Source organism: Nostoc sp. DedQUE02, from assembly GCF_034531035.1.
Classification (GTDB): Bacteria; Cyanobacteriota; Cyanobacteriia; order Cyanobacteriales; family Nostocaceae; genus Nostoc.
Genome location: NZ_JAVRBY020000006.1, coordinates 57672 through 115342, shown reverse-complemented (window position 1 = coordinate 115342; position 57671 = coordinate 57672). Strand labels below are relative to the sequence as shown.

The 57671-nt window shown below is 43.2% G+C and carries 45 protein-coding genes and 2 pseudogenes (2 of these 47 cut by a window edge); 26 read left to right on the top strand and 21 right to left on the bottom strand.

Features of this window, described 5'->3' with window-relative positions; translation table 11 throughout:
* Together RMX98_RS08395 and RMX98_RS08390 are read right to left on the bottom strand one after the other, a co-directional pair.
* Positions 1–1133, bottom strand: partial view of a tetratricopeptide repeat protein gene (locus RMX98_RS08395; protein ID WP_409881332.1) — the 5' end (the start) only. 2371 nt of this gene lie to the left of the window's left edge; the window shows 1133 of its 3504 coding nt (coding positions 1–1133); its start codon is at positions 1131–1133; its stop codon lies beyond the left edge, outside the window.
* Positions 1134–1460, bottom strand: coding sequence for a hypothetical protein (locus RMX98_RS08390; RefSeq protein WP_335189162.1), 327 nt, complete (start codon positions 1458–1460; stop codon positions 1134–1136).
* Positions 1461–1621: 161 nt separating this feature from the next.
* Between RMX98_RS08390 and RMX98_RS08385 the strand changes: the two genes are divergently transcribed.
* On the top strand, positions 1622–1921 hold the full coding sequence (locus tag RMX98_RS08385) for a type II toxin-antitoxin system HigB family toxin (protein WP_409880852.1): 300 nt from the start codon (positions 1622–1624) through the stop codon (positions 1919–1921).
* A complete protein-coding gene (locus RMX98_RS08380; RefSeq protein WP_409880854.1) occupies positions 1905–2306 on the top strand; it encodes a type II toxin-antitoxin system HigA family antitoxin in 402 nt (133 codons plus the stop codon). Before RMX98_RS08385 ends, RMX98_RS08380 begins: the two co-directional genes overlap by 17 nt.
* A gap of 56 nt (positions 2307–2362) precedes the next feature.
* Here the strand turns inward: RMX98_RS08380 and hmpF are convergent, their stop codons facing one another.
* The gene (gene hmpF / locus RMX98_RS08375) at positions 2363–4126 is read right to left on the bottom strand and encodes a pilus motility taxis protein HmpF (RefSeq protein ID WP_409880855.1); all 1764 of its coding nucleotides are present in this window, start codon (positions 4124–4126) and stop codon (positions 2363–2365) included.
* A gap of 370 nt (positions 4127–4496) precedes the next feature.
* On the opposite strand from hmpF, the gene RMX98_RS08370 reads away from it, so the two are divergent.
* The 6 genes from RMX98_RS08370 to RMX98_RS08345 all read left to right on the top strand — a co-directional run bounded on the left by RMX98_RS08370 (position 4497) and on the right by RMX98_RS08345 (position 17752).
* Positions 4497–5672, top strand: coding sequence for a response regulator (locus RMX98_RS08370; RefSeq protein WP_409880856.1), 1176 nt, complete (start codon positions 4497–4499; stop codon positions 5670–5672).
* A gap of 334 nt (positions 5673–6006) precedes the next feature.
* Entirely contained in the window at positions 6007–6372 is a 366-nt protein-coding gene (locus RMX98_RS08365; RefSeq protein ID WP_069073698.1) for a response regulator transcription factor, read from the top strand.
* Positions 6373–6385: 13 nt separating this feature from the next.
* A complete protein-coding gene (locus RMX98_RS08360; protein WP_409880857.1) occupies positions 6386–6916 on the top strand; it encodes a chemotaxis protein CheW in 531 nt (176 codons plus the stop codon).
* Between the two features lie 14 nt (positions 6917–6930).
* Positions 6931–9870, top strand: a complete 2940-nt coding sequence (locus RMX98_RS08355; RefSeq protein WP_409880859.1) for a methyl-accepting chemotaxis protein — start codon at positions 6931–6933, stop codon at positions 9868–9870.
* Between the two features lie 122 nt (positions 9871–9992).
* Positions 9993–15359: a response regulator gene (locus RMX98_RS08350; protein ID WP_409881329.1), complete on the top strand. Its 5367-nt coding sequence runs from the start codon at positions 9993–9995 to the stop codon at positions 15357–15359.
* 326 nt (positions 15360–15685) lie between these two features.
* Complete coding sequence (locus RMX98_RS08345) at positions 15686–17752, top strand: prolyl oligopeptidase family serine peptidase (RefSeq protein ID WP_322679911.1); 2067 nt, start codon at positions 15686–15688, stop codon at positions 17750–17752.
* 236 nt (positions 17753–17988) lie between these two features.
* On the opposite strand, the pseudogene RMX98_RS08340 reads toward RMX98_RS08345, so the two are convergent.
* The 4 genes and pseudogenes from RMX98_RS08340 to RMX98_RS08325 form a co-directional block, all read right to left on the bottom strand.
* Positions 17989–21675 (bottom strand): annotated as a pseudogene (locus RMX98_RS08340) (PAS domain S-box protein); the annotation flags it as partial.
* 81 nt (positions 21676–21756) lie between these two features.
* Positions 21757–22716: pseudogene (locus tag RMX98_RS08335) on the bottom strand (GAF domain-containing protein); the annotation flags it as partial.
* A 104-nt stretch (positions 22717–22820) separates the two neighbouring features.
* Positions 22821–23120 (bottom strand): helix-turn-helix transcriptional regulator, encoded by a 300-nt coding sequence (locus tag RMX98_RS08330; protein WP_322679909.1) that lies wholly within the window; start codon positions 23118–23120, stop codon positions 22821–22823.
* A 240-nt stretch (positions 23121–23360) separates the two neighbouring features.
* Positions 23361–23510, bottom strand: a complete 150-nt coding sequence (locus tag RMX98_RS08325) for a hypothetical protein (protein WP_322679908.1) — start codon at positions 23508–23510, stop codon at positions 23361–23363.
* Between the two features lie 269 nt (positions 23511–23779).
* Between RMX98_RS08325 and RMX98_RS08320 the strand changes: the two genes are divergently transcribed.
* The gene (locus tag RMX98_RS08320) at positions 23780–24073 is read left to right on the top strand and encodes a hypothetical protein (protein WP_322679907.1); all 294 of its coding nucleotides are present in this window, start codon (positions 23780–23782) and stop codon (positions 24071–24073) included.
* Positions 24074–24096: 23 nt separating this feature from the next.
* Complete coding sequence (locus tag RMX98_RS08315) at positions 24097–24255, top strand: hypothetical protein (protein WP_322679906.1); 159 nt, start codon at positions 24097–24099, stop codon at positions 24253–24255.
* Positions 24256–24504: 249 nt separating this feature from the next.
* Here the strand turns inward: RMX98_RS08315 and RMX98_RS08310 are convergent, their stop codons facing one another.
* Positions 24505–24972, bottom strand: coding sequence for a hypothetical protein (locus tag RMX98_RS08310; protein ID WP_322679905.1), 468 nt, complete (start codon positions 24970–24972; stop codon positions 24505–24507).
* Between the two features lie 363 nt (positions 24973–25335).
* Here RMX98_RS08310 and RMX98_RS08305 point away from each other — a divergent pair, with 363 nt between their 5' ends.
* Positions 25336–28152, top strand: coding sequence for a pitrilysin family protein (locus RMX98_RS08305; RefSeq protein WP_322679904.1), 2817 nt, complete (start codon positions 25336–25338; stop codon positions 28150–28152).
* Positions 28153–28260: 108 nt separating this feature from the next.
* On the opposite strand, the gene RMX98_RS08300 is transcribed toward RMX98_RS08305, so the two are convergent.
* Positions 28261–29277 (bottom strand): sulfate/molybdate ABC transporter ATP-binding protein, encoded by a 1017-nt coding sequence (locus RMX98_RS08300; protein WP_322679903.1) that lies wholly within the window; start codon positions 29275–29277, stop codon positions 28261–28263.
* Positions 29278–29371: 94 nt separating this feature from the next.
* A complete protein-coding gene (gene yidD, locus RMX98_RS08295; RefSeq protein ID WP_322679921.1) occupies positions 29372–29908 on the bottom strand; it encodes a membrane protein insertion efficiency factor YidD in 537 nt (178 codons plus the stop codon).
* Between the two features lie 180 nt (positions 29909–30088).
* Between yidD and chlP the strand changes: the two genes are divergently transcribed.
* Positions 30089–31309, top strand: coding sequence for a geranylgeranyl reductase (gene chlP / locus RMX98_RS08290; RefSeq protein ID WP_322679902.1), 1221 nt, complete (start codon positions 30089–30091; stop codon positions 31307–31309).
* A gap of 138 nt (positions 31310–31447) precedes the next feature.
* On the opposite strand, the gene RMX98_RS08285 is transcribed toward chlP, so the two are convergent.
* Complete coding sequence (locus tag RMX98_RS08285) at positions 31448–31672, bottom strand: hypothetical protein (protein WP_322679901.1); 225 nt, start codon at positions 31670–31672, stop codon at positions 31448–31450.
* Between the two features lie 215 nt (positions 31673–31887).
* Between RMX98_RS08285 and RMX98_RS08280 the strand changes: the two genes are divergently transcribed.
* From RMX98_RS08280 to RMX98_RS08265, 4 genes are all read left to right on the top strand, one after another.
* On the top strand, positions 31888–32976 hold the full coding sequence (locus RMX98_RS08280; RefSeq protein ID WP_322679900.1) for an ATP-binding protein: 1089 nt from the start codon (positions 31888–31890) through the stop codon (positions 32974–32976).
* 2 nt (positions 32977–32978) lie between these two features.
* Complete coding sequence (locus RMX98_RS08275) at positions 32979–33200, top strand: hypothetical protein (RefSeq protein ID WP_322679899.1); 222 nt, start codon at positions 32979–32981, stop codon at positions 33198–33200.
* Entirely contained in the window at positions 33197–33589 is a 393-nt protein-coding gene (locus tag RMX98_RS08270; RefSeq protein ID WP_322679898.1) for a type II toxin-antitoxin system VapC family toxin, read from the top strand. The genes RMX98_RS08275 and RMX98_RS08270 overlap by 4 nt, the downstream gene beginning before the upstream one ends.
* A gap of 278 nt (positions 33590–33867) precedes the next feature.
* Positions 33868–36129 (top strand): AAA family ATPase, encoded by a 2262-nt coding sequence (locus RMX98_RS08265; RefSeq protein WP_409881324.1) that lies wholly within the window; start codon positions 33868–33870, stop codon positions 36127–36129.
* Positions 36130–36161: 32 nt separating this feature from the next.
* On the opposite strand, the gene RMX98_RS08260 is transcribed toward RMX98_RS08265, so the two are convergent.
* On the bottom strand, positions 36162–36476 hold the full coding sequence (locus RMX98_RS08260) for a hypothetical protein (RefSeq protein WP_322679896.1): 315 nt from the start codon (positions 36474–36476) through the stop codon (positions 36162–36164).
* Between the two features lie 365 nt (positions 36477–36841).
* Here RMX98_RS08260 and RMX98_RS08255 point away from each other — a divergent pair, with 365 nt between their 5' ends.
* A complete protein-coding gene (locus RMX98_RS08255) occupies positions 36842–37924 on the top strand; it encodes a class I fructose-bisphosphate aldolase (protein ID WP_322679895.1) in 1083 nt (360 codons plus the stop codon).
* A 103-nt stretch (positions 37925–38027) separates the two neighbouring features.
* Here RMX98_RS08255 and RMX98_RS08250 read toward each other — a convergent pair whose 3' ends face one another.
* Positions 38028–38696, bottom strand: coding sequence for a ribonuclease T2 family protein (locus RMX98_RS08250; protein WP_322679894.1), 669 nt, complete (start codon positions 38694–38696; stop codon positions 38028–38030).
* A 294-nt stretch (positions 38697–38990) separates the two neighbouring features.
* Here RMX98_RS08250 and RMX98_RS08245 point away from each other — a divergent pair, with 294 nt between their 5' ends.
* Positions 38991–40157: a pyridoxal phosphate-dependent aminotransferase gene (locus RMX98_RS08245; RefSeq protein WP_322679893.1), complete on the top strand. Its 1167-nt coding sequence runs from the start codon at positions 38991–38993 to the stop codon at positions 40155–40157.
* 196 nt (positions 40158–40353) lie between these two features.
* Here RMX98_RS08245 and RMX98_RS08240 read toward each other — a convergent pair whose 3' ends face one another.
* The 4 genes from RMX98_RS08240 to pdxA form a co-directional block, all read right to left on the bottom strand.
* On the bottom strand, positions 40354–40611 hold the full coding sequence (locus tag RMX98_RS08240; RefSeq protein WP_322679892.1) for a transcriptional regulator: 258 nt from the start codon (positions 40609–40611) through the stop codon (positions 40354–40356).
* Between the two features lie 337 nt (positions 40612–40948).
* Positions 40949–41515: a Uma2 family endonuclease gene (locus RMX98_RS08235; RefSeq protein ID WP_322679891.1), complete on the bottom strand. Its 567-nt coding sequence runs from the start codon at positions 41513–41515 to the stop codon at positions 40949–40951.
* Between the two features lie 58 nt (positions 41516–41573).
* Complete coding sequence (locus RMX98_RS08230) at positions 41574–42743, bottom strand: tetratricopeptide repeat protein (protein ID WP_322679890.1); 1170 nt, start codon at positions 42741–42743, stop codon at positions 41574–41576.
* Positions 42744–43699: 956 nt separating this feature from the next.
* Positions 43700–44794 carry a 4-hydroxythreonine-4-phosphate dehydrogenase PdxA gene (gene pdxA / locus RMX98_RS08225; RefSeq protein ID WP_322679889.1) on the bottom strand — a complete coding sequence of 365 codons (1095 nt, stop codon included), beginning with the start codon at positions 44792–44794 and terminating at the stop codon, positions 43700–43702.
* A 207-nt stretch (positions 44795–45001) separates the two neighbouring features.
* Between pdxA and RMX98_RS08220 the strand changes: the two genes are divergently transcribed.
* The 7 genes from RMX98_RS08220 (at position 45002) to RMX98_RS08190 (ending at position 50201) form a co-directional block, all read left to right on the top strand.
* Entirely contained in the window at positions 45002–45106 is a 105-nt protein-coding gene (locus RMX98_RS08220) for a PetM family cytochrome b6-f complex subunit 7 (RefSeq protein WP_322679888.1), read from the top strand.
* A 308-nt stretch (positions 45107–45414) separates the two neighbouring features.
* Positions 45415–46413 carry an SDR family oxidoreductase gene (locus RMX98_RS08215; RefSeq protein ID WP_322679887.1) on the top strand — a complete coding sequence of 333 codons (999 nt, stop codon included), beginning with the start codon at positions 45415–45417 and terminating at the stop codon, positions 46411–46413.
* Positions 46414–46543: 130 nt separating this feature from the next.
* Positions 46544–47461 carry an NAD(+) kinase gene (locus tag RMX98_RS08210; protein WP_322679886.1) on the top strand — a complete coding sequence of 306 codons (918 nt, stop codon included), beginning with the start codon at positions 46544–46546 and terminating at the stop codon, positions 47459–47461.
* A gap of 405 nt (positions 47462–47866) precedes the next feature.
* Complete coding sequence (gene nblR / locus RMX98_RS08205) at positions 47867–48553, top strand: response regulator transcription factor NblR (protein WP_322679885.1); 687 nt, start codon at positions 47867–47869, stop codon at positions 48551–48553.
* A 150-nt stretch (positions 48554–48703) separates the two neighbouring features.
* Positions 48704–49210 (top strand): DUF192 domain-containing protein, encoded by a 507-nt coding sequence (locus RMX98_RS08200; RefSeq protein WP_322679884.1) that lies wholly within the window; start codon positions 48704–48706, stop codon positions 49208–49210.
* A 506-nt stretch (positions 49211–49716) separates the two neighbouring features.
* Positions 49717–49944: a DUF2949 domain-containing protein gene (locus RMX98_RS08195; RefSeq protein WP_322679883.1), complete on the top strand. Its 228-nt coding sequence runs from the start codon at positions 49717–49719 to the stop codon at positions 49942–49944.
* 89 nt (positions 49945–50033) lie between these two features.
* Positions 50034–50201, top strand: a complete 168-nt coding sequence (locus tag RMX98_RS08190) for a hypothetical protein (protein WP_322679882.1) — start codon at positions 50034–50036, stop codon at positions 50199–50201.
* Between the two features lie 103 nt (positions 50202–50304).
* On the opposite strand, the gene RMX98_RS08185 is transcribed toward RMX98_RS08190, so the two are convergent.
* Positions 50305–51456, bottom strand: coding sequence for an alanine--glyoxylate aminotransferase family protein (locus tag RMX98_RS08185; RefSeq protein ID WP_322679881.1), 1152 nt, complete (start codon positions 51454–51456; stop codon positions 50305–50307).
* 1743 nt (positions 51457–53199) lie between these two features.
* The gene (gene leuS, locus RMX98_RS08180; protein WP_322679920.1) at positions 53200–55818 is read right to left on the bottom strand and encodes a leucine--tRNA ligase; all 2619 of its coding nucleotides are present in this window, start codon (positions 55816–55818) and stop codon (positions 53200–53202) included.
* Positions 55819–55999: 181 nt separating this feature from the next.
* Between leuS and RMX98_RS08175 the strand changes: the two genes are divergently transcribed.
* Positions 56000–56455: a gamma-glutamylcyclotransferase gene (locus RMX98_RS08175; protein ID WP_322679880.1), complete on the top strand. Its 456-nt coding sequence runs from the start codon at positions 56000–56002 to the stop codon at positions 56453–56455.
* Positions 56456–56471: 16 nt separating this feature from the next.
* On the opposite strand, the gene RMX98_RS08170 is transcribed toward RMX98_RS08175, so the two are convergent.
* The gene (locus RMX98_RS08170; RefSeq protein WP_322679879.1) at positions 56472–57086 is read right to left on the bottom strand and encodes a transcriptional regulator; all 615 of its coding nucleotides are present in this window, start codon (positions 57084–57086) and stop codon (positions 56472–56474) included.
* Between the two features lie 157 nt (positions 57087–57243).
* On the bottom strand, positions 57244–57671 hold the 3' portion of the coding sequence (locus RMX98_RS08165) for a sigma-70 family RNA polymerase sigma factor (protein WP_322679878.1). 229 nt of this gene lie beyond the right edge of the window; 428 of the gene's 657 nt are visible here — the last part of the coding sequence; the start codon falls outside the window, past its right edge — the gene reads right to left on this strand; it ends in the stop codon at positions 57244–57246.

The window sequence follows — 57671 nt, the reverse complement described above, 5'->3', positions numbered from 1 at the left end:
CCAACAAACTCAGAGGGTTTCGCCACCCGCACCTGTTGGGTATCGGGATCTAAAAACTGTTGATAAGCAGGTTCCGGCGCTGAGGGTGGCACATCTCCCAACACATCCACCAACGCACCGGGACACTCTCCCTGAATATATAACCGCAACAAATGCCAGTCACGCACATTCTGTTTAAACAACTGCTGGTAAGTGCTAGCGAGTGCTTGGGCTAATTCATATCCAGCCGCCAATTTGCCGTAGAGGTGCGCGGCGGCGGCTGTAGCTGTCCGATCTTCCACAGGCCGCCCCCAACTTAAAACCGCCCTAGCCCCTTGGGCAATTAGTGCCTCAGCCATCGAAGGGACAGCCCCTTTATCTGGTGCTTGTCCAGTCCGACACCCAGATAAAAACACCAATTTGGGAAAGCGAAACCGAAAGACTTCCGCCAGTTCTGCGGCTGTGGTTTCGTGGCGTTCCCCGATTTCCGTCTCAGTGATAAAGTAAGGCGTGTAAGGTGCTTCATCTTTAATTGAGGCGTGTCCTGTCAGGTGAAACACATCAAAATCATCAAGATAGCGACTCCACACCTTACCCAACTCGCTGACGCAACCGCTTTCTTCCACCCGCAAATCTACAGCAAAATCTCGCGTATCTGCCAGAATTCTCGCTTCTTCCTGTTCAAACTCTAACTTTGGTTCCACATCTTCCGGGTCGGTTGCCATAAACAATACTCGCAATTGTCGTGCTTCCACAGAAAACCCTGCCGTTTCTTTCTCAATCCAGCGCAGAGGTAACACCACTGGATTAACGCGCTTGACCAAAAAATCCTCACCATCATGCAGCACTTCCCAAGGTAGATGTGCCAGTTTTTTATCAGTATCAATGGCAATTACCAACCCCTCACCGCGACAGTTAGCAATTCCCCGACTCAACCAGCGTCCATCCCCATCCAACCAAAAAAATAACTGCTGCCCGATTCCTCGTAAATTGGGCAGCAGTTTATAGTAATCTCGTTCGCCTTGCTTGAGCAAATCAGCGATTTCTGCTAATTTCAGGCGACGTGATTCATAGTGCTTTATTTGAGGTAGCCAATACCTGAGTTCAACAGTTTCCTGCGTACTTTCCCGAAGTTGAATGCGGATAGTTTGCACTTATTTGCTGATAGATTTGAGGATTTCCGTGATTTCCTCTATAGTAGCTTCTTCAAGTAAAATCCTGTTTCCAGTATCAGGGTCAAGAATTACCACATCAAATTGCTTTCCTGGATGAGATTTATGCCATTCTTGATACCATTTGCGGATTTGTTCAGCTAAAGCCGCAACACCACCGACAATGCCGACAATAGTAGCGATCGCGGCGAGAGTTCCCTCTCTTTGCGTCGGTACTTCATAGCTTCCCGATATTCCAGGGATTTCTAGCAAAGCCTCGGCGGCTGCTGGTGCGCCTTCACCTTCGATTCCGATTTGAATTTCTGCCATAAACTTACCTGCGAATTTATACAAGATTCTGTATATTATCCGTAAATAATGAAGCTGCTGCACGCAATTGGCGCTATCAAGCTTTAAGTGCGATCACTCAAGTAAAAGCCGACTGGATCTGTTTTAAGTAGTTATTTAAAATCTTTTTGTTATTAGGGACGATGCACATTATTAGTTTTAGAATCTTAAGAGAATATGCAGAAAACCATGCAGATTGTCAGGAAGCATTAAGCAATTGGTATAAGGTTGCTACTAAAGCGAAATGGTCAAATTTAGTTGAAGTACAGCAAATTTTTATTAAAACTGAAGCTGTTGGTAACTTTACAGTGTTCAATATTAAAGGAAATAAATATCGCTTGATTGTTAGTATAGATTATGAAGGGCAGTTAATTTATATTAAATATATCCTCACCCATACCGAATATGATAAGGAGAACTGGAAAAATGACCCTTACTTTTAATCCAGATAAATACAAGGAGTTATTAACAGCTTATCTTCCCAAACTTATAAAAAGTGAAACTGAAAACGAACAAGCTTTAGGGATAGTGGAAGATTTAATGCACCGGGAACGCACCCCAGAAGAAGACGAGCTTTATCAGTTATTAGTTACTTTAATTGAAAAGTTTGAACAAGAATATTATCAGTCAAGCCAGCAAAATAATCCTACGTCTATGTTGTTATTTATTTTAGAACAATCTGAGATAAGTAGAGATGATTTAGTATCAGTTTTAGGGACAAAAACTTTGGTTGATAATATTTTAAATGGACAAGAGAAGATAAATACAGAACAAGCTCGTAAACTGGGAGAGTTTTTTAATGTAGAATCTAGTTTATTTATAGAGTAATAACTAAACTCCTAGTTCGTACTTGGGCTTTAGCTAGGCTAAAGCCCCAAAACTTGTTAAGAAGCTAGTAATTCCGGCTGAGGCATTAAACTCTGGAGAGTATGACGCAACTGAGCGATCGCTTGGACTTGATAATCACCAGTTTCTTGGAATTGATCCAAAGATTCTGCAATTCCTTGCAGCTTTTGCCGTAATCCATCTAGAGAATCTTGAATTGGTTGTAGTGCTTCTTGATAAAGATTCACTCGACCAGATAATTCAGCAGTTGTTCTTCGTAGGGATAGCAAATTTTCCTCAATCGCTTTCAATTCTTGGCGCTTTTCATCTAGATCGTGAGTTTGATTGTCAATCATTCCCTGATTTAGCTCAATACCAGAACGAATTTGCTCAATCTCACGTTCCAGCTTTTGAATTTCTTGTGAATATTGTTGTCGCTGGGTTTCAATTTGTAATAAAAGCGGTTCTAAATTAATTTTGTTGTTGCTTTCTTCTTCTTCAACAACAGTATGTCCTTGTCGCCGTAGCAGTACAGCTTGGTGTTGCTTAAGAAACTTCTGATGCTGGAGCATATTCCGGCGTTGTCCCACCAAACTGGAGTTTAGCATCTGATAAAGGTCTTTTTCATCAGTTAGTTCCAGTTCCAGATTAATGTGGTCATGGTCAGCTGCATTATTTATTTTAGTTTGGAGTTCTTCTATAGCTTCTTGTTTATATTTTAGTTCTTGTTCTTGATCGTGAACAAAGCTAGCGTCGATTTCTAACTTATACTGCAAGTCTTGGACGATCTTTTGTAGTTCTTCTAAAGGCATTTTCTCCAAAGCCTCCACATCCGCTTGCTTGCCGAGAACTACATCACCAGATGTTGCCGCTAAAGAATGCATCTGTTGATATAACTCTTCGGCATTTCGTAACTGCTCTTTAACTAGTCGAGCATACTCTTGCTTGCTGGTAAGGTCTGCTGTATTTATCTGTAATTGGGCTGTTTGCTGAACTAAAGAATTTTGTGCTTCTTGCAATGCATTTTGGCGATCGCTAAAAGTTTGTGACAATAGCTTTACTTCTTCTTGCTGTTGAGCGATCGTAGTTTTTTGCTCCTCTAGTTTTTGCCAGTGCGGGATCAGAGTCGCTTGCTGCTTTTCGATCAATTCAAAGGCCAGACGCAGGTGTTCTCTGACTGTTTCCGTGGGAACAACACGACTAGACAAGCGATCGAGTAACTCACTCATTACCCGACTTTGCTCCTCATCTAAAACTGTCCCTGGTTGAAAATCCGCAAGACGTTCCTCTAGACGACGCTGCTCACCCCGTAAATGCTCCCAAGCGCCTTCCAACTCTTGGCGGTTGCGCTCAACTTCTCCTTGTAATCGTTCAATTTCCTGGCGGGAAGTGTCAACTTCCTGCTTTTGCTCCTCCAAATGTTGCAACTCTTCCTCCAACTGTTGCAACTGTTCCGAGCGTACTTCCATGTCCATTTCACGGCGATTCAACTCTTGCGCCTGAAATGTTAGCGACTGTTTCCACTGATCAATTTCATCTTCCTTGAGCTTAAATTTCTCCAACTGGCGGGAAAAATTCTGCAAAATGTTGACTAGTGGACGACCAGCTTCTTGAATTCGCTGCACTTGACGATTCGGATTCAGTTCAACTAGTACCAAAGCCCCATCATTTAATTTGCTTGCGTCCTCAGCAGCAATCACTTCTTCCGACACAGTACTCCAATTCTGGTCAGTTCGCTGACAAGCTAGCAGTTTCAGTTCGGTTTTTGCACCGCCGCTAAGTAAACCACCTTTCTGTTTTTGTACTTCTGCTAAATACAGCACACCGTTAGTCCTTTATTGATGCACTTAAAGTTTATGTTTTGGGATATATCTTAAATAATTCTGTTAACTTGTGTCACTGAACCGGAGTTTAGGAAAACAAGACAGACAAAACTATAGACGCGAGATATTACGTCTTGATACTTATATAAGCGATCTGGTCGCGCCTTTATATTTTGTACTGATGACAGTGATGATGACTTCCGTGTTAACACTAGCTTTATCGAAGTGTATTACGAAAGATGAAGGTTTATAGGTTAATGTATTCCCTAATGACAATAAAAATAGAGTAACAATCTTTCCAATAATCCATAATCAATACTTAAACAAGAGGTCAGAATTCCGCAAAACTTAAGGAGTACTTTTTAGCTAAATGCAGGGAAATTTAAATGAAATTGATATTTGCAGTATTCTGCAATTGATTGAGTTGGGGCAACGAACTGGGCAATTATGGGTCGAAGCTCATAGCTCTCACCATCACAACAAACTAGGTGGAGAGGGAGCAAGCATTTATCGCCCTAAACAACAGTCTTGGTTCGTCTTTTTCTTGAATGGTCAAATTATCTATTGCCAAGAAGGCGAGAGTAGTTTGTCCAGAATTAACGATTATTTACGTCATTATCGAGTTGAGACGCGACTCACCGACAAACAATTTTTTTCCTTACCACCAACCGACGCGCCAGAGTATGCCTATCTTTGGGCGCTCTTGGAGCGGAATATCATCAACCCAAAGATAGCTGGTAGTATCATTCAGGGCTTACTGCATGAAACTCTCTTTGACCTGCTGAGTTTATCCCAAGGTAACTTCATTTTCCATCAGGGTGTCCCACTTGCCCCGCAATTAAACACTTTCGAGATTGCTCCATTTGTGACAAAAATTACGAAGCAGCTGCAAGAGTGGAAGCAGCTGTATCCACACATTCAGTCTCCAGAACAATTACCAGTACTATCTGACAAAGTTCAGCTACAATCTTCCTTGCCAGAAGCAACCGTGAATAAGCTACAACATTGGGCTGATGGTAAAACATCTTTGCGTCAACTGGCTCGTTATCTCAACCGAGACATTTTGACAGTTGCTAAGGCAATATACCCATACGTGCAACAAAGTTGGTTACAACTGGTATATTCAGAAACAAATCTACCAAATACCCACACGGTTAGCGAGGAATTGAAAAGAAAACCAAGGGGGCGGATAGTATGTATTGACGATGCGATCGCCATCGGTGAGACTATAAATTCCATCTTACAACCACAAGGTTATGAAGCGATCGCTTTCACCAATCCCTTAGAAGCACTGAGTCTGGTTTTTCAACTCAAACCGGATTTAATTTTGTGCGACATCGCCATGTCGGAATTGGAAGGATACGAGGTTTGCTCCATGCTGCGACATTCAACAGCATTTCGGCTGACACCGATTATCATGCTTACTGGGAAAGATGGTTTTATTGATCGAGTCAAAGCTAGCATGGTTGGGGCAACAGATTATTTGACAAAACCGTTTACAGACACCGAGTTACTCATGCTTTTGGAGAAATATATCAAAAACTAATGAAAATTGGGCATTGGGAAAGAGGAGGCAGAAGTTCTTTAATTTTGAATACTTCGGCTTACCTCGACTTCGCTCGGCACAAGTCGCTCAGTACAAGTTTTGAATTTTGAATTGATTGCTCCTTCATCTGTGGGGCATATAAAGAGATCAAAGATTTGTTGATCTACTAAAAGATGAGTAAAAAGATGTTATCACAGAGTCAGCTAACTCAGTGAAACATCAATCTCCGGGAAAATAGTCAAGACATAAAATTAATTTATACAGTTAATACTTGCGGAGGAATCAGGGAATGTTCCAATTAGGAACGTCTACATCAGGAGGTAAATAGACACTTATGAGCACAGTTCTGATTGTGGAAGACAGTATCGCGCAAAGGGAGATGATTACAGACCTCCTGAAAGCAACTGGCCTAACAGTTACCCATGCCAGTGACGGATTAGAAGCATTAGAGGCAATTCAAATAGCACCTCCAGATTTAGTGGTATTAGATATTGTCATGCCCCGAATGAACGGCTACGAAGTTTGTCGGCGGTTAAAATCCGATCCAAAAACCCAAAATGTCCCAGTGGTTATGTGTTCTTCCAAAGGCGAAGAATTCGATCGCTATTGGGGTATGAAACAGGGTGCAGACGCTTACATAGCCAAACCGTTTCAACCAACCGAGTTGGTAGGAACAGTCAAACAACTGCTGCGAGGATAAGGATAAAAACAACATGGTCAGCAAACCGGACTTTTTAAGTGGCGGCGGTCAAGACCACTTTCGACCAGAATTACAAGTAGAAAGTCCTGAAGGTGAGTTACATTTGAGGTTTTACATTCCCTCGCATCAGGAGTTTGCACTACAAGCAACTGGCATCCGGGAGGTAATTGAACTAAGTCCTGATAGAATCACCCCGATTCCTAATGCTTCTCCTTTACTTTTGGGTACTCTAAATTTACGAGGTCGAGTTATTTGGGTGGCCGATTTGGGTCAATTTCTAGGGGAAGCGAGTGCATTAAACACGGATAGAGCTGAAATTTCGGTGATTGCCATTGAAGAGCAAGACACAATAGTAGGTTTAGCAGTAGAGGAAATCGGTGGTATGGATTGGCTGGATGTCCAGAATCTCATGCCACCAACTAGTGTTCCTGATACAATGGCCCCATTTTTACGTGGAGAGTGGTCATTAGGTGCTAAAAACAATCAGTGTCTACGACTGCTCGATCAAATGGCAATTGTACGGAGTGCGCGGTGGGCAGGATGAAATTGGAGGAGGAAATGGCAGCAAGTATTGATAATTACGAGCCAACATATCAACAGGCGATGACCGCCTATGTTCAAAGGAATTATGAGGTTGCGGCCACTTTAGTTGACCAAGTGGTGCAAAATTTACCAGATGACCCCAATTCCCATTTGTTAAGGGGTCACATCTACTATGTTTTACAGCAGTATGATGTAGCAAAAGAAGAATATCAACAGGTATTAGGCTTGACTAACGATCAAGAAATTATTGGTTTTGCCAATAATGGAATTGAGAATATCAATCAATATTTAGAGTCATTCGGTGGGCAGATTGATACATCAAAAAGTCAAGAGCAAATAAATTCCTCAGAAATGTCCGATCCACTGGCATATAAAGAACCAGAATTAGAAGATTTGAGCGCTAGTGAGGAGTTTGACAGCAATAACCTTGATTTGAATTTTTTTGGAAAGCATGAAGAAACTGTGAATGACGTTGAAGAGATATCTTCAAAAAGCCCATTTGACATACCCACAGAAGATAGTATTGGAACAGTAAAAATATCAGATTCTTCCACACCTTTTGGTGACGACCCTTTTGCTTTGGATGAAGAATCACAGGAACAAGAGCCAAATCACCGTTGGGAGGAGAACACAGAATTAGAGTTACCTGCTTTTTGGCAGGAGGAGATATCAGAAGATAATCTGGAAGAATCATTAGTAAATAGTCAGTTTTCAGATAATGGGATAAATTCTTCTCACGAAAATTCAACTATTGACAATAATAACTCTTCATTTGCGAATTCAAAAATTAGTAATAGCGAGAATAATTTCCCTGATTTGTTGAGTGAGCTAAAGCTTCCAGATCAGAATATTGGAAATTTAGAATATAAAAAATCTCGTTTTGGAGACGAAACTTTACTGATTGTTTCAGAAGAACTTGGAAATGGTTTGCCAACAACAAATAATTTGGAAGACAGCAGTCAAGAGGATTTGCCTGAAACCAAAGCACATAATTGGTTAAAATCAACAGATTTGGAAGCAGAGTCACCTTTTAAGCCAGATTTATCTAATGAATCTTCATCTTTAAGCAGTAATTTACCTCTAAAAGAGAAACAGTTCAAATCAAGTGAATTCATCAGTCAAAATAGCTTTGATGACGATGAAAATTTTGATATGGAAGCATTTGAGTCAGCCTTTGGCTCAGAGGGTTTAAACTCTTATGAAGACTCAACTAATATACTGAATGGAGAAAATTCTAAGAGCAATATCGAGTTTTTAGATGACTTTGAGGAATTTGACGATTTAGGCAATATCCCAGGGTTTGACCTGCTTGAAGGAGATTCTAACTTCGGCGATCTCGCAATGCATTCTGCTCCAGTGGAAACTAGTGAGACTGGACGCTCTCAAGTCGTAGAGGCTTTTCCTAGTAATGCAGCCGATCGCGAAGAAGAACTATTCTCAATGACTGGTTCCCATGAAGCCGTTCCAGTCTTTAGCCAAACAGATGCCTCGAAACTAGAACCCAATGTCAGCATCGAACAAGGATGGTTAGCACCCTTAGAAAATGCCTCGATAGAAAGGAAACAATGGTTAATTGCTGGCAGTGTGGGCATTGTTTCAGCGCTGGTTGTAGCCACAGTTAGCTTTGTCGCCACCACATTTTCGCCACCCCAACAACGAGAATCAGTACGAAACACAGGCTGGGCAATGTCATTGGCAGCTGGGATTGCAGGTTTTGCTACCGCAGGCTTCATGGGAAATCTGACGCTGAAACAAATTCGGCGCACAACAGATGATCTCCAAGCTCAGTTTGAAGCTGTACGTCAAGGAAATCTGAATGCTCAAGCTACAGTGTTTTCTGAAGATGAATTGGGGCATTTATCCACTGGCTTTAATGAAATGGCGCGGGTAATTTTCACAACCACAAGTGAAGCCCAACGCAAAGCCGATGAACAAGAGGAAGCCAAAGAAAACCTGCAACGTCAGGTGATTCGTCTCTTGGATGATGTGGAAGGTGCTGCTAGAGGCGATTTAACAGTCCAGGCGGAAGTGACAGCCGACGTACTCGGAGCCGTAGCTGATGCCTTTAATTTGACAATTCAAAACCTGCGGGATATCGTTCAACAGGTAAAAGTGGCGGCGAAGGATGTAACAAAAGGGGCAACCAACTCTGAAACTTTTGCTAGAGCCTTATCTAGTGATGCCTTGCGCCAAGCAGAAGAGTTAGCAGTAACGCTGAATTCTGTACAGGTGATGACTGACTCGATTCAACGGGTAGCAGAGGCGGCGCGGGAAGCTGAAACCGTTGCTCGTGATGCTAGTACGATCGCTCTCAAAGGTGGCGAAGCAGTAGAAAATACCGTGGCAGGGATTTTAGAAATTCGCGAAACCGTTGCCGAAACCACTCGGAAAGTGAAGCGACTGGCGGAATCTTCGCAAGAAATTTCTAAAATTGTAGCGTTGATTTCTCAAATTGCTTCCAGAACAAACTTACTAGCACTCAATGCTAGTATTGAGGCAGCAAGGGCAGGAGAAGCGGGACGCGGGTTTGCGATCGTCGCAGATGAAGTGCGCCAGCTAGCAGATAAATCTGCTAAATCCCTCAAGGAAATTGAACAAATTGTGATGCAAATCCAAAGCGAAACAGGCTCTGTAATGACCGCGATGGAAGAAGGCACACAACAAGTAATTAAAGGGACAAAATTGGCAGAAGATGCCAAGCGATCGCTCGAAAACATTATTCAAGTGGCGAATCGCATCGATATTCTTGTGCGCTCTATTACCAGCGACACTGTGGAACAAACGGAAACCTCCCGCGCCGTCGCTCATGTAATGCAATCAGTAGAACTGACCGCGCAAGAAACTTCCCAAGAAGCACAGCGAGTTTCAGGTGCCCTACAACACTTAGTAGGTGTATCCCGTGACTTAATCGCCTCCGTTGAGCGTTTCCGAGTGGAAACAATGGAAACCAGATAAATTGTCATTTGTCCTTTGTTCTTTGTTATTTGCTAATGACCAATACTTCGGCAACGCTCAGTACAAGTGACCAATGACCAATGACTAATAACTAATGACTAATGACTCTTGACTAAAAAACTATGCTGCCGGAACAACAACAGCGGATTTTGGGTTACTTTATTGAAGAAGCCAGGGATCACCTGAATACCATTGAGCAAGGCTTGCTGAATTTAGAAGGTACCCTGAACGACCCGGAAATGATCAGTGAGGTCTTCCGGGCGGCTCACTCCATTAAAGGAGGAGCCGCGATGCTTGGATTGACTAGCATCCAGCATACCTCCCACCGTCTGGAAGATTGTTTCAAAGTTCTTAAAGATAATCCGGTTCAGATTGACCAAAAGTTAGAGTCTTTATTTCTTGGTGTATCTGATACCCTAAAATCGCTGTTAGAGCATTTGAGTGGGCCTTATGGTCTTTCCGAAGATGCAGCTAATACTTTGATGTCAGAAACTGAGCCAGTCTTTCAATGGCTGTATCAGCATCTAGAACTACTTGTAGAACAAGCAAAGAGTGGAGCAGCCACCAGTCCTGACGCAACAGAACTTACAACTTCTGTAGAGAATGTCTCCACCCTTACAGAACTTTTCCTGCGGCGAGATATTCCTAGTTTGGCGGAAGAAAGCCATCAGGAATCTCCAGACTTGGTAGGATCACAGGAAGTGCGTGACCCTCACAAACTCACTAACCCTGCGCTATTACCAGTTACCGCTAAAGAAAATAATAATTGGAGCGAGTTTCAAGCCCAGGTGCTGCAAACACTACGGGAAATGTTGCAATTATTTAAGCAAACCACAACCTCCTCAACTCGGCAAAACCTCCAGCAATGCTGTCACCAGTTAGTCAAACTTGGTGAGACTTGGAATTTGCCTAAGTGGTGTGGTTTGTGTCAAGCAGCAGGCAGTGCGATCGCAAATCCGGAAAATAGTTATCTGACTTTAGCTAAAATTGTCATTACCGAAATCAAACAAGCTCAAGAATTAGTTCTGCAAGGTAGAGAAGCCGAAATTGCAATTAGTCAGCAACTAGAAGCACTTTTGAGCGTTGCAGAAATTGAGTTATTAGAAATTACCCCTGATTTGTTTGATGAACAGTCTGTGGTTTTAACACAATCAGAGCCAATATCTGCTAACACCGAGCTGTCAATCCAGACAACTGAAGAACTGAATCTAGACGAAGATAGTAGCGATCGCGCAGCTGGCTACGCCAACGTCAAGGGCGATCGCCCCTCTCTCCAGTTACAAAAAACACAACTAAACGCTGCAACTCATACTAGTCTTACTTTCACCACACATGACGAAGCACATCCAGTCAGTAACAATCTTGACCCCAATGGCCCAGAGGTAGGAATAGCTGAGTTAAATACCCTTGCTGATTTATTTGAAGGTGAAACTCCCGAACTAGATGAAAGCTGGCATCAAGAAGAAACCTTAGATATTGTTGCCACCGATGACTTTGGAATTGATTTCAGTAGCACTGATGCTGTTGATGGCGATTTATCCGATCTACTCTCCTTTGATGAAGACACAAGCAACGCGCAGCACCCAACAACTACAACTGCGGCAGAAGATTTATCCTTGTTATTTGGCGACAATTTCCTAGAAAAAGAGAATTCAGAACCGCAAAATCAACAAATAGCTGCTACGACTGTAGAGTTAAGTGATATTAACGTACTTGATATAAATTTCGACTCTTCTTCTCCAGAAATTTTAGAAGAATTTATTGATATTCCTAGCGATCCAAACCAGACTCTTGAAGAGATTGCCCAAAATAGTGTAGTTGAAGATTTATTGACACTGCCACTAGATGATGAACAACCATTGCCAACAGGTGAAGTCACTCAACCAGAAACTGAGTCCTTCGCCAGTGTGGAACTATCTACCAACCAACAAAACAATTTTGATAACTTATTCTTAGAAACTAGAAATGCAAATTGGGTAGAAGAAATTACCCCTAGTGATTACATAGAATTACCCCAGCAAACAGGCTTATCTTTAGACAACCTATTTGCTGAAATGGGAGAACAGACACTACTGCCAACAAGTGAACCAGAAATCGGTGATTTATTTGATACATCTCCTACAACAGCACCTGAGTTTTCTCAATCAGAAAATGATCTGAGCAACTTCTGGAATCAGGAAATCACAGAGGAAAAGGACGAATTCGATTCCTTAATTGAGCAGAATGTAGAAAGGGCATTAGATGAGAGCTTGTTTAGTGTGGCGGCTGATGACATTTTTGCCGACACTCAACAGTCCATATCTTCTCCTATAGCCAGTTTTGATCTAGAAAAAGATTTTGATATCAATTTCGAGCATCAAGAGCAGCTAGATTTGATATTATCATCAGATGATGGAGATGATTTATTTGCTGAATTAGCACCGACTAGCTCAACTATTTCCCCTGTAATCAACGATGCTTCTACGACTGAAACGCCCTCGTTCGCACAGCATCCAGAGGAAGAAGTTATTAGACCACAACAACCAGAAGCTTTAGATTTTGCTCCAGAATTTACTAATCAGCCCACAGAAATATCTGGTGTTGATCTGGAAGTTAATTCATTAGGCTCTTTCGATGAAAATCCACAGCTACTCTTTGAAGATGTAGTAACGGACTCCACCTATATTCAGATGGAAACCGCAGAGAATTCTGTGGATGTATCAGAAACTATTAGTTTTGGTGAAACTTCAGATTCAACTTCACCAGAAACACAGCCAGAAAATTTGTTCGGCTCCTTCGATGAAAATCCACAACTAATTTTTGAAGATGTAGTAACGGACTCCACCTATATTCAGATGGAAACCGCAGAGAATTCTGTGGGTGTATCAGAAACTATCAGTTTTGGTGAAACTTCAGATTCACAACAGACAAGCTCAGAAGTTTTAGATAGTGATGAGAATAATAATTTAGAAACAACCTTTGAATTCGTAGAAAATACACTTTTTGAAAATAATTTATTATTTACAGAAACGGCTCTGGTAGAAGTAGTAAACCAGGAAGAATTAGGAGAGAAGGCGGAAACCATTGACTCAGAAGCCTTCAATGACTTCACACAAACGGTTATTCAGGAAGATATAGAAACCGAATTGTGGGATCTAGGAGAGACATCTGAAGTTGCAGTAGTCTCAGAGGGAGAAAATGCTATTATTTCGCCGACTGAAGAATTAGCCACTACAGAAACCATTGAAGAAGTTGCTCCAGATGATGAATTTGCAGACTTGGAAGCATTACTAGGAGAAGAAGTAGCACCTATCCCGAAAGTTAAGGAGATACCAGAAGTAGATTTTGCTGCCCTAGAAGAATTGCTAGGTACAGATAACGACAGCAATGTTTACGACGGGCTACGGCAACGCCAGCCTTTGGACATTCAACCAGTTTTAGCTAAAAATCCTATTCCGTCACCAACGATAAAAGATGAATTTGGTGATTTGGAGAAGTTGCTGGCAGAAGCAGATCAAACAATATCTCATTCACCCTCGGTAAAATCGAACGCCAGCAAAACTACGCGCCCCTCTACTCGTCGGGCTGCGAGATTTGAAGAAACAATGAAGGTTCCAGTTAAGCAACTGGACGATATGAGTAATTTAGTTGGGGAGCTGGTGGTAAATCGCAATACCTTAGAGCAGGATCATGAACGGCTGCGGCAGTCATTAGATAACTTGTTGATTCAGGTACAACAACTCTCGGATGTGGGTGCAAGGATGCAAGAGTTGTACGAGCGATCGCTACTAGAAGCCTCTCTGTTAGCTGGACGCAAAAAGAAAGAACCTGGCTTACAAGACCCTGATTCCAACGCTGATAGAGGTTTTAGCGAGCTAGAAATGGATCGTTTTACTCCCTTCCACACACTTTCACAACAGATGATTGAGCGCATTGTGCGAGTGCGTGAGTCAGCTAGTGACATTGATTTTGTTACCGAAGAAACCGAGCGAGTCGCAAGGCAGTTCCGCCAAGTCACCACCCAGTTACAAGAGGGATTAACTAGAGCGAGAATGGTTCCTTTTGCCCAAACTATCGATCGCTGGCGGCGTGGAGTGCGCGACAACGCCATCAAGTGCGGCAAACAAGTAGAGTTGGTAATTGAAGGTGGCGATACCTTAATTGACAAGATGATTTTGGATCATCTGACCGATCCATTAACTCATATGCTGAATAATGCGATCGCTCACGGTATTGAAACTCCAGAAGAGAGGCAAGCTGCTGGTAAACCACCCGTGGGAATCATTACTATCCGCGCCTTCCACCAAGGCAACCAAACGATCATTTCCGTCGGTGATGATGGCGCAGGCATAGATTCTGCAAAGGTCAAGGCTAAGGCGGTGAAGATTGGCATGATTACAGAAGCGCAAGCAAAAGCCATGTCTCGCCTAGAAGTCTACGATTTGCTGTTCCAATCTGGTTTTACGATCAAAGACCAAGCCGATGAAATTTCCGGTCGTGGCGTGGGTATGGATGTAGTACGCTCCGAGATTAGCGAAATTCGGGGAACAGTGAACACCGATTCTGCGATCGGCAAAGGAACCACCTTCACCATTCGTTTACCACTGACTCTAAGTATTTGTAAAGCTCTCTGCTGCGTCTCCGATCGCTCCAGGATCGCCTTCCCGATGGACGGTGTAGAAGATACGCTAGATATTCCAGTCAAAAATATTCAGCACGATGCCAATGGGCAATCATTTATTTCCTGGCGCGATACGGTGCTACCATTCCGACCCCTGAAGGAACTTTTAACCTTCAATCGCCAAATCAGTCGCGGTAATGTCTATGGCGGCACCAGAGATGATGATATGGTTTCTGTGGTTGTGGTGCGATCGGCAAATACCCTGATTGCTCTACAGATTGACCTGGTGTTAAGCGAACAAGAAATTGTAATTAAGCAATTTGAAGGGCCAGCACCTAAACCCATTGGTGTAGCTGGTGCTACAGTTCTGGGTGATGGTCGGATTATGCCCATTGCTGATGTACTGGAAATTATTGACATCTTCCAGGGACGGATTTCTACACAAGCTGGTGGCAATTCTTGGCAACAAAAACTCACTCCTCCAGATACCTCTCCCGCGAAGATTGACCCGACAGTGCTGATTGTTGATGACTCAATTACAGTTCGAGAATTGCTATCCCTGACATTTAATAAAGCCGGTTATCGCGTAGAACAGGCACGTGACGGTCAGGAAGCTTGGGATAAACTCCGCTCTGGTCTGCCTTGCGATATCGTATTTTGCGATATTGAAATGCCCCGTTGCGATGGTCTGGAATTACTCTCTCGCATCCAGAAAGACTCTAACCTCAACCACTTACCGATCGCAATGCTCACCTCGCGCGGTGCAGACAAGCACAGACAAATTGCCGCTCAACTCGGTGCTAGTGGCTACTTTACCAAGCCCTATCTCGAAGAAGCTCTACTTGAAGCCGCAGCACGGATGCTCAAAGGAGAGAAACTCGTTAACTAAATCAACCAAAAGACTTCGATTTTAGGGAAAACTCTACACGCTTCTACCTCGATTAAAGCTAATACTATTATTTAATAGTACAATTGTTCTATAAGCAAAAATAGCACGTTTAGCCCCGGCTTCTGACGGGGCTTTCTTTTTGAGAACAATTAGAGTGTATACCCCAAGTCTCAATACTTGTCGGGTTTTGGGGAAAAGGCAAAGAAAAAACCTTTAACCTTTTCCCCAAACCCAATTCTGAGTTCAAAATCCAAAAACCGAGTAGTATTGCCCCAAGTCTTGGGTCTATCTTTGTAGTATGTAAAGAAGCACTTTGACCTAAGACTATGCCTTCTTCTGAAAATCTCACTTACCCAACCAGCCATAAGAGTAATCAAGTCGATGACTATCACGGTACTTCAGTCGCAGATCCTTACCGTTGGTTAGAAGATCCTGATTCCGAAGAAACAAGAACTTGGATTGAGGCACAAAATCAAGTTACTTTTGGCTACCTGAGTGAAATTCCTGCTAGAGAAAAAATTAAACAGCGCCTTACCAAACTTTGGGATTATGAAAAATATGGTATTCCTTTTAAAGAAGGCGAACGTTACTTTTATTTTAAAAATGATGGACTGCAAAATCAAAGTGTTTTTTACACCTTGAAAACCCTCGATGACCAACCCCAAGTTTTACTCGATCCCAATAAACTCTCAGAAGATGGCACTGTTGCTCTTTCGGGATTGTCGATTAGCGAGGATGGGAAACTTTTAGCTTATGGTTTATCCTCCTCCGGTTCTGATTGGCAAGAGTGGAAAATACGCAATGTTGAAACTGGTGAAGACCTTCAAGACCACCTGAAGTGGATTAAATTTTCTGGCGCATCTTGGACACACGATCATCAAGGTTTTTTCTACAGTCGCTACGATGAACCAAATGAAAAAACTCGATTAGAAGATGTCAACTATTATCAAAAGCTCTACTATCATCAACTAGGTAAACCTCAATCAGAAGACGTTTTAATTTATCATCGTCCTGACCAAAAAGAATGGGGTTTTAGTGGTGGCGTGACTGAAGATGGACGCTATCTCATAATTTCGGTTTGGCAGGGTACTGATTCCAAAAATTTGGTTTTTTCCAAAGATTTGACTAACGCTAATGCGGAAGTCGTAGAACTAATTAACCAATTTGAGGCAGATTATAGCTTTATCGACAATGATGATAGCGTGTTTTATTTTCGCACAGATTTAAATGCACCGCGGGGAAGAGTGATTGCAATTGATACCAAAAACCCTACACCAGAAAATTGGCAAGAAATTATTCCCCAATCAGCAGAAACTTTGGAAAGTGTCGGTATACTTAACAATCAGTTCGTTGCTGATTACCTCAAAGATGCTCACAGTCAAATCAAAATTTCTGATCTCAAAGGTGCGTTTATTCGAGAGGTAGAACTACCAGGACTCGGTTCAGCTGGAGGCTTTGATGGTAAGCGTTATGATACTGAAACTTTTTATAGCTTTACTAGCTTTACCACACCAGGCACTATTTATCGCTACGATATGGTGACAGGAAAAAGTGAGGTTTTCCGTCAGCCGCAGGTAGATTTTAATCCTGATGAGTACGAGACAAAACAAGTCTTTTATCACAGCAAAGATGGTACTAGAGTGCCAATGTTTATTACCCACAAAAAAGGGATTAAATTAGATGGAAATAATCCTACTTATCTCTATGCTTATGGCGGTTTTAATGCCTCAATGACACCTAGTTTTTCTGTGAGTCTGTTGGTGTGGATGGAGATGGGTGGAGTTTATGCTATGGCTAATCTTCGCGGCGGTGGAGAATACGGCGAAGAATGGCATCAAGCAGGAATAAAGGATAAAAAGCAGAATGTATTTGATGACTTTATTGGCGCTGCTGAATGGTTGATTGCTAACAAGTATACTAAGACTGAGAAGCTAGCGATCGCAGGTGGTAGTAACGGCGGTTTATTGGTGGGTGCTTGTATAACGCAACGTCCCGATTTGTTTGGTGCAGCAATACCCGCCGTCGGCGTTATGGATATGTTGCGGTTCCACAAATTTACCATCGGTTGGGCTTGGACTTCCGAATATGGTTGTGCAGATAATTCAGAAGAGTTTCCGGCGCTGTATGCTTATTCGCCATTACACAACATCAAACCAGATACAGCTTACCCTGCAACCTTAATTACCACAGCCGATCATGACGATCGCGTTGTCCCTGCTCATAGTTTCAAATTTGCCGCCGCTTTGCAAGAGGCTCACACAGGTGATGCGCCAACGCTAATTAGAATTGAGACAAAAGCAGGACATGGTGCGGGAAAACCCACGGCTAAAATTATCGAAGAAGCCGCAGATAAATGGGCTTTTTTGGTACGTGTTTTAGATGTGAAATTTTAGCTAATTTTGTAGGGTGGGGATTACCCATTAGACCTCTTGCAAAAGTAACTTTTGCAAGAGGCGGGAAAAGGGGAAAGGTTATGGTTCGGCAAGCTCACCAACCAGGGGAAAGGTTTTTTTATTCCTTTTCCCTTTCCCCCTTACCCTTTTCCCTACTTATGCAAGAAGTCTATTCTACGAAGCTAAACTAATTGAATCAATAATCAATTTACACAAAAAACGGAAAGTTAATTGCGTTATAGTAAGCTTGCGATCGCCCTGACTAACTTCTCTGGCTCTACAGGTTTTGTAATGTGAGTTTGAAATCCTACTTGAAGTGCTCTTTGTCGGTCAATTTCTGCGGCATAAGCAGTCAGTGCGATCGCTCGAATGGTTCCTCCTTGATTTAGTGGGCGAGATCGAATCTCCTGCATCAGCATATAGCCGTCCATCTGTGCCATACCTATGTCACTCACTAGCACGTCAGGAGTGAACTGTTCTAGAGCTTGCAAAGCTTCTAAACCAGAAGCGACGGCTGTCACATTTGCCCCGCATTGTTCTAGCACAAATGCCTGAAACTTGCGGGTATCTGGTTCATCATCCACCAGCAAAATTTGAACGCCGTTTAAAGGCACTTCTGCTTCTATTTGTGTGTGGATTGGCTCGGATGGAATCGCTCTTGCCTGCTGCATGATGGGCAATTGGATGGTGAAGGTTGCGCCTTGATTCTCACCCTGACTTTCTGCTGTCACCGTGCCCCCGTGCATTTCTACAATTTGCTGCACGATCGCTAGCCCCAATCCCAACCCGCCAAATTTGCGTGTCGTTGAGCCATCTTCTTGCCGAAAATACTCAAAGACATGGGGCAAAAACTGTGGATTGATGCCCTTGCCAGTATCGATTACCCGAATCTGAGCTAGCCCGTCGAGTTGCCGCAGTTCAATCGTCACTTGTCCGCCGTTGGGTGTGAATTTAACTGCATTGGTAAGCAAATTCCACACCACTTGCTGCAAACGGGCTGCATCGCCAGAAATCGGAGCGATCTCAGAGTCAAGATCGACAGCGATCGCAATATTTTTTGCTTCTGCTGCTAAACGCACCGTTTCAATGGCGGCAGAAATCACAAAAGTCAAATTTAGTGGAGTCGCTGTTAGGCTGAGTTTGCCCTGCATGATGCGGGAGATGTCGAGTAAGTCTTCGATTAGTTGCGTCTGTAGATTGGCATTGCGCTCGATAATTTTCAAGGCTTCAGCTCTACGGGCTTCGCTCAGTTTGCCGTTTTGTAGTAACTGCGTCCAGCCCAAGATCGGGTTGAGAGGCGATCGCAATTCATGGGACAGCACCGCCAAAAACTCATCTTTGATTCGGTTGGCGCGATCGGCTGCCTCTCTTGCGGCTTGTTCGCGGGCAAGGAGTTGTTCTCGTTCTGCCTGGATGCGTTTTTGCTCAGTGATGTTGAGTACAGTGCCGACAAAGCGTTGGGGATTGTCGGCAGCATCAAAGTAAGTCTGTCCTCTGGCGGCAATCCACCGTTCAATCCCATCTTGAATCCCAATTGTGCGATATTCTACGTTATACTTGCCGCTACTTTTTGGATTCAAAGTCCATTGCACCACCTGTTCTAGTCGTTCGCGATCGTCGGGGTGCAGTCCGGCAAAAAAGACCTCAATGCTGCTCTCGGCTTCTGGTGGTAAGCCAAACATGGCTTTGCAACCCTCATCCCAAATCAATTGATTGGTGATCAGATTCCAGTCCCAAGTGCCTAATTGAGCAGCTTCGATCGCCATACGGAAGCGATTTTCACTGTCGCGTAAGGCTGCTTCAGCGCGGGCGCGTTCGATCAGTGGAGCGACACGCGCCGCAACGTTTTCCAGCAACAACATCTCATCCGCCGTCCAATGGCGCGGCTTGTTGGAACTGACTCCGATCGAAGCCACCCAACGCCCTTCACGGACAAACGGTGCGATCACATAGGATTGCATATTGATAAGCGTGTAATTGTCGGCAAAATCTTGTGTCCACGGATGTGTGTTCACGTCGTCAATCCCGAACGCTTGATGTGCTGCCGTCTCCCACGATTCCTTCGCGCCGAAAAGGGTAAGGTCGTAAGTTCCGGCAAGGTCTGATCCGTCGAGCCGCCAATCGGGTAAAACCGTTACTTGTCTGCCGTCCGGCATGACATCAAGATAATAGCAGCGATGCCCATTCAAAAACGTTCCGACTTCGCGCGTGACGATGCGGTTGATTTCCACTGCATCCGTCACCGTGCCGAGTCTTCGGCTTAACTCGGTCAGAAACTCCACTTGTCGTTCGGCTTGTTTGCGCTCTGTGATGTTGCTGAAAATAATGGCGACTTTATGCTCTTCCGGCTCATCCACCGGAAAAGCGTACAAATCGAACCAGAACCCCATCGCTTCGGAATTGTTGACCCACCGTTCGGGCTGTCTTGTTTTGGCAACTCTTCCGAGAGTTTCTGCCCAGTGCGGCTCAATATCCGGCACCAACTCGCGGAGGGTTTTGCCAATTGCGTTTTTGAGCGCGGTGATGTTCTCGAAGGCCGGATTAGTTTCAAGATAGCGGTAGTCAACTGCCTTTCTGGCATCGTCGAATAAAACTTCGACCAGACAAAAACCTTCGTCAATCGAATCGAACAGCGTGCGGTATTTCTCCTCCGATTCGCGCAAGGCGGCTTCGGCGTCGGCGCGTTCGACTGCCGCCCAAGTGCGCTCTGCTACTTCTTCCGCCAAGGACACTTCGTCCTTCGTCCAAGCTCGTGGCCCGGATGTGTGAACTGCCAGCCCAGCTACGAACTCGCCCCTCTTGAGCAGTGGTATGCCGATGTATGCCCCAATTTGGATCGCAGCATAGGCTGCTCGCTGTCTTGGGGATAGGTTGAGATCGGCTTCCACATCGGACGCGGACACGGTGCGACCGATACGGTACGCTGCGATCAGCTTGGGGCCGAACGAATCAATCGGGTAATTGCCAGCGAGTGGTGTGGCTTTGTTTACATAGTCACGTTCAACGACGTAATCAGCACCGCGAACCTCGAAGTAAGCTACTCGGTTCGCGCCGAGATATTCACCCAGCAAACGACTGGCCGTAGCCTGAATCTCTATTGGGTCGGCAAGCAAACGAAGCGCATCGGTGAGAGAAACACGGAAAGCATCAAGTTCGGCGGCTCGCCGCAAAATTTCTTCTGCCCGTTTGCGATCGCTTGTATCGGTGAACAAGAGGGCAAACTGATGATTTTGCGGTTCGCCGACTCGAAAAGCGTTGACATCAAACCACTGATTCATTGCCAGGGATTGATTCTCAAACCGCACGGATTCACCAGTCTGCACGACTTTGCCATAGATATCAAACCAATGCGCTTCTATATCTGGAATCAGTTCCCGTATCGTTTTCCCGACCGCATCCTGAAGTCCCGTCATTCTTTCAAACATCGGATTGACTTCTAGAAGGCGATAATCAATCGGTTCACCGTTCTCATCAAACAGCATTTGGCAGAGGCAAAAACTTTGGTCGATTGACTCAAACAGCATCCGGTAGCGTTCTTCAGATTGACGCAGGTTTGCGGCGGTTTGAATCTGCTCGGTAACATTCTTGAAATAAACAGTGATACCGTTTGGGGCGGGGTAGGTGCGAACTTCGTACCAGCGATGGTGATCCGGGTAAAATGCGGTTAATGACGCAGCCGCCCGATCTTGCATGGCGCTCCAGCAAACCTGCGCCAACTCATTGCCAATCAGTCCTGGATATTCTGACCACAAATTCTTGCCAATTAAATCGCCTGGAGTGCGATCGAGCAAGGTTTCGGCAGCTTGATTCACATAGGTAAACTGCCAGTTCTCATCCAGGGAAAAGAAGGCTTCAGCGATGCTCTCCAGAATATTCCGGCTCTGCTCCTCGCTTTGGCGCAAGGCTTGTTCTGCCTGTTTGCGTAAGCGAAGCTGGTCAAAGACATGGGTGATGTCTCGCATCACGCCTGCTACTGCTTCTACTGCGCCATTTATGCCCAAAAGTGGCACGAAAATGTATTCATAGGTGCGTATGCCGATTGCGCTAGTGTAGGGCGTTTCATCCTTGAGTAGCTGACGCGTGGCGATCGTCTGTTGAATCTGTTGCTGAAGTCGGGCCGCTAAATCGGTTGGATAATCCAGCTCAAAAAAGTTCTTTCCCAAAGCTTCATCCGAAGTTTTTTGCCAAAGATTGAGCAACGCTGGACTGACATACGTGAACCGTCCCGCCAAATCAAAGGTGTAAATAAAATCGGGAATTGCAGTGGCGATCGCGTTAAACTTCCGCAGTTGCCGTTCGAGTTCGGTGCAGCTCTCACGCGAAATGGCTTCGGCACGGGCACGTTCAACGGCTGCCCATGTCTGTGCTGCGGTTTCCTCGACCCGTTTTACCTCATCTTCCGTCCACTGGCGAGGGTTTGCCTGATGCACCGCCAGCAACGCGACAAATTGATCGTTTTTGATCAACGGCACATCAATATATGCGGCAATATCGATTGACAGATAGCTTGCCTTCTGGCTAGCTGTGTATTTAGGGTAGTTTGCCACATCAGGAACGATCGCCGTTTGCCCTGCTTGATGGTCATCTCTCAGGTTGCGCCCAAAGTCTTCTAGATGGTACAGTCCGCTCAGTTCGGCAACACTGTTCGTGTAGTTTTTATGAACGATCACCTTTTTACCGCCGGGTAACACTTCGATGTAAATGACGCGGCTTGCGCCTAGAGATTCGCCTAGAATACGGGCAGCGATCGCCTGAATCTCATTAGCGTCAGTCAGGGGGCGTAGCGCATTGGCGAGCTTGACTCGAAACGCATCGGCTTGGGCAGCTTGACGCAAGGCATCTGTTGATGTCCGCCCTTGCAGTAAATCGGATTCTAGCTGCGTTTTTTCTATCGGCTGGGCTTGATCAAGTTCTGTCAACAGAATCTGCACAGCCGTTTTTAGGCTGTCCGACCAGGTTTCCATAGCCCCTAGCGGCGTTTGCGACCAATCGTGCGATCTCAACAATGCACCTATCTCGCCACCACCAACAAAGAGGTTTTCAACCCAAGCCTTGTATTCCTCTGCCTTCATGCTTTCAGATCCTTTGTCGGAAAGTATTTTTCTCGAATTGTCTGAGTGCATTTCCCTAAGGTGGCATCAGGTGACTCAGACAATTGGTTTAGCAGGGTGTCAATTTGCTTAAGTGCCAAAGGAGAAGGAGTCGCATATCCGTTTTCCCAGCGATTGATCGTCGGAAACGTGACATCAAGTTGAGTCGCAAACTTCTCCTGTGTCAGCTTCAGGGTTTGCCAGAGTTCATGAATCAATTGATCCACGGCTGGTTGTTCAACACCAAGATAATCCTGATGGAAAGGTATACGACTCAAACTTTATAAAGTCCTTTATTTCTATAAATTTTGATTAGTTTTGGCAAAGAGACAATCTATCTCAAGACGTAGACTGTTTTTGGCAATTCCGTTAGCAATATTCAATCAAATCTACGTTATTCGAAATTTCATCAATTCCCAATTATGAGGGACTTCCAGAAATAAAAATAGACAACGGCTAGTAATGATAATCACGCGGTTTTAGATTTGAGAGTTTCGCTAGGGGCAATAAATAATCCTTTAATAAGCAGCCCATCCCCGGCGGTGTCGCACCTCCCCTTCTAAAGCATTAACTATTAAATCATTATAATATGCACTGCCTTCCTTGAGTTTTTTGGCTTTTGCAAGCAAGTCAGGTGGAAAACGGATTATTAAGGCTTCGTGTTCCATAACAATGAGTGTAATCAGATATTGATATAGGACTCATATTTGATTTTTGAAAAAAATTCGGTATATTTTAATCTTCTGAAATCCTCTTGCCTATTGCCTACTAAGCCAAGTGATTTCAGTAATCAAACCGGATTCTTATAGTATTTATTGTATTCTGTCTATAGAATAGTACAACTCGGTTTTGTTCAACTCTCTTATCTCCAATCAGAGGGTGAGTTTTAATATTGATAGATGAGTTAAAATTAAATCACTTTAGGCAAATATTAACTATGAGATGGGAAGAAGTTTGTGAACACAAACAATTACAAGATTTACCCTTCAAAATCGAATTAAATAAATGGGGTCAAATCGTCATGAGTCCAGTCAAAATTAAACATTCTTTTTATCAAGGAAGAATCCAACGGTTATTGGAATCTTTATTGAATACAGGAGAAGTCATGCCAGAATGTGCTATTAACACATCAGACGGTGTGAAAGTTGCTGATGTTGTCTGGTGTTCAGAAGAACGATTTTCTCAAATTGAAGATGAAGTATCAGCTTCTATTGCACAGAAATTTGTGTAGAAGTCAAATCAACTGGTAACATTTTGGAAGAAATGGAATTTAAAATAAATTTCTATTTAGAAGCTCAAGCTATTGAAGTATGGTTATGTAATGAACAAGGTCAAATTAAATTTTATAATCAGCAAGGTGAATTAGAGCAATCTTTGTTAGTACCTAATTTTCCTAAGCAAATTAAACGGTAATTGCAGAGAAGAAGGGAGAGAGCGTAGTTTACCGCCGTAGGCATCGCCTAAAATATCTATTTTTCAAATACATCTTAAAACTATTCATAAACTCTACTTTCATGCTAAAAAATATTTCATAAATGACGCGATATTGACTTTGATAGAGGGTTAAGCGGTGAGGCTGAAGGTAAGCAAATATTTACCTTCAGCCTCACCGCTTTTTACGATCTAAGCAAGAAATTTCATATTTTTATTCTTCTTATCTAGTTAAAACGCAACAGCTTGGGCAATACCAGTCAAATGGATTGTCGTATAGGTTTGTCTTTGCCCCTGGTTGAATTTAGGAATCACAGAAAAGAGATTTGTTGTTCTGATTCCCTTAGTTTCAACTGGCACTGAGTTGCTTTTTCCAAGGTTTATACGGGGTAAGATCAAGGTAAACACGGTATTGTCAGTATCTACTGTTTTACGGATAGTTACAGTTACTAGTGTACCAATTTCTGTTTCTACACTACGTATCTGCTTATCACCTTCAAAGTTTAATATCTGTTGCTGATCTTTATAGGTTAAACGAGGCTTACCATCAATACTTGTCGTTGAGTAAGTAATGCTGATATTCTTCCCTCGAAATTGGTACAAGTTTGGTACTGCTTCTGAGGCTTTAGCTGATAATACAGGTATTGCTGTTAACAGGATACCTAATGTGAACGAGCCAATTAAGTTTCTTGTTTCCATGTCTCAAAAAGTTATTGTTAGTTTGGTAGAGATACCTGTTTTAATCGCATAACAACAGGTATAAAACCAATTTTAAAAGGTAATTTCCTGAAAAGCGTGTTAAATGCAACACATTGTAAAGGTTGTTAATATACTTACAATAATTTTTGATATTCTGTAAAATTTTTATCCAAAAACCTCATTTTCCTCAATATATTTAACGACATAAATCCAGTTACCATCTCAATAAATCAGACAAGTTGCTTGAGCGACTTATTAAAAGTAGGCAAACTGACGCCACAGTGTACTAGCAACTTGAGTTAGATTTAGATTTTGAAATACCCTTTGGGGTTTTATTTTAAAATTGGAAATTTTGTATTGCTTATGAAACGGCGATCATACATGATCATAGGATTTTTCCTCAGTCTTCTCCTAACTATCGTGCCAATGTCTGGCCATTTCACCAATGCTGCAACACCAACAGCAGTCACACCTGTCTCTGCTGTCTCATTCACCAAAGGAGTACAAAAAACGGTATTGGACAACGGCTTAACCGTGCTAACCAAAGAAGTTCATACTGCTCCAGTGGTGAGTGTGCAAGTTTGGTATAAAGTTGGTTCACGCAATGAGGTTAAAGGAGAGAATGGTATTTCTCACCAGCTAGAACATTTGATGTTCAAAGGTACAAATGACCGTCCAGTACAATTTGGACGGTTGTTTAGTGCCTTGGGTAGCCAGTTCAATGCTTTTACTAGTTATGACGAAACGGCTTACTTTGGCACAGTGCAGCGAGACAAATTGGAAGCACTGCTGACGCTAGAAGCCGATCGCATGGAAAACTCCTTAATTGGGCCTGAACAACTCACAAGTGAAAAGCGGGTAGTAATTTCCGAGTTACAGGGGTACGAAAATTCACCAGGTTATCGCCTGGATCGAGCAGTAATGCGAGCTGCTTTCCCCAATCGAGCCTATGGCTTATCGGTAGGAGGTACAAAAGCCGATGTAGAAAAATTCACGGTGGAGCAGGTGCGGAATTATTACCAAACCTACTACAGCCCAGAAAATGCCACGTTGGTAATTACCGGAGATTTTGCCACAGAACCTACACTTAAAGTTGTCCGAGAAACTTTTGGCAAGTTATCGCAACGAGCAAAAAAGGATACGGTACTCGATAATGCCAGGAGAGCAATTGATAATTCCTCCACATCTTCTTCACTCGCCGACGCTTCCCCATCTACCCCTGCTGCTAAAAAAGCACCGATTGTCCTCAAACAACCTGGAAGTGCAGCCCTATTGCAAGCAGTGTATCCTCTGCCAGATATCAAACATCCTGATGTCCCAGCAATTGATTTGATGGATGCTATTCTCACAGGTGGACGTAGTTCTCGGCTTTATCAGGCTTTGGTAGAATCTGGACTTGCGAGTTCAGTGAGTGGCGGTGCTGCCGAACTGATCGAACCAGGTTGGTATGAAATTGATGCTACGGCGGCTCCCGGTCAAGAGTTGGGGAAAATTGCCCAGGTACTCCAGGAATCTTTAACAAAGTTGCAACAGCAGCCTGTCACCTCAGAAGAGTTGAACCGGGCCAAGACGCAACTGCAAGCTTCGTATATTTTGGGGAATCAAGATATCACTAGTCAAGCTAATCAACTGGGGTATAACCAAACGATCGCAGGGGATTATCGTTTTATTGAAAAATATCTGGCTGCGATCGCGAAAGTGACTCCTGCTCAAGTCCAAAAAGCAGCGAAAACTTACCTCAATCCCGCTCAACAAACCATCGGCTTCTTTGAGCCAACTCAACCAGATGGTAAACCTGGAGCTTCTAGTGCTGGCTCTAGTCGCACGGTGGAAAATTTCAGCCCTGGTAAGCCAGTAGATCCAGCAGAACTGGCGAAATATTTGCCACCTGCCACATCAGCGACAGATTCAGCCAAACAATCACTACCAGAAGAGTTTACTTTAAAGAATGGTTTGAAGGTTTTGCTCTTGGGCGATCGCAACCTTCCCACGATTAACCTGAGTGGACAAATTGACGCTGGTAGTGAATTTGACGGCAATCAAAAAGCTGGATTAGCAAATCTGACTGCAAACAACTTAATGAATGGGACACAGACTAAAGATGCTCTAACCCTAGCAAAAACCTTAGAAGATCGGGGAGCCGGTTTGAGCTTCAGTGCTAGCCGCGAGGGAACTAACGTTAGCGGTCAGGGACTTTCGGCCAATCTACCAATATTGATTCAAACTTTGGCAGATGTGTTAGAAAACGCCACTTTCCCAGCCGAACAATTAGAACTGAGTCGCCAACGCGCACTGACAAGTTTGAAAGTCCAGCTAGATGACCCTAGAGGTTTAGGAAGACAAGTATTCCAGCAGGCAATTTACCCTGAAAATCATCCGTTCCATAGCTTTCCCACAGCTGAGAGTTTAAAAAGCATTACTCGTGATGATTTGCTTGCCTTTTACAAGACACACTACCGACCGGATACCACGACGATCGCAATAGTTGGAGACTTCGATCCAGTTAAAGTAAAAGCTTTGCTGAATCAGGTGTTTGGGAAATGGGAAGCTACAGGTAAGCCACCTGTTCTCAAAATACCGACCGTACAACTACCGCAAACTTTGACACGTGTAAACAAAATAATTCCCGGTAAATCTGAGGCTGTTACTTACATTGGCTACAGTGGCATCTCTCGGAAAGACCCACGTTATTATGCGGCACTAGTGCTAAATCAAATTTTGGGTGGTGATACCTTAGCCAGCCGCCTGGGTACAGAAGTGCGCGATCGCCAAGGTCTAACTTATGGTATATACAGTGGTTTTGCCGCCGGGATCAATCCTGGCCCGTTCTTGATTCAAATGCAAACTGCTCCTGGAGATGCCCAAAAAGCGATCGCCAGTACTCTCGCTTTACTCAAACAGTTGCGCGAACAAGGAGTGACTGAGGCTGAATTAAACACGGCAAAACGCTCAATTACAAATAGCTACCCCGTGGATTTAGCTAATCCCAGCGATGTATCTAGCATCATTTTAGATAATGCCGTCTTGGGGCTTTCACGAGCAGAAATCCGAGAGTTTCCTCGGCGGATTCAAGCAGTTACTATGGCTAATATACAACAAGCAATTGAAGATTTAATTAAGCCAGAAAATCTGGTGATTGTCACTGCTGGGCCTGGAGACAGTGTAACCAAAGGCGGCTAATTATCTCTGATAAATTGGAAAAATCGCAATAAAAAGATCCCCGATTTCTCTAATAAATCGGGGATTCTCATTATTCAAGAATGATTTAGTTCCTATCTTCTACCTGCTTCAAATTGAATAAGACACTGGAAAGGACTTCGCATCCTTTGGCTTCACATACACTCGCTGTTGCGGTTCTAACTCTAAATCATTAAAGCGATCGCGTGTTAAATGCGCCATCACTACTTGCCCGTCATCGAAAGTTAATTCCACCTGAATTTCCCAACCCAAATGTATCAATCGGCTTACTGTCGCAGCCGTAGTCGTACCGTTAGCAACCTTTTCAAAAATTACATCTTGCGGACGCAAAAATACTTGTGGGTGTGGCGTATCAAACCCGCTACTTTGAAAAATCTTTGAGGTGCTAGGTAACACATTCACCGGGCCAATGAAGCTCATGACAAATGCGGTGGCAGGATTATCGTAAATTTCAGATGGTGTCCCTACCTGTTCCACACGTCCTTTATTCATCACCACAACCTCATCGGAGACTTCCATTGCTTCCTCTTGGTCGTGGGTGACGAAAACTGTGGTAACATGAACCTCATCATGGAGGCGGCGTAACCATGCCCGTAAATCTTTGCGAACTTTAGCATCTAGTGCGCCAAAGGGTTCATCTAGCAATAAAACTTCCGGTTCTACTGCCAAAGCCCTGGCTAAAGCTACCCGTTGTCTTTGACCGCCAGAAAGTTGTGATGGATAGCGATCGCCTAGTCCAGTCAATTGCACTAATTCGAGTAACTGTTCTACCCGCCCCTTAATCTTCTTTGGTTGTGCCTTACGAATTTCTAAGCCAAAGGCAATATTTTGCTTGACAGTCAGATGCTTGAATAAGGCATAGTGCTGAAACACAAACCCAATATTTCGCTCTTGCACGCTTTGGTATGTAGCGTCCTTACCGGTAAGCAGGATTTTGCCACTATCGGGCATTTCTAAACCTGAAATTAACCGTAGTAGCGTAGATTTACCCGATCCTGATGGCCCAAGCAACGCAACTAGCGAACCACTTTGAATTTCCAGGCTGACCTCATCAACTGCCTTGAAACTCCCGAATTGTTTAGAGACGTTCTCAACTACTATGCCCACTGCTGCTATACCTCTGCAACTAAATCTACAGCTCCTTGGTAGGATTACTGTGTCTTACATATACCATACATAGTTATTTTTGGATGAACAAGATTTAGCTACCACAACTGCCGCAATCGAGGAAGCTACAATCAGCACCACTGCAATCTAGGGAACTGCAATCAGCAGCACCACAATCTAGGGAACCACAATCAGGAGTCATGCTAACCATCTCGGCACAATTGCAGCCCAAATCGGCACAATCAAAACAGTTAGTATTGTCGCTACTAATAAATGAGGATTTTTGAGCAACTTTACCGGATGCTTGTTGTCGTTGCTGCGTTTCTGCTTCTTCCTCTGGAAATTCTTTTGAGTTCTCGGTTTGCGTAGACGCGTAGCGGCTTGCCGCAAGGCATCGCAAAATTTGGTTAGCTTGCTTACAAGCTTGAAATCTTTCACGGGAATTAACAAAAGCTGCTTTTAACCCTTCCTTGGCAACTACCCGCTTGATGTATTGCGAGCAAGATTCGCCGCCATATAGTATTCTGTGGGCACAAGCAAAACCTTTGTGTGGAGAAATATGTTTTTGATATCCAGTAATTGCGGTGGTAGTAACTTGTCTAGTAAAAGAATCGAACAAGGAAATCTGCATATTGGGGACTGGAGAATGGGGACTAGGTAGGCAATATTCTTTATTCTTCCCAATGCCCAATTCGTATCGAAACATTAAGGAATATTGCATTTGTGCAGAAACCTGAAGGAAAAGCGCCAAATCACCAGAAAGACCGTGGTAGTATGCTCTCGGTAAATGTGAAGATTGGGAGAAAGACCTTTGACACTACGGGTTGCTGTTATTGGGTCAGGCCCTGCTGGTTCATCTGCCGCAGAAACACTGGCAGCCTCTGGGATTGAAACCTACCTGTTTGAGCGGAAGCTAGACAATGCAAAGCCTTGTGGGGGTGCAATTCCTCTATGTATGGTGAGTGAATTTGACTTACCACCAGAGATTATCGATCGCCGGGTACGGAAGATGAAAATGATTTCGCCTTCCAATCGCGAGGTTGATATCAATCTGATAAATGAAGATGAATATATAGGAATGTGCCGCCGGGAAGTGCTGGATGGCTTTTTGCGCGATCGCGCCGCAAAACTAGGCGCAAATTTAATTAATGCCACTGTTCATAAACTCGATATACCAGGAAACAATACCGACCCCTATACCATCCATTACATTGACCACACAGATGGTATATCACAGGGTATTGCCAAAACTCTGAAGGTGGATGTAATTATTGGGGCAGATGGGGCTAATTCTCGCGTTGCTAAAGAAATGGACGCTGGGGATTATAATTATGCGATCGCTTTCCAAGAGCGAATTCGCTTACCCGAAGACAAAATGGCCTACTATAACGACCTTGCCGAAATGTATGTCGGTGATGACGTTTCTACTGACTTCTACGCTTGGGTTTTCCCCAAATATGACCACGTAGCGGTTGGCACTGGGACGATGCACATCAATAAAGCCAGCATCAAACAGTTACAAGCTGGTATCCGCGCTCGTGCATCCGAGAAGCTAGCTGGCGGTAAAATCATCAAAGTCGAAGCCCACCCAATTCCCGAACATCCCCGTCCCCGTCGTGTTGTCGGTCGCATCGCTTTGGTGGGAGATGCTGCTGGTTATGTTACCAAGTCTTCTGGTGAAGGTATTTATTTTGCCGCTAAATCTGGGCGTATGTGTGCCGAAACCATTGTAGAAACATCCAACAGTGGTAGCCGGATTCCTACAGAAGGCGACCTCAAGGTTTACCTGAAGCGTTGGGATAAAAGATACGGACTCACCTACAAGGTGTTGGACATTCTGCAAACCGTGTTTTATCGTTCCGACGCTACCCGCGAGGCGTTTGTAGAAATGTGCGATGACCTTGATGTACAACGGCTAACATTCGATAGCTATCTGTATAAGACGGTTGTCCCAGCTAATCCCATCACCCAACTGAAAATTACTGCCAAAACCATTGGTAGCCTAATTCGGGGTAATGCTCTTGCACCTTAATTGAGTGCAAAGGACTGGGAATTGCAACAAATAAATGACCTAATTTTGTGGGGTGGACATCCTGCACGCTTATTAATCAGGGCGGGCGAGACGTTCACCCCACAACATATATCAATATTTTGGACAGAATTAAGCAGTTTAATGTTCAGAACTTGTGCTTTCTTGCTTTTGGACAATATTTTTTATTGGTTTGCATTGCCTTTTGTCAATATCTGACTTAATAATGAGTCCGTTAGTATTAAGCCCTATTTCAACTTGGTATTGACCATTCACCATATTAATCGCGGCGTAAGTTACTGTACCAAACATCATTACTCCGCAAAGTGATAAAGTAATTTGCAAAACCCTCAATTCTCGTTTCATTTTTCAACCCCTCAATCTCTTATATTCCCATTACAACTTGCCGCTAGTTGGGAAAGAAGTTGAGAAATAGTCACCGATTAGACGAGTTGTTAGTTGATTATCGGTTAAGTTCAAGATGATTATAATTTCTAGAGTGCAACACGTTATCGCTAAACAGCTTTGCTATTTAGCCAGTATAAAAACCTGATATACTCACAGCAGTTTCTCGATGAGGAATGATGGCGCGATCGCTCCGAGTAGCCCCAGAGTATATTGAAAAAATAAAATCAGCACCTCAGCGCAATGGCTATCCCAGCCAGCAATCTTTGGCTAGTGATGTCGGGTTTTCTCTTTCCACAGTCAAAAACTTTCTCAACGGCAAATCTATTGACTATCTGAATTTTGTAGAACTTAGCAGTAAGTTGGGTTTCAAATGGCAAGACATTGCTTACAAAGAACTTGAGCCAACTAACGGCGAAGCATCACCCTTCATCACTGGCGCACCCATCACCCAACCATGTTACTTTTTTGGACGCGAAAAAGAATTAAAACGCCTCTTCAACTTACTCAAACGCCATCCCCTGCAAAACTCCGCCATTATTGGTAAAAAGCGCAGTGGTAAAACATCCCTGCTGCACTATCTCAAAAATATCACCACCACCCCAGCAGAACAGCTGCGTTCTGCTCAAAAATCTGACTGGCTAACACATCCAGAAAATTATTGTTGGATTTTTGTAGACTTACAAGACGCACGAATGCAAAGCCGAGAAGGATTGCTAAAGTACATCCTAGAATCACTGAAGATGCAAGTGCCGACACCTTGCGATTTAGATCGTTTCATGCAGGTAGTCAGCGATAATTTGCATTTTCCCACAGTCATCTTATTGGATGAGATTAGCGTTGGATTGCAACGCTGTCCAGAATTAGATGATGGCTTTTGGGAATGTTTGCGGTCTTTGGCGACTAACCACACAGGGGGGAATCTAGCATTTGTCTTAGCTACCCCCGAATCACCGATTGAAATGGCGCGAAACACAGGACACAGTTCACCCTTTTTCAATATTTTCGGCTACACCGCATATCTGGGAGCATTAACTGAGATAGAAGCGCGAGAATTGATAGCGAGTTCGCCCATTCCCTTTACTGATGAAGATGTTGAGTGGATTTTGACACAAAGTTACTGCTGGCCACTGTTGTTACAAATTCTGTGTAGGGAAAGATTATTTAACTTAGAAGAAGGGGAGAATGATGATAATTGGCGTGAGGAAGGTTTACGACAAATGAAATCATTTACTCATTTATTAGATTCAGAACTAGCAGAGTAACCATGAAAGCACACCGAATTGAAACAAAGTTAACTAAAAACGGAACCTTGATTCTTGAGGATTTACCGTTTCAGGCTGGCGAAGCCGTTGAAATTATCATTATAGAAAGTCACACTCATCCTCAAGAAGCGAATTTGTATCCTTTGCGTGGCAAACAACCGTACCGTTATGACGATCCTTTTGAACCTGCTGTGCCTTTGGAAGATTGGGAAGCCTTGCAATGATTATACTGGATACCCATATATGGGTTTGGTGGGTTCAAGGTGATGCAAGACTGACCAAACAACATCAGAACTGGCTGCAACAATATGAATCCCAAGGATTAGGAATCAGCATAATGTCTTGTTGGGAAGTTGCCAAATTGGTAGAGATTGGCAAGCTAACTCTACCGTCTCCAGTTGAGGAGTGGTTAACAGAAGCTTTAGCTTATCCAGGAGTGCAACTACTCGAACTGACAATTCCAATTATTGTTGAATCAACCAAACTCACAGGTTTTCACCGAGATCCATTTGACCAAGTTATTGTAGCCACTACCAGAATTTACGATTGCCCGTTACTAACTGTTGACGCCAAAATTCTGGCATATCCTGGGGTGCAAACTCTCAAAAAGTGAAAGAAAAGTTAGCGTTGCTGAATTAACCTATGAATTGTTCTTTGCGTCTTTGCATAAAGTTCTTTAATATCCTGATTCAGCAAAGCCGAGTATTAAATAGGAGTGTGCGATGTGCAACTTATTCTTGAAACCCCTCTCCAAACCTCTCCCCGTTGGCGTCAGCCTGTCGTCAGACAAGCGGGGAGAGGCTTTAAGTCTTGCTCCCCTTCTCTTGTAGGGAAGGGGCTGGGGGTTAGGTTTGAGAGAAAGCTATACACCGCGCTAGGAGTGCAAAAACGTTGACTTCACCACAACTACCCCCCAACGCCTACACCGATGCACCCCAGCAGCACCCCAACTTAATACTCGGTAGCTTGCAACTACTTTTCTGGCTTTTTTTTCGCCCCTCAGCATGGCGTAACCATCTCAAGCGCATTGACCCTATTTTAGACACCGACTCCTCGCTGATTATCTTGTTGAGCCAAGGGCGATGGCGAAACCTTGCTCTGTGGCGGCTGTTCATCCAGGGATTCTTTATCTTACCTATCCTGCCTAACTTATTATTGGGCTTGGTGGTGTGGGCATTGGGTGAACCAATCGCAAATATAGCTTTTCGCGTAGCGTTCGGCGTGGCGGTAGGCGTGGCGGTAGGCGTGCTGTTGAGCGTGGTGGGAGGCGTGGGGGTAGGCGTGGGGGTAGCCGTGGAGGGAGGCGTAGCGTTCGACGTGGAGGTAGGCGTAGCGTTCGGCGTGGTGGTAGGCGTAGCGTTCGGCGTGGTGGGAGGCGTGGGGGTAGGCGTGGTGGGACGCGTGGTGCTGGTGCTAGGCGTGGTGCTAGGCTTGCCGGTAGTCTTCGTGGCAGGCGTGGGAGGCACTATCAATTCATGGCGGCCTGTTTTATCCTTTCCATTTCTCATTCTTTGGAATTCTTTGCTTTATAGATTAGACAAAGGGCGTAATGGTAAAAGCCCTTGTTTATTGCGCTTTCACTCCGCCTTTTGGGATGAGTGGCAGCGTTTATATCTGCCTGGTTTGGATAAACATCTCCTTTTTATAATCGAAAATAACCCAGTTGAAAGCGAAGCTGCTTTAGAATATCTCACTACCAGCCCCCAGCGCTGGGCGGCTCAAGCTGCACAAATTGAACTGGATGCACGCAGTTTACAAGGCTGTACCGATGTGGAAGCTATTCGTAACGCTCATCGCAGTCTGGTAATTGACGAACTAAGGAGTGAAGTTACCCCTCTACTAGAAATCTTTAGCGGTATCAGTGAAAATGTAGATGCTGCACTCAATCAAGCAAGCACTTATAACCAACGCTTACTCCTCAGAGATGTTGCAGATAAATTAAATCTACAGTTGCAGAATTTCGCTCGTAGCAGCGACAAATACACAGTCCGTTTCTATCCCATTATCAAAAGTTGGCGTGAGATAGTAACTAAGTATATAGATGAACTGGCTAAAATTACTGAATTGCGCCAAGAAATTGACTTGCCTTACATTACTGGGAATCCCATTACATTAGAGCAAGAAATTTTCACGGGACGCGATGACATCGGCTTACGCATTGAGCAACTACTGCGCGATCGCCGTCGCCCACCTCTGCTACTGTATGGTCAGCGACGCATGGGTAAAACTTCCCTGCTCAATAACATTGGAAAGTTACTACCTAGTAACATCATTCCCATGTTTGTGGACTTGCAAGGCGCACCTTCATCAGCTAATGACCATGCAGGTTTTCTCTACAATCTGGCTAGAGAGATGGAGAAGTCAGCGAAAAAGCAAGGTTTAACTCTGCCGTCCCTACCCCGCGAAATTTTAGAATCTGACCCCTTCACCTATTTTTATGAATGGCTAGATAAAGTAGAACTCGTTCTAGAACAAAATACTGTCTTACTAGCGTTAGATGAATTCGAGGTGCTAGACAACGCCATAGCCAAAGGTCGCTTTGATGAACAGGATGTTTTGGGTATGCTGCGTCACCTTATTCAACATCGTCCCCGATTCAAGGTTTTGCTGGCTGGCTCTCATACTATCGAAGAATATCAGCGCTGGGCTAGTTATCTAATTAATGTCCAAGTAGTTCATATCTCGTACCTCAAAGAAGCGGAAGCACGACAATTAATTGAACGTCCCGTCAAAGATTTTACTCTCCGCTATGAACCCAACGCCGTTGAGCGGGTGCTACAACTAACCCGTTGTCACCCATTTTTAGTACAACTACTCTGCGCGGAAATTATTGTCCTCAAAAACGAGCAAGACCCCTCTATCCGGCGATTGGCAACTTTAGCAGATGTGAAAGCAGCAATACCACAAGCTTTGAAAAGCGGTGGCTTTTTCTTTGCTGACATTCAAAACAACCAAGTAGACGCGACTGGACAAGCTATTCTACGTTTTATCGCCGCTCAAGGGGAAGGGACTATAGTTAGCCGCCAAACTCTGTTGCAACAGTTCGCCGATGCTGATATTACTTTCAACTTGCTGTTACAACGTGAGTTAATTGAGGAAGTTGACGACGGCTATAGTTTTCAGGTGGAGTTGATTCGCCGTTGGTTTATTTAAATAATGTCCGCTAATTTAACTGATGACAAATACTATTTATGCTGGCGTAATTGCTCTACTATATATTCTTCTAGTTCTTGTTTTTCTCTGTTACTGGCATTTCGTTGATAAGTTCTTCCGGTTTCTTGAATAAATCTACGTTTCTCGCTTGGTGAAGATTTGAGTTTACCTCCACTTGCTTGCAGCTTTTGCTGTAATTCTTCCCAAGTTTTTTCACCTACACTTTCACCTAGTTTGACCAGTGCTTTTGGTAGTAAAAATTTTGCCTCTCTTTGAAAATCTTCTTCTGTCTCAAGGGAAGCTAAATCTATATTGCTGAAGTCGATATCGATTTGAAACTTACTCATATAATTGTATTTATTTTGTTCAAAATTATTACCCAAATCGGAGAAAGATGGGTTTTAAATTTTCAGCTAGAAGCCGAAGATAGTATGATTGTACTGTTTGATGTTGGTAAATGAAGTTGAAAATATCAATTCCGAAAGTTGATTGAATACTTCCGGTAGTATAGCCCTACTTAATCATTCACAACAAGATTCCCGACTTCTTGAAACAAGTGGAAAATCTCAGCCTTTTGGTTTTCATTTATAAAAGAAGATTGCTATATATTCAAAAAGAATACACATAATTAATGACCGTACAACCAGGTTAGCAGTATTAAAAATGCTATCTTAAAAGCAGGGTCATTTGCTCAATTTTTGAGGATAATATCATGACTACAACGCTCAAAGAGGCTAATTCTATTGAATCACTTTTAGGTAAAGAGGCTGAAGACCTGCTTACCTACAAAGCAAAAGTTTCTCGTGATTTAATACATTTGCCGGGCCCAGACTTTGTAGATCGAATCTGGCTCAACAGCGATCGCAACCCTCAAGTATTGCGTAATATCCATCTACTTTACTCTACTGGTCGTCTGGCAAATACAGGTTATCTGTCGATTCTACCAGTAGACCAAGGGATTGAACATTCAGCTGGTGCGTCTTTTGCGCCCAATCCAATTTACTTTGACCCAGAAAATATTGTCAAGTTAGCGATCGCCGCAGATTGCAATGCTGTTGCTACCACTTTGGGAGTATTAGGAATTGTATCACGGAAATATGCCCACAAAATACCCTTTATTGCCAAAATCAATCACAATGAATTGCTGACTTACCCCAATCAATTTGACCAGGTATTGTTTGGTGATGTGGAGCAAGCTTGGAATTTAGGGGCCGCTGCTGTAGGTGCAACGATTTACTTTGGTTCAGAGCAGTCTACCAGGCAAATTCAGGAAATCAGCAAAGCTTTTAAACGCGCCCATGAATTAGGGATGGCAACAATTCTTTGGTGTTATCTGCGGAATAACGCTTTTAAACAAGATAAAGATTACCACCTTGCTGCTGACCTCACCGGGCAGGCGAATCATTTGGGTGTGACGATTGAAGCCGACATTATTAAACAAAAGTTACCAGAAAATAACAATGGTTACGGTGCAGTTGCTAAAGCCAGTGGTAAAAGTTACGGCAAAACTGATGAGCGGGTTTACACAGATTTGACAACCGATCACCCAATTGATTTAACTCGTTACCAAGTACTGAATTGCTATTCTGGGCGTGTAGGGCTGATTAACTCTGGTGGCGCGACTGGTAAAAATGACTTCGCAGAAGCAGTACGCACCGCCGTAATTAACAAACGTGCTGGTGGTTCAGGATTAATTTCTGGGCGAAAGACTTTCCAACGTCCTTTTGAGGAAGGTGTGAAGCTATTTCATACCATTCAAGATGTTTATTTATCGCCAGATGTGACGATCGCTTAGGGAGCAAGGAGTGGGGAGCAGGGGAGCAAGAAAGAAGTTGCAGTAAGTCTTTCCCCTCTGCCCCTCTGCCTCTTCCCCATGCCCAATGCCCCATGCCCCATTTTTATCTAACGTTTCTCAGTAAGAAATCTGGCTGGCCACAACTTTTTTGCGATCGCTTCAAAATCTCGGCGCTACAAATACCAGGTTCACCGTTTTTGGAATAACAAAAGAAGACTTCTTGCAAAAATCTTCCTGAACCAGAACAAAAAGGTGCTATACCATCAGCATTAATTTTATTATTAGCACTCACAAATGAATTTTTAAAATTTGTAATTGTGGTACGCACGGGTTTATTAGGGCGATTGTAAGCTGCGGGAACAGCGATCGCATCTTTTAATTTTTTACTCAATGCTAAGTATTCCGCAGGAGTTTTCCCCGAACAAGTACCATGTTTTTCCCATTCATGATCGTAAAGTTTATTACTAGGATACAAATCAGGAAACCGTCGCTTTACTTCCGACGGTAATTTTTGCGTGGAACAATTAGCTGGATAACCAGCTTGGTACTGCGGCCACAAACCATGTAGTACAAAACCGAGTTTCCTTCCAGAACCGCATTGCTGCGGGTCACGGCTACCATTTGCCGCACAATAATCTGGCGACCAAGAAAGTGTCAGTACATAAAAATCAAATTTACCCGGAGTACCGCGATTTTGAGCAATGGCAGCACTAGGTATAAAAAGACCAGTAATTAGCAGAGAAGATGCAATTAACAGTTTCTTAATCTGCATAAAAACAGTTAGTTTTCACTAAAAATAAAGTTATATACGATACATGTTTAAGAGTCAAGAATCAAACTGGTTTGCGGAGTCATTTGTCATTGGTCACTTGTACTGAGCGTAGTCGAAGTATTGGTCATGAAAAGATGCAGAGGGGAAAAACTTACTGCAATTTCTCCTCTACCCCCTGCTCCCCTGCTCCCCTGCTCCCCAATCCCCAATTCTCAAGAATTCAGAAAAAGCAAATCTTGGTAGGAATTCTGGGATATCCTTAGATAAGTGAAAGATTTGCCAAAAATAGTAAGAATGAAGCTGGCAGCAAGAGTAAGTCAGGTTACACCTTCATTAACCTTAGCGATCGCAGCCAAGGCTAAGGCACTGAAGGCAGAGGGAATAGATGTTTGTAGTTTTAGCGCTGGAGAACCAGATTTTGATACCCCAGCGCATATTAAAGCCGCAGCAGTAAAAGCTTTGGAAGAAGGCAAAACCAAGTATGGTGCAGCAGCTGGAGAACCAAAGTTAAGGGAAGCGATCGCCCACAAGCTTAAAATTGATAACGGTCTTGATTACAAGTCTGAGAATGTCATCGTCACCAATGGCGGTAAGCATTCTCTGTACAACTTAATCGTGGCGCTAATCGATCCAGGTGATGAGGTAATTATCCCCGCACCCTACTGGCTAAGTTATCCCGAAATGGTGACTTTGGTCGGCGGGGTTTCGGTAATTGTCCCAACAGATGCAACGACGGGTTATAAAATTACTCCCGAACAACTTCGTAAAGCAATCACGCCGAAGACAAAGTTATTTATCCTCAACTCTCCATCTAATCCCACAGGGATGGTTTACACGCCAGATGAAATTAAAGCACTGGCGCAGGTAGTAGTTGATGCAGATATCTTTGTTGTCTCTGATGAGATTTACGAAAAGATCCTCTACGACGGTGCAGAACATATCAGCATTGGTTCTCTTGGGAAGGAAATTTTTGACCGCACTTTGATTAGTAATGGGTTTGCAAAAGCTTATTCTATGACTGGGTGGAGACTTGGTTATTTAGCGGGGCCAGTGGAAATCATTAAAGCAGCTAGTACCATTCAAGGTCATAGTACATCTAACGTGTGTACCTTTGCCCAATATGGTGCGATCGCTGCGCTACAAAGTCCTCAAGATTGCGTCGAAGAAATGCGCCAAGCTTTCGCCAAACGCCGACAGGTAATGCTAGACAGACTCAACGCCATTCCGGGATTGAGTACTGCAAAACCAGATGGTGCGTTTTATCTGTTCCCTGATATCAGCAAAACTGGTCTAAAATCTCTAGAATTTTGTGACGCTTTGCTGGAAGAACATCAAGTTGCAGTCATTCCCGGAATTGCCTTTGGCGCTGATGACAATATTCGCCTTTCTTACGCCACAGATATGGCAACCATTGAAAAGGGAATGGATAGATTAGAGAAATTTGTCAAGTCGCGTATTTAGTTCTTTGTCATTTGTCAGTTGTCACTTGTACTGAGCGAAGTCGAAGTATTTGTCATTTGTGAGGAGCATTTATCTAACTCTTCAACTTTTTAACTCCACCTTTTCAACTCAGAACGGGTGGAGTTCATTTTTAAACCTCAAGTTCCGTGTTCTGAAGCTTAAATTCCGTGTTCCGAAGCTCAAGTTCCAGAGGTTTTTAACAAAACATCGCTTGTTTCATTGGCTCTATGTCATCTAAAAACAACTCACGGGATTCAAGACAATATAAGATTGCTTCAATAGGATCTCGTGCTTCGATTGGGTAATGCCTTTGCTCGTATGCTTTCACAAGCGTAGTTAAAACTTCCAAGCGGTCAAACTCTGGTGTATTAAGTTCTGCATCAAACAATCTTTCAATTTCATCAAGTGCAGCACGATAATCAGCTTCGGTGTGGATAAGATGGGTTTCAAGCATAGGTATTACTTCCTCAGATACTTATTGCATCTACGTTGTCATATTCTTGAAAAAGTTATGCCCGTGAAGGCAATTATGCTGCCGACATCACCGAATATGAACAAAATATACGAAATAACTTTGTCTTTTCATTCATAAGATAATGAAAAGTTTGATACCGCCAAAAGTTTTGATTTTAACTTTTGGGTTGGTATTTTTAGATTAGGTAACAATCGGGGAAAACTAGGGGAGGCAAGTCTTGATACTATAAGTCAATACAGTTAACTTAACTATATTTAACTATACTCCAGTCTGATGTTTTGTGTTTCCAGCTTAAAGTTTTTGAAGTTTTGCGTATTTACACAAACAACCGCGCTACAGTGCAAACAAAATTTGGTAACAGAGGTGAAGAGAGGTCATCTATTGCAAATAATGTTGCCGCTAATTTCAGAACTGCTTTTTCTCGGCGATACACCTCAACCTGTTGTAATTGCCAGTTTAAAATCCAATATTCTTGAACTCCTCTAGAAGCATATAATTTTAGCTTGACTTCCCTATCGCGTCGCTCGTTTTGAACTCCAGGGGAAAGTACTTCTACAACCAATTCTGGCGCTCCGGTTAAATGTCCTTCATTATCAAGTAAAGTGGCGAGGCGTTCTTTACTTAGCCAAACCACATCAGGAATAACATTATCTGCATCACTAAAAATAATTCCTGGATTAGGAACAGCTTCACCAAGACCTGTTGAGAGCGACCAACCTCTTAATTCTGCATAAATATTACCAGTAGCTTTTTGATGTCCCCAATGGGGTGCCCTAGTCACAAATAATTCCCCATCAATAATTTCGTAGCGATTACCGTTATCTGGGAACAACTCTAAGTCTGCACTTGTCCAGCGTATCCGTTCATCAATACTTTGACTCATCCGAACCCCTAAAATATTGATAATAATGTCAATTCACAATTCCCAATGCCCCTCACCTCTACATTAACTGCATTTCCTGCAACCCTTGGCGCAGTCTCTTCGCTTCTTCGGGATTATATCTTTCATGAAGAGCGATCGCTTTTTTAAAAGCTGTTAAACTATCTTGATGATTGCCAATTTTCAGCAACACTACACCCAAATTTTGATAAGCTTCGGCATAGTTGGGATTTAAGGTGATTGCATGTTGATAATATACGATCGCATCTGTAAATAAACCCAAAGCTTTAAATGTCATCGCCAAATTATAATGTCCAAAAACAAAAGTAGGATCAATTTTCAAAGCTGTGGCATAAGCAGTTTTCGCACCGTTGAAATCTCCTGCTGCTTTGAGTAAGTTACCCAAGTTGTTGTATGCTCCTAGTTTGAGCATCGGGTAAATTGGCAATTTGATGGCAGCTTGATAGTGAGAAATAGCCTGTGGGGATTTTTTTAACCGACTGTAGGCAATGCCTAAATGATAGTGGAGTTCATATAAAATATCGTAGTTCTCTTCAGCAACAGTGATACCTCGTCTCAGTAACTCCATACCTTGGGTAATTTTCCCCGTTTCCACATACAATGCCCCTAATTTACTGCAAACATAGGGGTCATCAGGATGAGTTGCGAGAAACCCTTCCATTGCTGTAGCGGCTTTGGCATATTTGTTATTTTGAGCGATCGCACTTTTTTGATATCCTGTGTGTACAAGTGCAACCCCAGGTAAATAACCTACTTGCCAATCAGGTTCTTTGGTTAAAATTGCTGCCACACTATCATCTACTAAAGCATGATAAGGACGGTCAAAACGAATGTCTGGATGATTGCGGAATAGCCTAGAAACCAGAGAATAGGGAGATTGTTCTGCACCAACTTCCTGGCGCATGAGGTTGATTAGCAGGTATTCCTCTCTAGCGATCGCCTCTTGCAACTGCGGTACAATTGCTGGAGCCAGAGTTTCATCAGCATCTAATACCAAAATCCAATCACCAGTAACATATTTTAAAGCTGCATTGCGAGCAGCACTGAAATCATTACACCATTTAAAATGATGGACTTTTGCACCGAGTTGTTTGGCAATATTGGGAGTGCGATCAATTGAGCCTGTGTCCAACACTACCATTTCATCCACCACATTTCTTACACTGTTCAGGCATTTAGGCAGTGTTGCGGCTTCGTTTTTCACAATCATGCACAGACTCAAACTCATAATTTAAAAATTGAGAGTGGGAAGCAGGGGAAGCAGGGGGAGCAGGGGAGGCAGGGGAGCAGGGGAGCAGGGGAGCAGGGGAGCAGGGGAGCAGGGAGATGAGGGGACAAGGGGACAAACAAAACTCTTAACTCTCAACTCAGCACGGGCTAAACCTTAGCTTTCCGCTAACAGCACTCCTAATGCCCAATTCCCAATTCCCCAATTAGCACTTTATTTTATGCAAAAATCAAGATTAACAAAATCAGTGAGTGAGTAATTGCAGGTAATATCATGTCCGCCTGATTGCTTATTAAACCCGAATCACCCCACCCCGCCAAAGCTGTGCTTTGTCTCCCCTCCCGAAGAGCGGGGAGGAGTTGGGGGTGGGGTTCTTTTATTATGGGTAATTTGGCGGACATGATATAAAAGGCTGAGTTTAATGCACGGTCAAACCGTAGGTGGACGCTACCAAATTTTCGCCCAACTAGGACAAAGGCGTTTGGCACGACTTTTTTAGCTTAAGATATGCAAAGACTGGGGAATCCACTGTGTGTTGTTAAGTATTATTAAACCACTCTCTACCGATGCATACACTAGCGTTCGTCTTGGCGGAGACTTTCGGAGAGAAGCTCGCCGCAGGTATCGCTACTCAATAATCTACTGTCTTGTTTTCGCACTGCTACTTGAGAATGCTATTTTAGCAGCGTGTTGTCTCCTCTACAAGAAATAAAGACTCATTCACGAGTATCAAAGGCTCATTCACGAGTATCAAAGGCTCATTCACGAATATCAAATACTCATTAGAGTTGTCGCCTAATAAGGTTTTTGGATTTTTCAAGCTAGGCAGAGCAAGGGTTCCACACACCAATTTTTTTATAAAGCGACAAGTCTATTACTCTATTAACGTGAGTTCGACAAGCCTATTTGATCTCTCCCCCAGCCCTTCTCCGTGTAGGCTATTGATAATTTTTCTTAGCCAATCTTTGACTAACCAACTCAGCTGCTAAATGTATAGCTGCTTTCATACTCGTAGCATCAGCAATTCCCTTACCCGCAATATCAAAGGCTGTTCCGTGATCTGGTGAAGTCCGAACGAAAGGAAGACCAATAGAAGTATTAACTGCCCGATCAAACGCCATCAGCTTCACAGGAATTAAGCCTTGGTCGTGATAAAGTGCCAAGTAGCCATCAGCCGGATTTTGTATTAAAGAATTTCCATACCAAGCTTGACCAGGTTTAACCCACATCGTATCTGGCGGTATTGGCCCATCTAGCTGTAATTGTGGTCGTTTTTGCCGCTCTTGCTCCAACCAGGGAATTAACCAATCCTGTTCTTCATGTCCCAATTGTCCCTGTTCGCCACTGTGGGGATTCAAACCTGCGATCGCAATTCTCCCTCTATATATACCAAAATCTTTCTCTAAACACTCCACCAGCAAATCCAGTTTTTGTGTCAACAACTGCGGTGTCAACACATCAGCTACTTGACGCAGGGGAATATGTGTGGTAACAAGTAAAGCGCGGAGTGTCCAATTAGTATGAGGCGATCGCGCTACAAATAACATTCCAAAACGGTCAACACCAGATTTTTGTGCCAAAAGTTCCGTTTGCCCTGGATAATTATAGCCTGCGGCTTTCCAAGCAGATTTAGCGATCGGCCCTGTGACAATACCATCAAATTTCCCAGCGAGTGTTTGTGCGATCGCATATTCCATATAGGCAAAACTAGCCGCACCACTCGCCGCATTACCTATTCCTGGGATAATTTCATCTTTAATTTTCCCATCCAATTGCACATCACTGACTGACAACTCCTCTGGATTTGCCAAAGATGCTAAATTCTCAGCTAAACTCAGTTTGCGATAAGTCGATGCCAGCAAATCCCCATTGCCCACCACTGTAACGTCATATTTTTGACGAATTTCCGAATCTGCTAAAGCTTTCAAAATCACCTCTGGCCCAATTCCCGCCGGATCTCCCAGCGTCAGCGCCAAACGCGGACGATTTTCTTTTACAAAATTTATTAAATTACCTTGATTATTTTGATACATAAAATCTCTTCATAATTATTATTATCAAATTTTCCCAATTTCCCCATTTCCCCCTCTTCCAATAGTAGGGATTGCCCCTCAAACCAATAGGGATTACCTGCTAAAGTAGTTTAAAATTATTTACACAGGTCTAATCCTACAGCAACTATTGAAAAGCTTCTGGCAGACCTAGTTTACACACCACTTTGCATAAGGAGAATCACACTAATGGGCGGCGAAATTTTGAATGCAGCTCTATTGTCTTTCGGTTTAATCTTCGTGGGCTGGGCCTTAGGCGCATTGTTACTGAAAATTCAAGGCGGAGAAGAATAATCGAGTCCTGAGTTAGGAGTTAAGAGTTATAGCCTTTCCTAATTATATTTAGGTACATCATAGTCCCCTCTCGAAGACGGGGAGGTTGTTGGGGTGGGGTTCTTCTACCTCACTCAACCGAGAACCGCTTACTCCCATTCCCTTTTTCATGGAAATGAGAAAAAAGCTTGTGCCTTAACCGGACAGCCATCTTCTCATAAATCTCTCTAAAATAAATTGATTTTCTGAGAAAAGATGTAAACTTTTGTTTGCATAGGTTATTCTGATAACATTCTTTTCATAAAACATTAAAATTTATTACAACCCTCATGACATTATTAATCGTCGGTGCCACTGGCACCTTAGGAAGACAAGTGGCTCGTCGTGCTATCGATGAGGGATATAAAGTACGCTGTCTTGTCCGTAGCAGTAAAAAAGCAGCTTTTCTCAAAGAATGGGGTGCAGAACTCGTCCCCGGAAATTTGCGTTATCCCGATACCTTAGCGGAAGCTTTAGTTGATGTAACCCAAGTTATTGATGCGTCGACATCTCGCCCTACAGATTCACTGAGCATCAAACAAGTGGACTGGGAAGGGAAAGTAGCATTGATTCAAGCAGCAAAAGCTGCGGGTGTAGAGCGTTTTATCTTTTTTTCGATTTTAGATGCTGATAAATATCCCGAAGTGCCGTTAATGGAAATTAAGCGATGTACAGAACTCTTCTTGGCTGAGTCAGGCTTGAATTATACCATCTTGCGGCTAGCTGGGTTTATGCAAGGGTTAATCGGTCAGTACGGGATTCCCATTTTGGAAGGACAGCCAGTTTGGGTAACAGGGAATTCTTCTCCCATAGCCTATATGGACACACAGGATATTGCTAAGTTTGCTATCCGAGCATTAAGTGTACCAGAAACGGAAAATCAAGCTTTTCCTGTAGTTGGTACTCGTGCATGGAGTGCAGAAGAAATCATCAACCTGTGCGAACGCTTATCTGGAAAAGATGCCAGAGTAACGCGGATGCCAATAAATTTACTGCGTGCTGTTCGGGGCATAATGCGATTCTTTCAGTGGGGATGGAACGTAGCAGACAGGCTAGCGTTTACAGAAGTATTGGCTAGTGGTAAACAGTTAAATGCTTCAATGGATGAAGTATACACAGTCTTTGGCTTAGATCCGCAACAAACCACAACCTTAGAAAGCTATCTACAAGAGTACTTCAGCCGAATCATGAAGAAGCTTAAAGAGGTAGACTATCAGAAAAATAAAAATAAAAAGCAGAAACCTAAAAAAACTCCTTTTAAACAGTCTTCAAAAGCCAATAGTCAATAGTCATTACAAAACAGACATTAGTCGTAAAACTCTAGACTCTGGATATTTGACTCTAGATTAATGACTACATGACCAAAAATGTGTAACGATTACATAATACAGAGCATCGCCTAAACTTGGATATTTGAGTGTGCCGAAAGCAGGCATTATCTACAATGACGTTAAACCGATAGCGGGCCGTGTCGCTATCGAGTTGAAAGACAAGCTAACCGCAGCCGGTTGGAATGTATGTATCACATCGAGTATCGGTGGAATATTGGGCTACCCCAACCCGGAGAGTCCTGTTTGCCACACCCCCCTTGACGGTCTAACACCCCCTGGTTTTGACTCAGATATGAAGTTTGCAGTGGTGTTAGGAGGAGACGGCACTGTTTTAGCAGCGTCTCGTCAAGTAGCTCCCTGTGGTATTCCACTGCTAACAGTGAATACCGGCCACATGGGATTTTTGACAGAAACTTTCCTGAATCAATTGCCTCAAGCATTAGAACAGGCGATGGCGGGTGAGTACGAAATTGAAGAACGAGCCATGCTCACCGTCAAAGTGTTTCGGGGAGATTCAGTACTATGGGAAGCCCTCTGCTTGAATGAAATGGTGCTGCATCGGGAACCTCTGACCTCTATGTGCCATTTTGAAATTGCCATAGGGCGTCATGCGCCAGTAGATATTGCAGCCGATGGTGTGATTGTTTCTACACCTACTGGTTCTACAGCTTACTCATTGAGTGCTGGTGGCCCAGTGGTGACTCCTGGTGTACCTGCTTTACAACTAGTACCCATTTGTCCTCATTCCCTAGCTTCTAGAGCATTGGTATTCCCAGATACTGAATCAGTCAATATCTACCCAGTCAATATTCCTCGGCTGGTGATGGTAGTAGATGGTAATGGTGGGTGCTATATTTTACCAGAAGACCGAGTATATATGGAGCGATCGCAATATAGCGTCCGATTTATTCGCCTGCAACCACCTGAGTTTTTCCGAATTTTGCGAGAAAAATTAGGGTGGGGTTTGCCACATATCGCCAAACCAACTTCGGTAGAATTACCATAGTTATTGGGTATTGGGTATCCCTTCTCTGCGAGACGCTACGCGAACGGCTTCGCGGTAGTTGAGCGTAGTCGAAACTCAGGGCAAGTGGGTATTAGGCATTGGGCATTGGGGATTAAACCTATCCGTAAGTTACGCTTTAATCCTCTGACTTATAAGGCTTAGAGGTTAATTCGCAAAGATGTCTATTGGGAATTGGTGATTGTTCTTTACCCATGCCCAATGCCCTAGTTATTAAGATTGCATCCAGGAATTCGATGGCTGACACCTGAACGTGCTAAAAGATCCTTAGCAGCGTGTCAAATCAGATTGATCGATTATTAAAAACTCGTAATTGCACTTTATAACTGATGTAAAGATTTTCTCTGGAATATCTTTACAATCCCAAATCCAATATCCTAAATTGTTATGACAGTTGCTCAAAGTCCCTGTGTTTTGGTGATTGAAACCGATGAGAGCCTTGCAAATCAGCTTTCTTGCGATTTGCAAGAAGCTGGCTATGAATCAATTGTGGCTCATGATGCAGCGCATGGTTTACAACACTGTCGCGATCGCCAGCCTGCTTTAATTGTTTTAGACCGGATGCTAGCAGGGGAATCAGGACTTTCATTGTGCAAAAATCTGAGAGGCAATGGTCTGCGATCGCCTGTTTTGATTTTAATGGCAAGAGATACAGTCGATGATCGGGTAGCTTGTCTAGAAGCTGGAGCCGATGATTATATCCTCAAGCCTTACCGCTCAGAAGACTTTTTAAAGTTGATTCGCCTCTACTTAAAACCCGATGTCGATACCACGGAGCAATTACGCTTCGGGGATTTAATTTTAGACATAGCAACTCGCCGTGCCATACACAACGGAAGACCAATTGACTTGACAATGAAGGAATTTGAACTATTAAAATTCTTAATGGAACATCCCCGTGAGGTGTTAACCCGCGAACAAATTCTAGAAAATGTTTGGGGTTACGACTTTCTCGGTGAGTCAAATGTAATTGAAGTGTACATCCGTTACTTACGCTTAAAAATCGAAGATGAAGGTCAAAAGCGCCTCATTCAGACAGTACGCGGTGTAGGGTACGTTTTAAGAGAATCCTAGTATACTGTAGCGGAAGTTTTCTACCTCCTTGCCTTGTTCCCAGTCTCAAACAGAGAATGCACATTTGGGAGCTGCTGTCTCCCATCCAAGAGGTTTTTCTGCCTACAACACTGTAAAATTGAAGTCTAAATTACAAAATCGAAAAACTATATGACTCGTCGGCTAAGTTTGCTCTCGATGTTGCTGAGTATTTTCCTGATGGGTTGTTCTATGCCAACAACAGCTAAACCTCCTGGCCTCACGTCTGGTTCTCAAACTCCAGCACCAGAGAGTTTAGGTCAAACACTACCAATTTCTGCTAAAGCCATTGTTCCTAATGGCACAACGATTAAATTAGAGGTGGCGCAGACCCCACAACAGCAAGCGATGGGCTTGATGTATCGACCAGCTTTGCCAGATGACCGAGGGATGCTGTTTGGATTTCCTTCGGCACAACCAGTCAGTTTCTGGATGAAAAATGTACCTGTACCTCTGGATATGGTATTTCTACATAAAGGTGTAGTTAAATATATTCAGGCTGCTGCCCCCCCTTGTGCAAGTGAGCCTTGTCCTACCTATGGCCCCAGGACACCAATCGATAAGGTAATTGAACTTCGTTCTGGAAGAGCTGCCGAATTGAAGCTGAAAGTGGGGGATATTGTCAAAATTGAGCTTTGAGACTCTGGTGCTTTGCGGCGAGACAAATTTAGGTGGTTTCTCGGTTGAGAACCTATACGGTCGAAATATATGTTTTTTCTGTAAAAAATGTCACTTTAGCTGGTAAAACAGTCACTTGTAACGCTACTATTTAAAAACTGTGGTAATAATGTAAAATTCTACTGTCTCCAACCTGAAATCACAGTCTTAAGGTTTGGTTGTAAAAATATTCCCTTGGGCGTAAGTGTAAATAGTCGCCAATAAGAGAGTATAGGCTATGGAATCTTTGTTAGTACCTGTGTAATTAAATAAGACACAAAAGTAAACAAGATAAAGCCAATTGAATTAAGTAAAAATACTGCTTGAGAATCGAGTAGATTATTTATACGAAAATTCTTATTTCTCAGATCCTTTATGAATTGCCTCACTTAAAGGCAGCTCAAAAAAACTTAGGGTGTATGGCCGATAACGGCATAGTGACAAATGAAATACTGGCTACTGTCTACCAAGCAATGGTGAACTGATATATGACAATACATTCTGCACAAGGAGGTGAGGTACAAATGTCACCATCAAAATATTCTCGACTGATTCATTTTTTGCAAGAAGATTTGGCAATTTCCACAGCATCACTGGCGCTGGCGCTTCGGCATCGGGAGCAAGACCCAGGTCCTTTGGCAATGATTCTTTGGCAGTATGGGTTGATTACTCTAGACCAATTAGAACAAATTTATGATTGGCTGGAGACGGCATAGGTTATACCAATTTTGGATTTTAGATTTTGGGTTTTGGATTAAAAGTTTCTAGCAAATGCCTATTACCGGAATCTCAAACAATACTATTTATGCCAATTTGGTATGATACTAAGTTGCCGAAGTTAGTCTTGTTTGGTGTCAAAGACACTGGGCGACTTTCTTTAGAGCAAATAATACTATCTAGGGCAACTTGGTGTTATTTAGGAGAATTGAGGCATGTCACATCAACTCTACCTTATGCAAAGGTTGATATATAGCTTTGTTGACTCTGGCGGTTTCCACTCATATATATACAAATCAAAAGAGCGAGTTAAATTATCAACTCGCTTTTTTGATTTGTCCTTTGCAAATGACTAACAACTATTGTGTAAACACTCTAACTGCTGCTGCTACACCAGAACCAGGAGTGAAATCTTCGTAGCCAAGCTCTGAGAGAGTAACTTCTAAGGATGCTATACAGCTAAGGATATCGCGATCGCTTACAAAACCCAAGTGACCAATGCGGAAAATTTTGTTACTCAAATGGTCTTGACCACCGGCTAAAGCTATATCAAAGCGTTTTTTCATCAATGACCGAATCTTATCTGGTTCAATTCCCTGTGGTGCTACAGCCGTAATCGCCGGACTAGCGGAATTATCTGCTGCAAGCAGGGGTAAATTTAATCCTTTAATGGCGGCGCGGGTAGCATTTTTGAGCCGTTCATGTCGAGCAAAGATTGATTCCAAGCCTTCCTCTTTCATGATTCGTAACGTGGTATGTAACGCTACGATCAAGTTCACAGGTGGAGTAAATGGAGTTGTATTTTTGGCTGTGGCTTTGCGATATTTGCCTAAGTCCAAATAATATTTCGGTAGCTTCGCACTTTTGTAAGCTTCCCAAGCTTTAGGGCTGACAGAGACAAAACCCAATCCCGGCGGAATCATATAACCTTTTTGGGAACCGGAGGCGACGATATCCAAACCCCAAGCATCCACGGGTAGATTGAACGCACCCAAGCTAGTGACGGCATCAACGATAATTAAAGCTTCACCGTGTTCTTTAACGTGGCGGTTGATGCTTTCTAAGTCATTCAACACACCCGTCGAGGTTTCGCTGTGGGTAATGATTACGGCTTTGATTTGCTTTTGGGTATCTGCTTGGAGTTTTTCGGCGAATACTGCGGGGTCTAAGGGTTTTCCCCATTCCACCTTAACTTCTTCTACATTCAAACCGTAGGCTTGACCGATTTCTACCCAGCGTTCACCAAATTTACCATTAGAACCAACTAAAATGCGATCGCCTGGAGAAAGAAAATTAATTATTCCCGCTTCTACAGCACCCGTACCACTGACATTTAGCGTTAGCACATCACTTTGAGTTTGATGCAGCCACTTGAGGTTTTCTGTCACCTCTGCCAATATGTTGCTAAATTCACTAGTACGGTGTCCAATCGGATGCTTGGCTAATGCCAGTAAGGCAGCTTCTGGCACCGGCGTAGGGCCTGGAATCATCAGCATCAGCTTATCGTTCATGTGTCTATCCTAGAAGTCAAATAAAAGTCAAAATTGTGGGAAGTTGGTTAAGTTTGGTAACAAATCCTAGATATTCATCTACAAATTCCACTTAGTCTTTCACCAGCCTTGTTGTATATTTTCCAAATCCATAGGAAAAGTATCATGGGAGTTAATCATCGGTCAGCTTGACCTTGACAATTTATACGAGACTTCAACTCAGATAAAAGCCCTGTTCCAGGCAATCTTACCACACACCTAGACGCCAGGTTAAGGTGTCTGCTCGTAGGCGAACAGCTTTTTAGCTAGGGGCGAAATGTCTATCTAGATAAGACACAGACATGATAAATCTTTAAATCTTACCTATAATCCGCCTCGGTTGTTTTTATAGAAACATACGAAATCGTTTTGAACATCGCGGTAATCGTCGGTAAAAAAGCTATGTTTTGCTTCCATAAAGGAAGTAACGACCTACACTATGCGGAAGAATTGGATGTTACCGTTTGCTAAGAAATAGAAGATACCCAACCGAAACTTTTCAATCTGCTTGAGTCGAAGATTTGTTCTTGAGTTGCCATTCTCTAAAGGATACTTCTATCAATATAGTAAGTGATAACTTATTGAAGTCAAAATCCCTTCGATGCCAGTATTCAAGACTTCTCTGGCTGACTCGATAGCGATTAATTTGTCGGATAATTTGAGCTATTAATGCGACAAATTGCTGCACATTTTGATACTGCACTTAGTGGTAGGCGATGCTTAGGTTGGGCTACATCTACCACTAATAAAGTATAAGTTTTTATACTATACTTAGAAAATTGCTACAATCGTGCTTAGTCTTCTTAATTACTATTCATGGTGAGTCGTTTTTAACTAGTGTTCAGTTCATAAACTGTCACTCACCAGATCCCCGGTATTCTTGCAAAAGAGATATTCTTAGTTAGTGCAAGGAGTGATACCATTTCACAACATGTTTGTCACAAGTTATCCCCGTAATACTCCCTCCTCAGGGAGTGTTGCAGATTTCAAATGTTGCATCAAACGAGTGAGTTGGTATAAGCTTTTACGAGAAAGCGCTTGAGTGAGCAAAACCTCAAGCGCTTTTTCGTGTATAAATAAAACAGTCTAACTCTCTGGACAATAATTAAAAATGTTTTTAAATACACATATACCAGAGAAGGAAACTACTGTTAGAAGAATTGTTGCAACGTATACTTGATAACTCTAGGATTTGTGTGTTCCATGAAAACCCTTTTAAGTGACTGGACGTACCACACGAATCTAATACTATTTCTTTGTGAGGCTGCGCTAAATTCTCTTGGCTTCTTTCTTTGCGTTCTTTGCGCCCTTTGCGGTTCGTTTCTTATTTAGTTTGGCGCATCTTCATACAGAATTGGTATAAGACGACAAGCTTCCACAAGTACCCAAAGGGGAATACGAGTTTTAGCAATGCAATTCTCCACCACAAAATCTAGGAGTCTTTTCAATTCCTTGCCAATGGTTGCCGAGACTTTGAGCAAGTAAATGTATAGCCTGCAATTTTTCACGCTTGTCTGAGGGCAAGAAGTTGTTTTAACTCCTTGAGTTTCACAGATGTAAATCTTCTGATGTTTTGTCAGGCTAAATTTACAATTTTATCAATTGCTAAGTACAACACTTAATTGATTCATAGCGAGTTTTCTGCGTGCCTCTGCGCTTTCCTCTGCGCTACTTTGCGTTTAAATTTCACCCCTCAATTTGCCACAATTTTATGCGAAGCTGTACTTAGCCAACTACAAAATTCACCAACTTTCCAGGCACGACAATTACCTTTTTAATCTCTTTACCTTCGATGTAACGCTGGGCAATTTCTGATTCACGGGCATACTTCTCCAACGCTGCTTTATCTGCTTGTGCTGGTACTTGAATTGCACCGCGAGTTTTACCCATAACTTGAATCACTAAAGTGATTTCATCAGCTACCAAAGCAGCCGGGTCAAATGATGGCCAAGTTTGAGTATGAACTGAATCACTTTCACCCAATAAATGCCACAACTCATCAGCAATGTGTGGTGCAAAGGGTGCTAATAATACCACTAAAGTCCGAATACCTTCTGCGTAAATTGGTGAATTTTTGCCGTCGGCATCAGTTAAGGCATTACTTAACTTCATCAATTCTGAAATAGCTGTGTTGAATTGATATTCGTCTTCCACGTCTTCTGTCACCGCTTGAATCGCCGTGTGAATCGACCGCCGCAATTCTTTTTCTGCCTTAGTTAAATCAGATTGGGGTTTTTTACGTGATACCCCAGCCGCAATATAATCTGTCACCAAACGCCAAACCCGATTCAAAAAGCGGAATTGTCCTTCCACATCAGCTTCATCCCATTCCAAATCTTTTTCTGGCGGCGCTTTGAATAAGATGAACATTCGCGCTGTGTCTACACCATATTTGGCAATTACATCTTCTGGCGCTACACCATTGCCCTTTGATTTAGACATAGTGGCGTAGAGACGTTGTAGTGCTTCGCCTGTCTGGGGGTCACGGGGGTCGGCTGAATTTACCAAATTAGAAGGAATCCATTTATCTTTGCCGCCCTTGTTGGGATTTAGGTAAGTTAAACCCTGTACCATACCTTGAGTTAATAAGCGTTGGAAGGGTTCATCAAAGTTTAACAAGCCTCTGTCCCGCAGCACCTTAGTAAAGAACCGCGAATATAACAAATGTAAAATCGCGTGTTCAATCCCACCCACATACTGATCAACTGGCATCCAGTCATTTATTTTACTGGAATCAAAAACCTGTTGTTCATTTTTCGCGTCAGGGAAGCGCAAGAAATACCATGAGGAATCAATAAAAGTATCCATCGTGTCAGTTTCCCGCTTCGCTGGAGTGCCGCAAGTTGGACAAGGCACATTTACCCAACTTTCCAGCTGAGTCAAAGGTGAACCGCCACGTCCAGTAAATTCCACCTCTTCCGGTAACTCTACTGGTAAATCTTTGTCAGGAACTGGCACTATTCCACAATTTGGACAGTGGATTACAGGTATTGGTGCGCCCCAGTAACGCTGCCGCGAAATTAACCAATCCCGCAAGCGATATTGCACCCGCACCTTACCAAAACCTTGTTGTTCGGCGTATTTAATTATTGCTTGTTTAGCATCTGTGGAAGTCATACCAGTAAAAGCCCCAGAATTAATTAAAATTCCTGGTTCCGTGTATGCCTGGTTATATTCAATTTGGATGAGTTGTGTGACTTCATCAACCTCTGATGTTGGAGTTAAGTCAAAACCTGCAACATCATCTGGGGAAACAATGACAAAATCAATCGGCAAATCGTAATTTTTGGCAAACTTAAAATCCCGGACATCGTGTGCTGGTACACCCATCACTGCCCCAGTACCATACTCATACAGTACATAGTCAGCAATCCAAATCGGCACTTCTTCCCCTGTAAATGGGTTAATTGCCTTACCACCTGTGGGGATACCCCGTTTAGGTTTATCTTCAGAGGTACGTTCCAACTCACTTTGATTAGAAACCTCTTTAATAAAGGCTTCTACAGCTGCTTGTTGTTCTTTTGCGGTGACACGCTTTGTTAAAGGATGTTCTGGTGCTAACACTAGATAGCTGACACCATAAACGGTATCTGGGCGTGTGGTATACACGCCGATTCTTTCATCTATCCCAATGATGGGAAATTCTAAGTAAGCGCCTGTGGATTTACCAATCCAGTTTGCCTGCATCAATTTGACGCGTTCCGGCCAACCTGTCAATTTATCCAAGTCATTAAGTAATTCTTCGGCGTAGTCAGTAATTTTGAAAAACCACTGCCGCAATAATTTACGCTCAACTATTGCCCCACTGCGCCAAGAACGTCCTTCGTTATCAACTTGCTCATTCGCCAGTACAGTTTGATCGATAGGGTCCCAGTTTACTGCTGCTTCTTTTTGATAAGCTAACCCCGCTTGCAAAAACTGCAAGAAAATCCATTGTGTCCACTTGTAATAATCTGGTGAACAGGTAGCAAGTTCGCATTCCCAATCAATGGATAAACCAAGACGCTGCAATTGTTGCCGCATCTGAGCCATATTCTGATAAGTCCACTTGGCTGGCGGTACACCACGGTCAATGGCGGCGTTTTCTGCTGGCAAGCCAAAGGCATCCCAACCCATTGGGTGTATTACCCGATACCCTTGCATTCGCTTGAGGCGGGCAATCACATCGGTAATCGTATAATTACGGACGTGACCCATGTGTAGGCTGCCCGATGGATAAGGGAACATGGAAAGAGCGTAAAACTTTGGCTTGTTGCTAGCTGTAGGTGTCTTATCTAAGCCAAGTTCTACCCATGTTTTTTGCCATTTTTCCTCAATTGCTGCTGGGTTGTATCGGGAATCCACCAAAAATTCTCCTACTGGGTCTACTTACTATGTCAACATAGCAGGTTAATTTAATATTGTAGGTCAACTACTCACAGATTTATATATCAAAATAAGCGATAAGTACAATTAAGCATCAGCCTGATTATGCCCAAACTGCGAGCCTTTCAGGTATAGCAAGAGTTATTTGATGAAGGTTTAAATGGTTGAATCAAATATAAAAATTTCTGATTTGGTGCGGGTTTTTGTCTATGGCACGCTCAAACCAGGTGAAGCTAACTATAAAAGATACTGTACTGGCAAGATAATAGATGTCAAAAGGGCTTTTGTCCAAGGCAAGTTATTTGCTCTGCCAATGGGCTACCCAGCGATGACCTTAGGGGATAGCCAAGTTTACGGATATTTACTTTCTTTTTCCAATCCAAAGATTTTAAATGAGCTAGATGTGCTGGAAGATTACCAGCCCAATAGACAAACATCAGAAAACCTCTATAATCGACAAATTATCGAGGTTTATGAGCCACAGTCGCTCTCTTATAGTTGGGCTTGGGTTTATTTAATGACTCTAGAACAAGTTGAGCAATTAGGAGGTTTACTCCAACCTAGCGGCTGGTGGAGCGGCTGTGGTTTAACCCCAAAGTACAGTTATGAACTGTAAAATTTTAACTTTGCGATTAGTTTATGTCCTGTTTGGAGTCGTGTTGTTGCGGCTGAACCTGATAAATTGAATTTTCTGGAGAGGCTACTGCTGCTTTCGGAATTTCAATTACCGGGTTATTTAGTCCCACCATCAACGGCGAAGGGGGAACTATAGACGCTGAGGACGTTTGTATTGGTTCTCTCTGTGGTCTTTGTGCCAGTTGTGGCACCATCGAACCACCACCTACTAAACCAGATATTGCACCGATCGCACAAGCAGCAACAGCTGCACCTGCCGCTATCCAGTTTAAACGGGAGCGGCGGCGCAAACGTGTCAATACTTGCTGAACTGTTTCTTCTGGCGACTGTTGGGCTGCTGGCACTGGGAGCGTTCGCAAGCCTTGGCGTAGTTTTAACAGTCGGGCATACAAGCATTGAACTGAGGCATCATTTGCCAGCCATGCTTCTACTTGCTTGCGTTCGGTGGCTGTAACTTCACCATCGAGGTAAGCACTCAATAACTCGAAGCGATCGCGCTTCACCATATCCATAAGACCCGTTGATTCGTTGGTATGCTTGGCCATTCCATCTGACAAATCTTGAGGAAGTTGCAAAGGAGAACGGTCGTAAAACTGAGAATCAGTAGTCATCTTAACATTATTACCAATTCATTCACGGGTAAACTGGGCGGGAATTTCGGGAAAATTAGCCAATTTTAATCCTAAAGGCAGAAGCTATCTACGTCTTTCAAGGTAATTCTTAATCTATGCTTAATTCTGCTATTGGGCAGAGGCAAGATACTGTAAATTAAGAGTCTAGATAATTCTGCAAGTGGGCTTGCAACCTCGATCTAGCTCTGGCTATTCTTGACTTTACAGTTCCTAGTGAAACTCCAGTGATTTCAGCAATTTCTTCATAAGCCATGCCTTCGATTTCTCTAAGGACAATGGTGGTACGAAAAACTTCTGGTAAATCCGCGATCGCTTCCCGCAATTGCTCGTAAAATTCTCTAGTTGTCAGTTCTTCTTCAGGCCCGGGGGTATCGCCAGCGATTTCCCAATCCATCTCGCCGTCCTCTAATGAGCGGGGAGCATCGAGTGACAAAGGACTCATAACCCGCTTGCGTTTCCGTAACTCGTCGTAAAACAAGTTGGTGGCAATGCGGCTTAACCAGCCCCGAAATTTAGCAGGCTCTTGTAATCGGTTAATATTCCGATAGACTCGAATCCAAACTT

Excerpts from the sequence above, each read along its gene's own strand:
- RMX98_RS08240 (WP_322679892.1), bottom strand. The coding sequence starts at position 40,611 with ATGCTTGAAACCCATCTTATCCACACCGAAGCTGATTATCGTGCTGCA.
- RMX98_RS08280 (WP_322679900.1), top strand. The coding sequence starts at position 31,888 with ATGATGGCGCGATCGCTCCGAGTAGCCCCAGAGTATATTGAAAAAATA.
- RMX98_RS08215 (WP_322679887.1), top strand. The coding sequence starts at position 45,415 with ATGACATTATTAATCGTCGGTGCCACTGGCACCTTAGGAAGACAAGTG.
- RMX98_RS08390 (WP_335189162.1), bottom strand. The coding sequence starts at position 1,460 with ATGGCAGAAATTCAAATCGGAATCGAAGGTGAAGGCGCACCAGCAGCC.
- RMX98_RS08370 (WP_409880856.1), top strand. The coding sequence starts at position 4,497 with ATGCAGGGAAATTTAAATGAAATTGATATTTGCAGTATTCTGCAATTG.
- nblR (WP_322679885.1), top strand. The coding sequence starts at position 47,867 with ATGACAGTTGCTCAAAGTCCCTGTGTTTTGGTGATTGAAACCGATGAG.
- RMX98_RS08325 (WP_322679908.1), bottom strand. The coding sequence starts at position 23,510 with ATGGAACACGAAGCCTTAATAATCCGTTTTCCACCTGACTTGCTTGCA.
- RMX98_RS08170 (WP_322679879.1), bottom strand. The coding sequence starts at position 57,086 with ATGACTACTGATTCTCAGTTTTACGACCGTTCTCCTTTGCAACTTCCT.
- RMX98_RS08200 (WP_322679884.1), top strand. The coding sequence starts at position 48,704 with ATGACTCGTCGGCTAAGTTTGCTCTCGATGTTGCTGAGTATTTTCCTG.
- RMX98_RS08255 (WP_322679895.1), top strand. The coding sequence starts at position 36,842 with ATGACTACAACGCTCAAAGAGGCTAATTCTATTGAATCACTTTTAGGT.
- RMX98_RS08360 (WP_409880857.1), top strand. The coding sequence starts at position 6,386 with ATGGTCAGCAAACCGGACTTTTTAAGTGGCGGCGGTCAAGACCACTTT.
- RMX98_RS08270 (WP_322679898.1), top strand. The coding sequence starts at position 33,197 with ATGATTATACTGGATACCCATATATGGGTTTGGTGGGTTCAAGGTGAT.
- RMX98_RS08260 (WP_322679896.1), bottom strand. The coding sequence starts at position 36,476 with ATGAGTAAGTTTCAAATCGATATCGACTTCAGCAATATAGATTTAGCT.
- RMX98_RS08230 (WP_322679890.1), bottom strand. The coding sequence starts at position 42,743 with ATGATTGTGAAAAACGAAGCCGCAACACTGCCTAAATGCCTGAACAGT.
- RMX98_RS08185 (WP_322679881.1), bottom strand. The coding sequence starts at position 51,456 with ATGAACGATAAGCTGATGCTGATGATTCCAGGCCCTACGCCGGTGCCA.
- RMX98_RS08310 (WP_322679905.1), bottom strand. The coding sequence starts at position 24,972 with ATGGAAACAAGAAACTTAATTGGCTCGTTCACATTAGGTATCCTGTTA.
- yidD (WP_322679921.1), bottom strand. The coding sequence starts at position 29,908 with ATGCAGATTTCCTTGTTCGATTCTTTTACTAGACAAGTTACTACCACC.
- RMX98_RS08320 (WP_322679907.1), top strand. The coding sequence starts at position 23,780 with ATGAGATGGGAAGAAGTTTGTGAACACAAACAATTACAAGATTTACCC.
- RMX98_RS08250 (WP_322679894.1), bottom strand. The coding sequence starts at position 38,696 with ATGCAGATTAAGAAACTGTTAATTGCATCTTCTCTGCTAATTACTGGT.
- RMX98_RS08355 (WP_409880859.1), top strand. The coding sequence starts at position 6,931 with ATGGCAGCAAGTATTGATAATTACGAGCCAACATATCAACAGGCGATG.
- RMX98_RS08235 (WP_322679891.1), bottom strand. The coding sequence starts at position 41,515 with ATGAGTCAAAGTATTGATGAACGGATACGCTGGACAAGTGCAGACTTA.
- RMX98_RS08345 (WP_322679911.1), top strand. The coding sequence starts at position 15,686 with ATGCCTTCTTCTGAAAATCTCACTTACCCAACCAGCCATAAGAGTAAT.
- RMX98_RS08365 (WP_069073698.1), top strand. The coding sequence starts at position 6,007 with ATGAGCACAGTTCTGATTGTGGAAGACAGTATCGCGCAAAGGGAGATG.
- RMX98_RS08220 (WP_322679888.1), top strand. The coding sequence starts at position 45,002 with ATGGGCGGCGAAATTTTGAATGCAGCTCTATTGTCTTTCGGTTTAATC.
- RMX98_RS08380 (WP_409880854.1), top strand. The coding sequence starts at position 1,905 with ATGACCCTTACTTTTAATCCAGATAAATACAAGGAGTTATTAACAGCT.
- RMX98_RS08190 (WP_322679882.1), top strand. The coding sequence starts at position 50,034 with ATGCCAATTTGGTATGATACTAAGTTGCCGAAGTTAGTCTTGTTTGGT.
- RMX98_RS08285 (WP_322679901.1), bottom strand. The coding sequence starts at position 31,672 with ATGAAACGAGAATTGAGGGTTTTGCAAATTACTTTATCACTTTGCGGA.
- RMX98_RS08385 (WP_409880852.1), top strand. The coding sequence starts at position 1,622 with ATGCACATTATTAGTTTTAGAATCTTAAGAGAATATGCAGAAAACCAT.
- RMX98_RS08175 (WP_322679880.1), top strand. The coding sequence starts at position 56,000 with ATGGTTGAATCAAATATAAAAATTTCTGATTTGGTGCGGGTTTTTGTC.
- pdxA (WP_322679889.1), bottom strand. The coding sequence starts at position 44,794 with ATGTATCAAAATAATCAAGGTAATTTAATAAATTTTGTAAAAGAAAAT.
- RMX98_RS08305 (WP_322679904.1), top strand. The coding sequence starts at position 25,336 with ATGAAACGGCGATCATACATGATCATAGGATTTTTCCTCAGTCTTCTC.
- RMX98_RS08350 (WP_409881329.1), top strand. The coding sequence starts at position 9,993 with ATGCTGCCGGAACAACAACAGCGGATTTTGGGTTACTTTATTGAAGAA.
- RMX98_RS08275 (WP_322679899.1), top strand. The coding sequence starts at position 32,979 with ATGAAAGCACACCGAATTGAAACAAAGTTAACTAAAAACGGAACCTTG.
- RMX98_RS08245 (WP_322679893.1), top strand. The coding sequence starts at position 38,991 with ATGAAGCTGGCAGCAAGAGTAAGTCAGGTTACACCTTCATTAACCTTA.
- RMX98_RS08195 (WP_322679883.1), top strand. The coding sequence starts at position 49,717 with ATGACAATACATTCTGCACAAGGAGGTGAGGTACAAATGTCACCATCA.